Origin of the sequence: Rhizobium sp. IY2 (assembly GCF_047532935.1) — a bacterium.
Lineage (GTDB): Bacteria > Pseudomonadota > Alphaproteobacteria > Rhizobiales > Rhizobiaceae > Rhizobium > Rhizobium anhuiense.
This window is the reverse complement of the sequence record NZ_JBLKNU010000002.1, coordinates 572,942-629,989: the sequence shown is the minus strand read 5'-3', so window position 1 is coordinate 629,989 and position 57,048 is coordinate 572,942. Positions and strand designations below refer to the sequence as shown.

At 60.9% G+C, this 57,048-nt stretch carries 53 protein-coding genes (1 of these 53 running past the window's edge); 25 read left to right on the top strand and 28 right to left on the bottom strand.

Annotated features, from left to right (window positions below):
- The 3 genes in view from ACMUVN_RS11620 to ACMUVN_RS11610 are tightly spaced (at most 35 nt apart) and all read right to left on the bottom strand, a layout consistent with a single transcriptional unit that may run on beyond the window.
- A protein-coding gene (locus tag ACMUVN_RS11620) for an ABC transporter substrate-binding protein (protein WP_183844795.1) crosses the window boundary here: on the bottom strand, positions 1-1,139 show its 5' portion. It extends 121 nt beyond the left edge of the window; only the first 1,139 of its 1,260 coding nucleotides appear in the window; its start codon is at positions 1,137-1,139; its stop codon lies beyond the left edge, outside the window.
- Between the two features lie 35 nt (positions 1,140-1,174).
- A complete protein-coding gene (locus tag ACMUVN_RS11615) occupies positions 1,175-2,347 on the bottom strand; it encodes a PLP-dependent transferase (RefSeq protein ID WP_097622717.1) in 1,173 nt (390 codons plus the stop codon).
- On the bottom strand, positions 2,344-3,066 hold the full coding sequence (locus tag ACMUVN_RS11610; RefSeq protein WP_047612905.1) for a FadR/GntR family transcriptional regulator: 723 nt from the start codon (positions 3,064-3,066) through the stop codon (positions 2,344-2,346). The genes ACMUVN_RS11615 and ACMUVN_RS11610 overlap by 4 nt, the downstream gene beginning before the upstream one ends.
- Positions 3,067-3,321: 255 nt before the next feature.
- Here ACMUVN_RS11610 and ACMUVN_RS11605 point away from each other — a divergent pair, with 255 nt between their 5' ends.
- Both ACMUVN_RS11605 and ACMUVN_RS11600 read left to right on the top strand, forming a co-directional pair.
- Positions 3,322-4,947 carry a carboxylesterase/lipase family protein gene (locus tag ACMUVN_RS11605; RefSeq protein ID WP_047612899.1) on the top strand — a complete coding sequence of 542 codons (1,626 nt, stop codon included), beginning with the start codon at positions 3,322-3,324 and terminating at the stop codon, positions 4,945-4,947.
- A gap of 289 nt (positions 4,948-5,236) precedes the next feature.
- Positions 5,237-5,812 (top strand): hypothetical protein, encoded by a 576-nt coding sequence (locus ACMUVN_RS11600; RefSeq protein WP_097622838.1) that lies wholly within the window; start codon positions 5,237-5,239, stop codon positions 5,810-5,812.
- A gap of 54 nt (positions 5,813-5,866) precedes the next feature.
- Here ACMUVN_RS11600 and ACMUVN_RS11595 read toward each other — a convergent pair whose 3' ends face one another.
- Both ACMUVN_RS11595 and ACMUVN_RS11590 read right to left on the bottom strand, forming a co-directional pair.
- Positions 5,867-6,682, bottom strand: a complete 816-nt coding sequence (locus tag ACMUVN_RS11595; RefSeq protein ID WP_414815136.1) for an endonuclease/exonuclease/phosphatase family protein — start codon at positions 6,680-6,682, stop codon at positions 5,867-5,869.
- A gap of 186 nt (positions 6,683-6,868) precedes the next feature.
- Positions 6,869-8,332, bottom strand: a complete 1,464-nt coding sequence (locus ACMUVN_RS11590) for a phospholipase D-like domain-containing protein (RefSeq protein ID WP_063476255.1) — start codon at positions 8,330-8,332, stop codon at positions 6,869-6,871.
- A 211-nt stretch (positions 8,333-8,543) separates the two neighbouring features.
- On the opposite strand from ACMUVN_RS11590, the gene ACMUVN_RS11585 reads away from it, so the two are divergent.
- The 5 genes from ACMUVN_RS11585 to ACMUVN_RS11565 all read left to right on the top strand — a co-directional run bounded on the left by ACMUVN_RS11585 (position 8,544) and on the right by ACMUVN_RS11565 (position 13,019).
- Positions 8,544-9,185 (top strand): UdgX family uracil-DNA binding protein, encoded by a 642-nt coding sequence (locus tag ACMUVN_RS11585; RefSeq protein ID WP_063476256.1) that lies wholly within the window; start codon positions 8,544-8,546, stop codon positions 9,183-9,185.
- Between the two features lie 142 nt (positions 9,186-9,327).
- The gene (locus tag ACMUVN_RS11580) at positions 9,328-9,582 is read left to right on the top strand and encodes a DUF2934 domain-containing protein (protein WP_047612891.1); all 255 of its coding nucleotides are present in this window, start codon (positions 9,328-9,330) and stop codon (positions 9,580-9,582) included.
- Positions 9,583-9,719: 137 nt separating this feature from the next.
- Complete coding sequence (locus tag ACMUVN_RS11575) at positions 9,720-9,902, top strand: hypothetical protein (protein WP_047614894.1); 183 nt, start codon at positions 9,720-9,722, stop codon at positions 9,900-9,902.
- 9 nt (positions 9,903-9,911) lie between these two features.
- Positions 9,912-10,085, top strand: coding sequence for a hypothetical protein (locus ACMUVN_RS11570; protein WP_164735898.1), 174 nt, complete (start codon positions 9,912-9,914; stop codon positions 10,083-10,085).
- 216 nt (positions 10,086-10,301) lie between these two features.
- Complete coding sequence (locus ACMUVN_RS11565; protein ID WP_063476019.1) at positions 10,302-13,019, top strand: response regulator; 2,718 nt, start codon at positions 10,302-10,304, stop codon at positions 13,017-13,019.
- Positions 13,020-13,043: 24 nt separating this feature from the next.
- On the opposite strand, the gene ACMUVN_RS11560 is transcribed toward ACMUVN_RS11565, so the two are convergent.
- Positions 13,044-13,436, bottom strand: a complete 393-nt coding sequence (locus tag ACMUVN_RS11560) for a hypothetical protein (protein ID WP_063476018.1) — start codon at positions 13,434-13,436, stop codon at positions 13,044-13,046.
- A gap of 179 nt (positions 13,437-13,615) precedes the next feature.
- On the opposite strand from ACMUVN_RS11560, the gene ACMUVN_RS11555 reads away from it, so the two are divergent.
- The 3 genes from ACMUVN_RS11555 (at position 13,616) to ACMUVN_RS11545 (ending at position 15,030) form a co-directional block, all read left to right on the top strand.
- Positions 13,616-13,930, top strand: coding sequence for a hypothetical protein (locus ACMUVN_RS11555; RefSeq protein WP_047612885.1), 315 nt, complete (start codon positions 13,616-13,618; stop codon positions 13,928-13,930).
- A gap of 71 nt (positions 13,931-14,001) precedes the next feature.
- The gene (locus ACMUVN_RS11550) at positions 14,002-14,292 is read left to right on the top strand and encodes a DUF3175 domain-containing protein (protein WP_063476017.1); all 291 of its coding nucleotides are present in this window, start codon (positions 14,002-14,004) and stop codon (positions 14,290-14,292) included.
- Positions 14,293-14,298: 6 nt separating this feature from the next.
- The gene (locus ACMUVN_RS11545; protein WP_063476016.1) at positions 14,299-15,030 is read left to right on the top strand and encodes a glutathione S-transferase family protein; all 732 of its coding nucleotides are present in this window, start codon (positions 14,299-14,301) and stop codon (positions 15,028-15,030) included.
- A gap of 12 nt (positions 15,031-15,042) precedes the next feature.
- Here the strand turns inward: ACMUVN_RS11545 and ligD are convergent, their stop codons facing one another.
- The 12 genes from ligD to ACMUVN_RS11485 all read right to left on the bottom strand — a co-directional run bounded on the left by ligD (position 15,043) and on the right by ACMUVN_RS11485 (position 27,510).
- Positions 15,043-15,921, bottom strand: a complete 879-nt coding sequence (gene ligD, locus ACMUVN_RS11540) for a non-homologous end-joining DNA ligase (protein WP_047612878.1) — start codon at positions 15,919-15,921, stop codon at positions 15,043-15,045.
- A complete protein-coding gene (locus ACMUVN_RS11535; protein WP_063476015.1) occupies positions 15,918-16,925 on the bottom strand; it encodes a DNA topoisomerase IB in 1,008 nt (335 codons plus the stop codon). Before ACMUVN_RS11535 ends, ligD begins: the two co-directional genes overlap by 4 nt.
- 15 nt (positions 16,926-16,940) lie before the next feature.
- Complete coding sequence (gene glgX / locus ACMUVN_RS11530) at positions 16,941-19,097, bottom strand: glycogen debranching protein GlgX (RefSeq protein ID WP_063476014.1); 2,157 nt, start codon at positions 19,095-19,097, stop codon at positions 16,941-16,943.
- 95 nt (positions 19,098-19,192) lie between these two features.
- Positions 19,193-19,987 carry an SDR family NAD(P)-dependent oxidoreductase gene (locus ACMUVN_RS11525; protein ID WP_018448491.1) on the bottom strand — a complete coding sequence of 265 codons (795 nt, stop codon included), beginning with the start codon at positions 19,985-19,987 and terminating at the stop codon, positions 19,193-19,195.
- A gap of 158 nt (positions 19,988-20,145) precedes the next feature.
- Complete coding sequence (locus tag ACMUVN_RS11520) at positions 20,146-22,062, bottom strand: bifunctional sugar phosphate isomerase/epimerase/4-hydroxyphenylpyruvate dioxygenase family protein (RefSeq protein WP_063476013.1); 1,917 nt, start codon at positions 22,060-22,062, stop codon at positions 20,146-20,148.
- Positions 22,063-22,103: 41 nt separating this feature from the next.
- Entirely contained in the window at positions 22,104-22,553 is a 450-nt protein-coding gene (gene aroQ / locus ACMUVN_RS11515) for a type II 3-dehydroquinate dehydratase (RefSeq protein ID WP_028757578.1), read from the bottom strand.
- Between the two features lies 1 nt (position 22,554).
- Positions 22,555-23,664, bottom strand: a complete 1,110-nt coding sequence (locus tag ACMUVN_RS11510; RefSeq protein WP_063476254.1) for a Gfo/Idh/MocA family protein — start codon at positions 23,662-23,664, stop codon at positions 22,555-22,557.
- Between the two features lie 22 nt (positions 23,665-23,686).
- Positions 23,687-24,493 (bottom strand): sugar phosphate isomerase/epimerase family protein, encoded by an 807-nt coding sequence (locus ACMUVN_RS11505; RefSeq protein ID WP_047612865.1) that lies wholly within the window; start codon positions 24,491-24,493, stop codon positions 23,687-23,689.
- A 16-nt stretch (positions 24,494-24,509) separates the two neighbouring features.
- Positions 24,510-25,271: an amino acid ABC transporter ATP-binding protein gene (locus ACMUVN_RS11500; RefSeq protein ID WP_280178056.1), complete on the bottom strand. Its 762-nt coding sequence runs from the start codon at positions 25,269-25,271 to the stop codon at positions 24,510-24,512.
- A 31-nt stretch (positions 25,272-25,302) separates the two neighbouring features.
- On the bottom strand, positions 25,303-26,142 hold the full coding sequence (locus tag ACMUVN_RS11495) for a transporter substrate-binding domain-containing protein (protein WP_164735896.1): 840 nt from the start codon (positions 26,140-26,142) through the stop codon (positions 25,303-25,305).
- 43 nt (positions 26,143-26,185) lie between these two features.
- The gene (locus ACMUVN_RS11490; protein WP_063476012.1) at positions 26,186-26,836 is read right to left on the bottom strand and encodes an amino acid ABC transporter permease; all 651 of its coding nucleotides are present in this window, start codon (positions 26,834-26,836) and stop codon (positions 26,186-26,188) included.
- 5 nt (positions 26,837-26,841) lie between these two features.
- Positions 26,842-27,510, bottom strand: a complete 669-nt coding sequence (locus tag ACMUVN_RS11485) for an amino acid ABC transporter permease (protein ID WP_063476252.1) — start codon at positions 27,508-27,510, stop codon at positions 26,842-26,844.
- Between the two features lie 402 nt (positions 27,511-27,912).
- Here ACMUVN_RS11485 and ACMUVN_RS11480 point away from each other — a divergent pair, with 402 nt between their 5' ends.
- Complete coding sequence (locus tag ACMUVN_RS11480) at positions 27,913-28,620, top strand: TetR/AcrR family transcriptional regulator (RefSeq protein ID WP_052213310.1); 708 nt, start codon at positions 27,913-27,915, stop codon at positions 28,618-28,620.
- A gap of 48 nt (positions 28,621-28,668) precedes the next feature.
- Here the strand turns inward: ACMUVN_RS11480 and ACMUVN_RS11475 are convergent, their stop codons facing one another.
- The 5 genes from ACMUVN_RS11475 to ACMUVN_RS11455 form a co-directional block, all read right to left on the bottom strand.
- Complete coding sequence (locus ACMUVN_RS11475) at positions 28,669-29,883, bottom strand: MFS transporter (protein WP_063476011.1); 1,215 nt, start codon at positions 29,881-29,883, stop codon at positions 28,669-28,671.
- 131 nt (positions 29,884-30,014) lie between these two features.
- Complete coding sequence (locus ACMUVN_RS11470) at positions 30,015-30,497, bottom strand: GNAT family N-acetyltransferase (protein WP_063476010.1); 483 nt, start codon at positions 30,495-30,497, stop codon at positions 30,015-30,017.
- 86 nt (positions 30,498-30,583) lie between these two features.
- On the bottom strand, positions 30,584-31,789 hold the full coding sequence (gene pcaF, locus ACMUVN_RS11465) for a 3-oxoadipyl-CoA thiolase (RefSeq protein ID WP_063476009.1): 1,206 nt from the start codon (positions 31,787-31,789) through the stop codon (positions 30,584-30,586).
- A 9-nt stretch (positions 31,790-31,798) separates the two neighbouring features.
- Entirely contained in the window at positions 31,799-32,488 is a 690-nt protein-coding gene (locus ACMUVN_RS11460; RefSeq protein WP_047612856.1) for a 3-oxoacid CoA-transferase subunit B, read from the bottom strand.
- Positions 32,485-33,192, bottom strand: a complete 708-nt coding sequence (locus tag ACMUVN_RS11455; RefSeq protein ID WP_047612854.1) for a 3-oxoacid CoA-transferase subunit A — start codon at positions 33,190-33,192, stop codon at positions 32,485-32,487. Before ACMUVN_RS11455 ends, ACMUVN_RS11460 begins: the two co-directional genes overlap by 4 nt.
- Before the next feature lie 260 nt (positions 33,193-33,452).
- Between ACMUVN_RS11455 and ACMUVN_RS11450 the strand changes: the two genes are divergently transcribed.
- A complete protein-coding gene (locus tag ACMUVN_RS11450; RefSeq protein ID WP_183844794.1) occupies positions 33,453-34,211 on the top strand; it encodes an IclR family transcriptional regulator domain-containing protein in 759 nt (252 codons plus the stop codon).
- Between the two features lie 96 nt (positions 34,212-34,307).
- Here the strand turns inward: ACMUVN_RS11450 and ACMUVN_RS11445 are convergent, their stop codons facing one another.
- A complete protein-coding gene (locus ACMUVN_RS11445; protein ID WP_183844793.1) occupies positions 34,308-35,852 on the bottom strand; it encodes an acid phosphatase in 1,545 nt (514 codons plus the stop codon).
- Positions 35,853-36,049: 197 nt separating this feature from the next.
- On the opposite strand from ACMUVN_RS11445, the gene ACMUVN_RS11440 reads away from it, so the two are divergent.
- From ACMUVN_RS11440 to ACMUVN_RS11395, 10 genes are all read left to right on the top strand, one after another.
- Positions 36,050-37,339, top strand: coding sequence for a cytochrome-c peroxidase (locus ACMUVN_RS11440; protein ID WP_183844792.1), 1,290 nt, complete (start codon positions 36,050-36,052; stop codon positions 37,337-37,339).
- A 102-nt stretch (positions 37,340-37,441) separates the two neighbouring features.
- The gene (locus tag ACMUVN_RS11435) at positions 37,442-38,368 is read left to right on the top strand and encodes an ArsR/SmtB family transcription factor (RefSeq protein WP_174824429.1); all 927 of its coding nucleotides are present in this window, start codon (positions 37,442-37,444) and stop codon (positions 38,366-38,368) included.
- 210 nt (positions 38,369-38,578) lie between these two features.
- The gene (locus ACMUVN_RS11430) at positions 38,579-40,087 is read left to right on the top strand and encodes an alpha-N-arabinofuranosidase (protein WP_097622702.1); all 1,509 of its coding nucleotides are present in this window, start codon (positions 38,579-38,581) and stop codon (positions 40,085-40,087) included.
- 165 nt (positions 40,088-40,252) lie between these two features.
- Complete coding sequence (locus tag ACMUVN_RS11425; protein ID WP_047612840.1) at positions 40,253-42,157, top strand: ABC transporter substrate-binding protein; 1,905 nt, start codon at positions 40,253-40,255, stop codon at positions 42,155-42,157.
- Between the two features lie 113 nt (positions 42,158-42,270).
- Positions 42,271-43,275, top strand: a complete 1,005-nt coding sequence (locus tag ACMUVN_RS11420; RefSeq protein WP_047614880.1) for an ABC transporter permease — start codon at positions 42,271-42,273, stop codon at positions 43,273-43,275.
- A gap of 3 nt (positions 43,276-43,278) precedes the next feature.
- The gene (locus tag ACMUVN_RS11415) at positions 43,279-44,136 is read left to right on the top strand and encodes an ABC transporter permease (RefSeq protein WP_047612835.1); all 858 of its coding nucleotides are present in this window, start codon (positions 43,279-43,281) and stop codon (positions 44,134-44,136) included.
- 1 nt (position 44,137) lies between these two features.
- Positions 44,138-45,127, top strand: coding sequence for an ABC transporter ATP-binding protein (locus ACMUVN_RS11410; protein ID WP_063476003.1), 990 nt, complete (start codon positions 44,138-44,140; stop codon positions 45,125-45,127).
- Complete coding sequence (locus ACMUVN_RS11405) at positions 45,124-45,936, top strand: ABC transporter ATP-binding protein (protein ID WP_063476002.1); 813 nt, start codon at positions 45,124-45,126, stop codon at positions 45,934-45,936. The genes ACMUVN_RS11410 and ACMUVN_RS11405 overlap by 4 nt, the downstream gene beginning before the upstream one ends.
- Positions 45,937-46,031: 95 nt before the next feature.
- Positions 46,032-48,260, top strand: coding sequence for an EAL domain-containing protein (locus ACMUVN_RS11400; RefSeq protein WP_063476250.1), 2,229 nt, complete (start codon positions 46,032-46,034; stop codon positions 48,258-48,260).
- A 234-nt stretch (positions 48,261-48,494) separates the two neighbouring features.
- On the top strand, positions 48,495-48,773 hold the full coding sequence (locus ACMUVN_RS11395) for a hypothetical protein (protein ID WP_047612826.1): 279 nt from the start codon (positions 48,495-48,497) through the stop codon (positions 48,771-48,773).
- Positions 48,774-49,009: 236 nt separating this feature from the next.
- Here the strand turns inward: ACMUVN_RS11395 and ACMUVN_RS11390 are convergent, their stop codons facing one another.
- From ACMUVN_RS11390 to ACMUVN_RS11380, 3 genes are all read right to left on the bottom strand, one after another.
- Complete coding sequence (locus ACMUVN_RS11390; protein ID WP_063476001.1) at positions 49,010-51,103, bottom strand: carboxy terminal-processing peptidase; 2,094 nt, start codon at positions 51,101-51,103, stop codon at positions 49,010-49,012.
- 258 nt (positions 51,104-51,361) lie between these two features.
- A complete protein-coding gene (locus tag ACMUVN_RS11385; protein WP_063476000.1) occupies positions 51,362-51,826 on the bottom strand; it encodes an NUDIX domain-containing protein in 465 nt (154 codons plus the stop codon).
- 101 nt (positions 51,827-51,927) lie between these two features.
- Positions 51,928-53,145: a flavin monoamine oxidase family protein gene (locus ACMUVN_RS11380; RefSeq protein WP_063475999.1), complete on the bottom strand. Its 1,218-nt coding sequence runs from the start codon at positions 53,143-53,145 to the stop codon at positions 51,928-51,930.
- 100 nt (positions 53,146-53,245) lie between these two features.
- Between ACMUVN_RS11380 and ACMUVN_RS11375 the strand changes: the two genes are divergently transcribed.
- Both ACMUVN_RS11375 and ACMUVN_RS11370 read left to right on the top strand, forming a co-directional pair.
- Positions 53,246-54,787: a cation:proton antiporter gene (locus ACMUVN_RS11375; RefSeq protein WP_063475998.1), complete on the top strand. Its 1,542-nt coding sequence runs from the start codon at positions 53,246-53,248 to the stop codon at positions 54,785-54,787.
- A gap of 304 nt (positions 54,788-55,091) precedes the next feature.
- Positions 55,092-55,397: a hypothetical protein gene (locus ACMUVN_RS11370; protein WP_047612813.1), complete on the top strand. Its 306-nt coding sequence runs from the start codon at positions 55,092-55,094 to the stop codon at positions 55,395-55,397.
- A gap of 102 nt (positions 55,398-55,499) precedes the next feature.
- Here the strand turns inward: ACMUVN_RS11370 and ACMUVN_RS11365 are convergent, their stop codons facing one another.
- Positions 55,500-56,396, bottom strand: coding sequence for a GGDEF domain-containing protein (locus ACMUVN_RS11365; protein ID WP_047612810.1), 897 nt, complete (start codon positions 56,394-56,396; stop codon positions 55,500-55,502).
- A gap of 204 nt (positions 56,397-56,600) precedes the next feature.
- Between ACMUVN_RS11365 and ACMUVN_RS11360 the strand changes: the two genes are divergently transcribed.
- Positions 56,601-57,035: a hypothetical protein gene (locus ACMUVN_RS11360; protein WP_063475997.1), complete on the top strand. Its 435-nt coding sequence runs from the start codon at positions 56,601-56,603 to the stop codon at positions 57,033-57,035.
- Positions 57,036-57,048: the final 13 nt, after the last annotated feature.

Below are 57,048 nucleotides of genomic sequence, written 5' to 3'. Positions count from 1 at the left end.
TCCTTGAAGAAGGCGAACTCCTCGAGGTAGGTCGGCATGACTGTGGGCACCGTGTTCGGGTCCGCCAGTTCCTCGAACCAGCCCTTGAACTGGTCACCGGCATAGAAGGGATCCTTCTCGGCCGCCGTATAGGCCGGCAGGGCGCCGATGCGCTTGTTCCACTCGATATTGCCTTCCGGCCCTTCAAGGGTGGCGATCAGCTTCCAGGAGAGATCCTTGTTGCCGCTGGTTGAAAACATCGACCAGCCGCCATAGCCGATCGTCGGGAAGGACTTGCCGTCGGGACCCTTCGGCAGCGGCATGACGCCGAAATCTTCTTTTTTCATGCGTTCGGCAATGGCGATCAGCGCATCCGGATCCTGATCGAGGAACGCGCAGGTGCCGGAATAGAAACCGGCGACGACTTCGTTGAAGCCCCAGTTGACGCTATCCTTCGGCGCATAGCCCTTCTTGTAGAGATCGACCATCCATTCGATGCCCTTGGCCCAACCGGGGCTGTTCATCGTCGAGGTGCCGTCGTCGTTGAAGTACTTGTTCGAACCGGCCATCGTGGCGGCGAAGATCATCCAGCCGTTGAGACCGCCCGGTCCGCCGCGCATGCAGTAACCGTATTTGCCGGGGAGCTTGGAAACCTTTTCCGAAGCGGCGGTGAATTCTTCCAGCGTCTTCGGTGGCGCGGCCACACCGGCTTCCGAAAGCAGCTTCTTGTTGTAGAACATCGCCCTGAGATAGAAGCCGTAGGGCAGCATATAGGCGGTGTTCTTGACGTCGCGGCCGAGTTCGAGCGCGCGCGGCGTCAGCTCCTTGGTGTGCTCCCACTTTTCGAGGTAGGGCTCCAGGCTCTCGAGCATGCCGTTATTGGCATAGAGCGACAGCCAGGTATCGGGCATTTCCATCACATCGGGCACGTCGCCGGCCGATACCATGGTCGCGAACTTCTGGAACGCTTCGTTCCAGGGCAGCGAGATGATGTCGACCTTCGTGCCGGGATTGGCGGCTTCGAACTTGCCGACGATCGATTTCAGCGTTTCGGTGCGCTCCGGGCTGGTGATGACTTCGACAAGCTTCAGCGTCGTATCGGCAAAGGCCGTGCCCGCCATCATCGAAGCAAAGAGCGTTGAGATTATTAGTTTTTTCATGGCTCAGTTCCCCCTTGTTAGGTTTCTCTCAGGTTTCAGGATAATGAGGCGGCGGCGAGCGCCTCCTCGATGTCCCTCCACAGAGCCTCGGTTCCTTCGAGGCCGACATGGAGGCGTACGGATCGCGCATGGATGCCGAAGGCATGTGCGGAATTCGGCTGTGCCTTCTGCTGAAGCACCACCTCGCCCGGTACGATCAGGCTTTCATGTCCACCCCAGCTCACACCCAGTTTGAAGAGCTTGAGGTGATCGGCGAAGGCGCGGATATCGACGCCTTCGCGGAAGATGAACGAAAACAGGCCCGAGGTGCCGTTGAGGCCGGCGGGCAGACGGTTGGCGAGCCCGGGATGGCAGACCGTCTCCACCACATCGAGCTTCTGCAGGCGCCTGGCGATTTCAAGCGCCGATGCCTCGTGGGCCTTCATGCGCAGCGGCAGCGTGCGCAGGCCGCGGATCAATAGCCAGGCGTCGAACGGCGAAAGCTTGCCGCCGAGATAAGGATAGGCCTCGGCCTTGACGCGCGCAATCATCGCCTTCGAGCCGGCGATGACGCCCGCCACCACATCGCTGTGGCCGCCGAGATATTTGGAAGCCGAATGGATGACCAGATCGACGCCGAGCGTCAGCGGCCGCTGGAAGAACGGGCTCGCCCAGCTGTTATCGATCATCGAGACGACGCCGTGTTGCCTGGCGAGCGCGGCAAGCGCGCCGACATCATGCGCCTCCATCACCCAACTCGTCGGGCTTTCCAGATACAGGACCTTGGCGCCGGGCAGCGCCCTGGCGACGGCTTCCTCGTCGCGGCCGTCGACATAGGTCACCTCGATCTTCATCCGCTTCAGGATGGTGCCGAACAGACGGAAGGCATCGGGATAGACATGCTTGACGGCGACGATGCGGTCGCCCGGCTCGACGAAGCTCAGCACCGCCGACGAGATCGCCGCCATGCCGCTGGCAAAACCCAGCGCATCTTCCGCTCCTTCGAGCTTGGCCAGCATTTCCTCGAAAGCGCGCACCGTCGGATTCAGCCCGCGCGTATAGATCGGCCGCACCTTCTCGCCGCGATAGGAGGCGATCATCTCGTCATAATCGGCAAAGGTGAAAAGCGAGGTCTGGAAAATCGGCGGCACGACGGCTTCGGCGAAATTGCCTTCGTCGTGCGCCGTAATGAGGGAGGCAAGGTCGAACGGTTCTGCGCCGTTGCTCATTTGGACATTTCCTTGATGTCTTCTTCGACGATGTCGAGAATTTTCAATGTTTCCAGACGCGCCGCCTCGGGATCCCCGGCAGCGATCGCGTTGAAAAGCGTGCGGTGAAAGGGAAAGGACCGGCGGGCAAAATCCTGCCGGTCGAACGGATGTTCCCAGAAGCGCTCGAAGGTCTCGCGCATCTGCTCGAGCAGCTGGCGAAACAGCGGATTGTGGGTGGCGTCGTAAACGGCGAGGTGGAAGGCCAGATCCTCCGGCCCGGAGGTGCCTTTCTCCAAATGCACCCGCTCCATTTCATCGAGCTTTTCCTCGATAACGACGAGATCCCTTGCTGTGCGCCGCCGCGCCGCGACCATGCCCGCCTCGCATTCGATGCCGCGGCGGACCTCCAGCGTCTGCAGCAGCGCGTCGCGCAGATGCACCGCGTCGAACGACAGCGGCATATGGATCGTCGCCCGGGAAACCGGCTTCAACAGATAGGTGCCGCTGCCCTTGCGCGTCTCGATGACGCCGAGCGCCTGGAAATGGCGGATCGCCTCGCGAATGGTCGAACGGCCGACGGCAAGGGCTGCCATCAGCTCCCGCTCGGCCGGCAGACGGTCACCCGCCTGCAACCGTGCCTCCTCGACATAATCCGCCAGCGCATCAGTCACCTGACGCGCGCGGTCCATGACCGGAAGCGGCCGGATCACCGGCCTGTCGCTACGATTTGCCTTCATGGTTCCCCATTTTCTTATCAGGCAGTCAGCGCGTGAAATTGGTCTGACATCTTAGCATTTCTCAAAGAGCGAAAGACGTCAAGCAGTGATTTTCGGCAAAGAAGAACTGTCCAACTCTCCCGTGTGATCCCTCTTCAACAACCATCTGACATGGCCCTGACAATCGTCCGCTCTGACCTAGTTAGTCACCGACGGCCGGGGACGGCGGCCGTCGGGCTTTTGAAAAATCGAAATCAACGACAAGAGGAAAAGTTGATGAAAAGCATATTGTTACCTCGTTATGCTGTGCTGTTTGCGCTGTCGGCGATGACAGCTCCCATTGTCGGCGCGCCGGCTCTCGCCGAAGAGTTTGTTGCCTCGCAGAGCAAGACGGTCGTCGAAACCAACAAGGGCAATCTCGTCGGCGCACTCGATGATGGAATCTACAGTTATCTCGGCGTCCCCTATGCACGTGCCGACCGCTTCATGCCGGCCGAAGAGGTGGCGCCCTGGAAAGGCATCCGTCCGGCTGTCACCTACGGCGAGAACTGCTTCATCCCCCGAATGAAGGAAGTGGCGGGCGACGAACTCTTCAATCCGCACCGCTATCTGCCGATGAGCGAAGCCTGCCAGTTCCTGAACATCTGGACGCCAGCGATCAAGGACGGCAAAAAGCGGCCGGTCATGGTCTGGATTCATGGAGGCGGATTCACCAACGGCTCCGGTATCGAGCTGACCTCGTATGACGGCCACAATCTGAGCAAGGACGGCGATGTTGTCGTCGTCACCCTCAACCACCGGCTCAACGCGCTCGGCTTCCTCGATCTTTCCGCCTATGGCGAGAAGTACAAACGGTCGGGCAATGCCAGCATCACCGATCTCGTCGCTGCGCTGAAATGGGTCCACGACAACGCCGAAGCCTTTGGCGGCGATCCCGGCAATGTGACGATTTTCGGCCAGTCCGGCGGCGGCTACAAGGTGCGCGCCCTGATGGGGACGCCTTCGGCGAAGGGCCTCTTTCAGAAGGCGATCGTCCAGAGCGGCTCGCGGACCGATTCGGTCGTCGATCAGGCGTCCTCGCGGAAGGTGGCCGAACTGACGCTCGCCAACCTCGGTCTGAAGGCTGAGGAAATCGACAAGCTTGCCGACGTCGACTACTACGATCTCCTTGCCGCAGCCGACAAGGCCATCAAGGACGCGACCGCCCAGGGCGCGAAGGACGCCCGCTATGCGCCCGTTCAGGACGGCGACTACATTCCAGCGAATCCTGTCGGAACAGAGTGGGTCGATCAGGCCAAGGACATTCCGCTGATGGTCGGCAACACCCTCAATGAATTCGAGACGGTCATCACTCACAAGGCGGGCGAGCTGCTTGCCGACAATAAGAACGGCTGGGACGGTGCGAAGTCTGAGGCCAAGCTGAAGGAGCGCTTCGCCGATAAGGCCGAGGCGGTCGGCAAGGCATTCATGGCCGCCTACCCCGAAAAGAGGATCGCCGACGCCTATTTCCTGGATCTGCGCTTCCGGCCGGGCGCCATCCGTGATCTCGACCTGAAGGCGAAGCAGAACGGGGCTCCGGTCTACTCCTACATGTTCGCCTACGAGTCACCAGTCCTCGATGGGATTGCCATGGCCTGGCATTGTGCGGAACTGCCCTACGTGTTTGCCAACGCCGCCCTGGTCAAGACGTCGACCGGCGGTGGCAGCGACGCCCTCGCGCTGTCCAGGAAGGTGAGCCAGGCCTGGGTGAATTTCGCCCGCAACGGCAAGCCGAGCGCCGATGGTCTGCCCGACTGGCCGGCCTACACAACCGACAAGCCGGCGACCATGGTTCTCGACAACGAGTCCCGCGTGGCAGTCGATCTCGATCGCAAGCTGCTGCAGGCGGCGGGCGCTCTCTAGCGCCAATTGCACGACAGGACATACGGCGCCGGCTGACATCGACCGGCCGGCGCCAGCTCGCAACAAATGCGCCTTCGCCAACATCAGCCGTCTTCAGGCCGCCGATCCGGGACCTGACCCAGCGACCTCCCAGCCGCGGCCGATCGAAAATCGCAGACGCCATCCCTTTCGGTTCTGAATATTTTCAGATACGCGTGCTGACAGACGCTTGCGACGACACAAGCGTCCGTTGTGCCTTCGAGCATGCCGTGAGATGCTCCAGCGCGAGGCATACCCCTGGGACAAAGGCATGCGCGACTACCTGAAAAGCAGAGATTTTCACCGACATATGCGCTCGCTGCTGGCTCCGAGATTTCGGGAGTTCGGCTGGGAATCCCAGAACGCGGGCAGGTGCAGCTTTGCCCGGGACGGAAGGGTTTGCTGGCTGCAGGTATCCCAATATTCGAACAGCATTATGGGTGCCAAATTTACGATCAACATGACAGAGGGCTCCGGCCCAGCCGGTGACACAAGAATACTTGGTCGCCTCGACGAGGCGGATCGAAGAATTGGAAAAGCTCTGGAAGAAAGCATCATCGCGCGTCTTCCCAGGCCCGATCCCGACCCGGAGATCGAAGTCGTCGGAGGCAACGGCCAAATGATATTGGTCAAGCTCGGCGATCTGGCTCGAGCAAATCCACGACAATGGGAGGCCCCCTCCGACGTATGGCTGCCTTATTTCAGCAAAAGCGATCTTGACGATTGGGCTGCGTTTCTCTTGCCTCGCATTGAGCGATTGACCGCACCATCCTCATCGGAAAAGATCGATCCGCAATTGTGGGCTCAGCGGTTTCGCCGTCTCACGCGGCTGTTCCGCCCGAAGTGAGAGCACTCGGCGATCCATCGAGCCGCTCCGATGACGTCTCAGTCGATGGAGTTTTTAACCGCCCACCGGCTCCAGATCGATCAGCGCCTTGATCGGCAGGTGGTCGGAGGCGATGCGCGCCAGCGGCGTATCATGCGCTTCCACCTGTGAAATAATCCCCTTGCGGTTGGCGATGATGCGGTCGAGCGCCAGAAGCGGCAGACCGGCGGGAAAGCTCGGCACGGCCGGCGGCAGCTCTCCGAAGGCGGATTGAAAGGTGTTGAGCGAGGAGCGGTCGCCCAGTCGCCATTCGTTGAGGTCGCCGAGCAGGATGGTCGGCATTTCGTGCCTGTCATTGATAAGCTCGACCAGTGTGCGGGCCTGCTGGGCTCTGTTATGACGCAGCAGGCCGAAATGCGCGGCGATGATGCGCAGCACCCCGCCCTGCTCCAGCTCGATTTCGGCGACGAGGGCGCCGCGCGGCTCCAGCCCCGGCAGTTTGACCTGGTGCACGTCGTGCACCAACCCCTTCTTGAAGAGCACGACGTTGCCGTGCCAGCCATGCGCCTTGGCCATGCCGGCAACCGGCACCGGGATCAGTCCCGTCTCCCGCTCCAGCCGGCCGAGATCGAGAAGGCCGGTGCGCTCGCCGAAGCGCGTATCGGCCTCCTGCAGGGCGATCACGTCGGCGCCGATTTCATGGATCACCCGGCTGGTGCGCTCCGGATCGAAGCGCCGGTCGGTCCCGACGCATTTATGCACGTTGTAGGAGGCGATCAGCGTTCCCGCACTGCGCGGCCTTGCCTCCGTTTGGGCTGCGTCGAGCCGCTTTTTCCTGCTCCTGATCGAGGCGAGAATGCTGGCGGGAAGGCTATCTTTTCTGGCGTGCATCGGCAGGCGCACTTGTTCCGTTGATCAAAAGGCTACTCACTCCGCAGTATAGGCGGCCGAGCGGAACTTGCCATGTCCGATGACAAAAAAGCGCGTTGCGTCGACGATAATTCATGCGACGCGCCAGATTTTGATTTTATGCATGCCGTCCTCCCAAAACCGCCGCACAGTTTTGAGCGACATGCATTAGAGATAGGGCGAACCCAGCCATAGCACCTTTTCGAGCAGCCGCACCGCAAAGGGCCGCGCCTGCAGCCCCTCAAGCGTCACCAGCGTCGCCGATTTCAAGGTTTCCTCGATATGCTCGTCGATCTCGGCAGCGAAACCTTCGTTCAGCACTTCAAGATCGACCTCGAAATTCAGCCGCAGCGAGCGCGGGTCGAGATTGGAAGAGCCGACATAGGCCCAGGTGCCGTCGATCGTCAGCAGCTTCGAATGGCTGAAGCTGCCGGTCGAGCGCCAGATTCGGCAATAATTCTTGAGGATCTGATCGAATTGCGCCGTCATCGCCCGATCGACCAGCACGAGATTGTTGACCGCAGGCACGATGATATCGACTTCGACCCCGCGCCGCGCCGCCGTCACCAGCGCGCTGATGAGTTCGCGGTCCGGCAGGAAATAGGGCGACATGATGCGGATCGACTGGCGCGCCACGGAAAATGCGCCGGTCAGCATCTTGTGGTTGGTCTCGACGCTGCGGTCCGGGCCGGAGGCGACGACACGCATCAGGATGGGATCGCCGGGACTGCGCTCTGGCGGTTCGATGCGCCAGGGTTCGTCGTTCAACAGCTCCTGAGTCGAGAAGCGCCAGTCTTCGGCGGCGAGGTCGAAAAGGTCGGCGACAACAGGGCCGGTGACGCTGAAATGCGTATCGTGGGCGAAGCTCTCTCCCGTCGCCTCCTCGCTGAAACCCGCCCGGATGTTCATCCCGCCTGTCAGCGCAATTTTCCCGTCGACGATGAGGATCTTACGGTGGGTGCGCAGATTGGCATAGGGCAGCCGCAAACCCATGATGACGTTGCCGTTGAAGACGGCGACGGTGACGCCGCCCTCGCGGAGATGGCCGAGAATGCTCGGCACCGAATACCGCGCACCGACCGCGTCGATCAGCACCCGGACCTCCACGCCGCGACTGACCGCTGCAATCAGCGCGTCGGCGATCCGAAGGCCGATCACGTCGCGGTCGAAGATATAGGTTTCGAGCAGGATGCTGCGCGTCGCCTCGTCGATGCTGGTCTTCATCGCCGCATAGGCCTCGTCACCGGTCTCCAGCATGTCGATCGTATTGCCGGAGGTCAGCGGATTGCGCGTCACCCGGTCGCCGAGCCTCTGAAGCGCCGCGAAGCGGCGCCCGAACTGGCTGATCACCGTCTCGGCCTCGGCATCGAATGTCTCCAGCTCATCGAATTCGGCCGCAAGAAGCAGCGCGTCGCGGCGGATGCTCAGCGATTTGCGGCGGATGCGGTTGATGCCGGCAATCGCGTAGAGCAGCGCACCGATGATCGGAGACAGGATGATGACGCCGACCCAACCGATCGCGGCGCGCACTTCCTCCTTGGTCATGGCGGCATGGATCGCCGCCGCGGCCCCCATGGCGATCGAAACGACAAAGAGGATATGCGGCCAGTAGGTCGACAAGAGATAGAACATCGCTGGCAAATATAGCCGCGAAACGGCGACGTTCAATCGCAGGGCGGCTCTCCCATGACGCGAAATTTTTCGCCGTGATCGTTTGCCGGCCGGGAACCGATCGCGAAAGTCCCGGAATGGGTCAGCAGATTTGGAAAGCCCGCTCCCAATTCCCGAACGGGAACAATCCCGGCACAGATCGATTGATCTCGTCGAGATGAGGATCGCCATCATGAACATAGTTGCAAACGTCGGTCCCGCCCTGACACTCGAAGTCGCGGAGGCGACAGGCATTGCCGAACTCCGGCATCAGGCCGAAGGCTGCACCCGTTGTGATCTCTACAGGAATGCCACGCAAATCGTCTTCGGCGAAGGCCCCGGCAAAGCCGAGATCGCCCTGGTCGGCGAGCAGCCGGGCGATCAGGAGGATCTGACCGGCAGGCCCTTTGTCGGTCCCGCCGGCCGGCTGCTCGATCGCTGTCTTGATGAGGCCGGTCTCGACCGCCGGCGCTGCTATGTCACCAATGCCGTCAAGCACTTCAAGTTCACGCCGCGCGGCAAGCGGCGGCTGCATGCAAAACCGAATGCCGGCGAGATCAGGCGTTGCGCATGGTGGCTCGGCGCAGAGATCAACATCCTGCAGCCGAAGCTCGTCGTGACGCTCGGCGCAAGCGCGCTTTATGCGCTGCTCGGGCCGAAGGTGAAGCTGACACCGCAGCGCGGCCATATTCTGCAGCCGACAAATGGTCCGCCCGTTCTGGTCACCATCCACCCTTCCTATCTGTTGCGCATCCGCGACGAGGCGGACCAGCGCCGGCAGCACCTGGATTTCGTGTCAGATCTGCACAAGGCGGTGGAGTTTCAGTCCTCGTGAAGGCCGATTCTCAACCCTAATATGCTGCAACGCGAAATATTCCAGCGTGCAGAGCGATTTCGCTTGAAAGAGTTCCTCTCCTCTGGAACCATCTCAGCAGTATCGCGTTCGAACGACGGCATCATGTGACTGGAGATCAGCGATGGCAGAAACTCGAGACGAGTGGATCAAAAAACGTGCATACGCCCTCTGGGAAGAAGAGGGTTATCCGACAGGGCGAGATTCCATCCATTGGGAACAGGCACGCTACGAGCGCGAAGCGCTCGAGGGTTCTGCGGCGTCTTCCGACGGCAAGGAAGTCAAGCCCAAGGCGAAGCGCACGGTGGCGGGCAGCAAGACGAACGGCGTCGTGACACCGGCACCAAAACGGACTGCGAGCCGCAAGACGGCGTCCTGACCACTGGAATACCGAACATGTCGATTAGAAGAGGGCGTCGTCACGACGCCCTTGGACCCCTTTTGTCATATGCCTGAATTAGTTGTGCTTTATCGAATTTTAGAGGTGGCTTCCACGCGGGGGTGAACAGAGGCCGGATGACGCTGCAAGCTTTGAGGCTTTCAAGAAAATTGAGCGCTGGCCCCGATAATCGGGAACAACAACATAGAATGGCTGTTTATGGCGAAACCGGGGAAGTCGCCATGAATAACGGCCATATCGAAATCCTTTCCGTTCGGCTTTTGGCGGCCACCAGCCGCGCGTTCACCGCGATTGTGTGAGGGATGGAGATGTCGCTCCTCGTCATCGCCGCGCTGCTCTATCTCGGTGTCGCGCTGGGTTTCATCCTCGTCGTCGACAATCTCGTCGGACTGGTTTTCCGTGATCCGCGCGCGCCGGTGCAACTGGTCTCCGTCTATATCGGCCGCGCCTTCGCTGCATCGCAAAAACTCTACCGAAAATAACCGCTTGCAGGCCATGTCCGCAGACCGCTTACACTGTTGAACGCCCTGGCGCATCGCCCTTTGCGCGTCCGAAAGGACGCACGAAGCTCTGGGTTAAGGATATTTCGACCGCGCCCTTTCCCTCCTATCGCAAGCCTCTATGTTGAGGGTTTGGCAGGCTGAACCCCGAGGTGGCCAATCACTCCGGCGCAGCGGATGACAAGGAAACGATTTTGAATGGGAAGCGTCGGGAACGGCTGGCCGAGAGGCGGCGGCGAAATCGGCGAATTGTTGCGGCATCCAACCTTCCACGCCGTCGGTCTCGGTTCGGTCGAAAGCTGGCCTGCTTCTCTCAAACATATCGCCGAAATGGTGCTGAATTCCCGCCAGCCCAAATTCGTCGCCTGGGGTCCGGACCTCGCCTTTCTCTACAATGACGCCTATGTGCCGGTTTTCCCGGAACGGCATCCCGATGCACTCGGGAGACCCTTCCGCGAAGTCTGGGCGGATATCTGGGAACAGTTCGCCCCGATCGTCGCCAGCACGCTGGAAGGCGGTTCACAGCTCTTCAAGGAGCTGCTCATCCCGATGCGCCGGGACGGACGCACCGAGGAAACCTGGTTCACCTTCTCCTACACGCCGCTGCGCGACGATGACGGCACGGTCGCCGGCATCCTCTGTGCGGCGCTTGATGTCACCGACCAGGTGGCGGCCAAGCGCGGCGAAGAGATGGCGCTGGAAGAGCTGCGCGCCAAATCGGAGGCGCTTGCGGTCGTCAACCAGGCGGGTGCAGCGATTACCGCCGAGCCCAGTGTCGAACGCCTCACCCAGATCGTCGTCGATGCCGGCGTGACGCTGACCGGCGCGGAATTCGGCGCCTTCTTCTACAATGTCGACGATGGCGAGGGCGGCAGCTACATGCTCTATGCCCTCTCCGGTGTCGACCGGAAGAACTTCGAGAAATTCCCGATGCCGCGCAATACCAAGGTCTTCGCGCCGACCTTCGAAGGCGAAGGCATCGTGCGCTCCGACGACATCCTGCTCGACCCGCGCTACGGGCAGAATGCGCCGCATGCGGGCATGCCGAAGGGACATCTGCCGGTCAGGAGCTATCTCGCCGTGCCGGTGAAATCACGTGACGGCAGCGTCATCGGCGGCTTGTTCTTCGGCCACGGGCAGCCCGGCCGTTTTTCCCAGGCGGCCGAGGCAAGCCTCGTCAGCCTGGCCGGCCAATCAGCCGTCGCGATCGACAATATCCGGCTCTTCCGCGCCGCCAAAGTCGAAATCGACCAGCGCCGCGACATGGAAGATCAGCTGCGCAAACTCAATGAAATGCTCGAGGTCCGCGTCGCCGCCGAGATCGCCGAGCGCCAGCAGGCCGAAGCCGCACTCCAGCAGTCGCAGAAGATGGAATCGATCGGCAAGCTCACCGGCGGCGTTGCCCATGACTTCAACAATCTGCTGCAGGTGATCTCCGGCAATCTGCAGCTTCTCGGCAAGGACGTGGCCGAGAACGGCCGGGCCAAGGAACGCATTTCCAACGCGCTCGCCGCCGTCGAACGCGGCTCGCGGCTGGCAAGCCAGCTGCTCGCCTTCGGCCGCCGCCAACCGCTGGAACCGAAGGTCGTCAATATCGGCCGGCTCGTCACCGGCATGGACGACATGTTGCGCCGCGCGCTCGGCGAAGAGATCGAAGTCGAGACCATGGTCTCCGGCGGCCTCTGGAACACCTTCGCCGATCCGATCCAGATCGAGAACGCATTGCTCAACCTTGCGATCAACTCCCGGGACGCGATGGACGGCGCCGGTAAGCTGACGATCGAGGTCGGCAACGCCTTCCTCGACGATTCCTACAGCCGCATCCATCCCGAAGTCACCGCCGGCCAATATGTCGTGCTCGCCGTCACCGATACCGGCTCCGGCATGACGCAAGAGATCATGCAGCAGGCCTTCGAGCCCTTCTTCTCGACGAAACCGGAAGGCAAAGGCACCGGTCTCGGCCTGTCGATGGTCTATGGCTTCGCCAAGCAATCCGGCGGCCACGTGAAGATCTACAGCGAGATCGGCGAAGGCACGACCCTCAAGCTCTACCTGCCCCGCTCGCTCCAGAGCGAAGATCGCGTCACCACCACCGACGCCGTGCCGGCAACCGGAGGCACGGAAACCATCCTCGTCGCCGAGGATGACGAGGGCGTTCGCGCCACCGTCATCGAAATGCTGTCGGATCTCGGCTATCACGTGCTGAAGGCCAAGGATGCACAAAGCGCGCTCACCGTTATCGAAAGCGGCGCCCATATCGACCTGCTCTTTACCGATGTCGTCATGCCCGGCCCATTGAGGAGCCCGGAGCTGGCGCGTATGGCGCGCGAGCGTCTGCCTGATATCGCCGTGCTCTATACATCGGGCTACACCGAAAATTCGATCGTCCATGGCGGCAGGCTCGATCCCGGTCTCGAACTGCTCTCCAAGCCCTATACGCGCGAGGAACTCGCCCGCAAGATCCGCCACGTGCTTGCCAACCGGCCGCAACACCGCCAGGGGGCGGCAGATGCCGCGGTGCCTGTTGCCAAACATCCCGAGATCGCAGCTGAAAAGCTGAAGTTGTTGCTCGTGGAAGACGACGCCTTCATCCGCATGGACACGGCCGAGATCCTGCAGGATCTCGGCTATGAGGTCATCGAGGCCGATAGTGGCGAACGGGGCGTGGACATCCTCGGACACACCATTGTCGACATCATCGTCGCCGATATCGGCCTGCCCGGCATGTCGGGCCTGGTCTTCGCCGCCAGGGCGCGCGAGGCCTTTCCGTCGGTCGGCCTAGTCTTTGCCACCGGCAACAGCAGCTTGCCGATTGCAAACCGCTTCTCCGGCTCGGTGCTGCTGGCGAAACCTTTCAGCAGCACCGCGCTCGAGCGGGCGGTCAAGACCGCCGTCCAGCAGCGGCCCGTCGGCTAGCCCACGACGCCCTTTGCTGATTATTTACCCGGTGCCGTTGAACTCGGGATATTTGCGCATCCGATCCACCTCGCTGGTGCAGCTGTCGTCGCGCGCCGTCAGTTCGATCGAGATCGTGTCGGCAAGGTCGAGACGGCCGTTGCCGTGATGATTGCCATTGTCATGACGATTACCATCGTCATGACGGCTGGCGCCATCGTGATAAATGGGAATGCGCGCGCCGCTCTGGCTGACCAGCACGGCATCCCGCTCGAAACCTCGCTGCACCAGCCAGTCACGCGGCGCCATCAAGCGGATGTCGACCTCGTACGAATGCCCCTTCCCTTGCTTGAGACTGACGGTATAGGTGACCGGCGATACCTGGCCGTTCACGTCGATCGCGCCGTTTCCATCGGCTTTGACGATGTGTTTTTCCATGTTCTCGGCTCCTTCTTTGTGCGGGCCTGTGTCCAGGCTTTTCCCATCGGAAACCTGATAAAATCGGCTTTTGTTCCCGAAACCGGCCGTTGCAGACCATGGCGGGCGCCGGAACTTTTGGGCTCCGTACCGGTTCAATTCCTTTGAAAACCAGCAGGGCAAAACCAGAGGAGGTTGAGATGCCGAGAGGTGATAAATCCGACTATACCGACAAGCAGAAGCGCAAGGCCGAGCATATTGAGGAGAGCTACGAGGAGCGCGGCGTCTCCGATAAGGAGGCCGAACGGCGTGCCTGGGCAACCGTCAACAAGGAAAGCGGCGGCGGCAACAAATCCGGTTCCGGCCGCGGCAAGAAGGATACGCATGAATCCTCCGAAAAGGGCGGCCGCATCGGCGGCGCGGCATCCGCCGCACGCTCGAAGGAGGAGCGGTCCGCTTCTGCGAAGAAGGCCGCTGCGACACGCAAGCGCAATGAACATCACAGCCCCCACTAATGAGGGACAGGATGAGCGGTGGCTTGCCGCTGCCTGCATCCTGCACCCGCACCTGGTAAAGGATTTTCGCTATGGCCAAAGCGCAGAAGAAATGGTCGCAGGACGTCACCGAACACAGCGATGCGATGGACCTGAAGGAAGGCGTGTTCAAATCGGACGATCCGAAGAAGATTGCCCGCTCCGTCAAGCGCTCCGCCGAGAAGAGCGATCGCCGCAAGGCTAGCCCCTTCCGCGCGGCCATGTCGATGCTGACCTTCTACATCAACCGTGCCGGCGACCACCTGACGAAAAAGCGGCGCGGCACCCTTGAAAAAGCCAAGGACGAATTGCGAAAAGACTTCGGTCGCCAACCGAAGGATTGAGCAGTCATGGCATACGAGCTTTATTACTGGCACGGCATTCAAGGCCGCGGGGAATTCGTGCGGTTGGCGTTGGAGGAAGCCGGCGCCGACTATATCGACATCACCCGCCAATCCGGCCGCGGGCGCGGGACCGGCGCCATGTTCGAGATCATGGAGAGCCAAAGCGAAGCGCATATTCCCTTCGCGCCGCCCTTCCTGAAGGATGGCGACCTCATCATCCCGCATGTCGCCAACATCCTGTTTTACCTCGGCCCGAAGCTCGGCCTCGCGCCCGAGGACGAAGGCCTTCGCCATGTCGTCAACGGCCTGCAGCTGACCGTCACCGATTTCGTCGCCGAAGTGCACGATACGCATCACCCGATCGACACGTCGCTCTACTACGAGGACCAGAAGCCGGAAGCCAAAGCCCGCTCAGCCGCCTTCATCCGCGAGCGCATTCCGAAATTCCTCGGCTATTTCGAGCGTGTGCTGCGGCAGAACCCAAAAGGCTCGGGCCATATGGTCGGCGATACGCTGACCTATGTCGACCTCTCGCTCTTCCAGGTGATCGAGGGCCTCTCCTATGCCTTCCCGAAAGCCATGGCGAGCCGCAAGACTGATTACCCCGGCCTGCTGGCGCTGCACGACGCGGTGGCGAAGCGTCCGAATATCGCCCGCTATCTCGCCTCTCCCCGTCGCCTCGCCTTCAACGAGGAAGGGATTTTTCGGCACTATCCCGAGCTCGACAGCGCGGGATGAGGCAAGAGCCGTTTAGGCGAGCGGCACGGCCGCAGCGAAGAAATTTTCCCAAGGATCCTTCGGCCGGGTCTCCAGTTGCTGCGGTACGTTGCCGAGCGTGAAAGCGGCCGGACCTCTCACCACGTTCAAATCCGGCCAATCGATCGGCATCGAAACCGGCGCGCCTACTCGTGCTCGCGTCGAATAGGCCGCGACCGCCGTATTGCCGCGGCCGTTGCGGAGATAATCGATGTAGATATGCCCCCCGCGTTTCGCCTTCGTCGCGGTTGCCAGATACTTCTCCGGCGCGTCGGCCGACATGCTTTCGGCAAGCGAATGGGCGAAATCCTTCACCTCGGCCCAGCCGGCCTTCGGCGCAAGCGGCGTCACCACATGCAGCCCCTTGCCACCCGATGTCTTGACGAAGGCGGCTAGGCCACGCGCCTCCAGCCGCGTCTTCAATTCTAGCGCTGCTGTGATGACCGCGCACCAGGCCACGTCCTCGCCGGGGTCGAGGTCCATGGTGATCATGTCGGGTTTTTCCCAATTGTCGGTGGTGACGCCCCAGGGATGAATTTCGAGCACGGCCGATTGCACCAGCGCCACGAGACCGTTGAAATCGCCGATGCGCAGCAGCTTTTCGCCGTCCGGATCCTCCGGGTCGGCGATCTCCTCGATATGCGGATTCATGCCTTTCCAGGCATGTTTCTGGAAAAATCGTTGGTGGCTTTTTATCCCATCCGGCAAACGCAGCAGCGCCAGTGGCCGGTTGACGACATAGGGCGCCATGAACGGCCAGACCGCCGCGTAATAATCCGCGAGCGCCTGCTTCGTCACGCCCTCATCCGGCCAGTAGAGCCGGTCGGGATGGGTCAGCGAGACGTCAGATGCTGGCGGATGTCTGGGGTTCATTCTTCGATCTCGCGTGTGAGGAAATCAAGTAGCCTGTTTTCCTCGGCCCGCAAGCCCCGCAGCGGCTCGTTACCGCTCTCGACCAGAGGATGGTCGTTGCCGGCGAGTGCGATGATCGCCGGATGGATATAACTCGAACGCGAGATCGCCGGCGTGTTGTGCAGTGCCTCGGCCGCGGCTTCCGACATCTGCTTGACCGTCGGCCGGCCGCCTCCGGTAATCGCCTCGCGCGCCGCGCCGAAAGCCGCCAGCGAGCCGGCCCAGGTGCGAAAGGTTTTCGCCGAGATGGGAATGCCCGATATCTCGGCGAGATAGGCGTTCAACCGGCCGGAATCGATCGGCTTCAGCGCCCCGCTTTCATCCTTCCAGACGAAGAGCTGGCGCCCGGGTAGGTCGGCTATTTCCTCCAGGATCTTCTGCAGCCTGGGATGTTTGAGACTGCGCTGGACGCGTTTGCCGCCCTTGGCGCGGAATTTCAATTCGATCCGCCCGTCGACGATCTTCAGGTGGCGCTTCAGCAGCGTCGTTGCGCCATAGGTGCCGTTCTCCCTGACATAGGCCTGGTTGCCGACGCGCAAATGCGCCTCGTCGAGCAGGGTCGTCAAAGCCGCAAGCACACCGTTGACGTCCTCCGCGCCGGTGTCGAGATGGCGCAGCACGGTGCGGCGTATCTTCGGCAGCGCCCGGCCGAATTCGATCAGCTGATGGAATTTTCCCGCACTGCGGAAGGATTGCCATTCCTTGTGGTAACGGTATTGCTTGCGCCCGCGCGCATCGATGCCAGTCGCCTGCAGATGGCCGTTATCATAGAGGCAGATCCACACATTCTCATAGGCCGGCGGCAGACCGAGCGCACCGATGCGTGCCCGCTGTAATTCGTCAGCGAGCGTCGTGCCGTCGGGCATCACATAGCTGAAGCCCTTGCCTTTCCTGCGTCTTCGGATGCCTGGTTCGGTATCGCTGACATAGACGAGACCAAGTTCGGTGATGGCTTCGGCATTCATCTTCGCTGCGACCTGTTACCTGCTCCTGCGGCCGAACTGGAACCACCGCCGACGCTCGGCTTTTGTCGCATCCTTCGGCGGCTCGGTCTGGCCCTTCGGCGCGAAGACCGCCACGCTCTGGGCATAGACGATGACCGGATTCTGCGGCTCGTGCACCTTGAAGGCGTCCGTCTCCGCGCCCGTGTCGAGAACCCTCGACCACTGTTTCAGCCCATTCACGACAGGCAGGTGAACCTCGCAATCGCCACCGGCATTGAAGATGAGGAAGAGGTCGTCCATCGTCTCGGTGTCTGGCGCATTCACGCTCCTCGAGACATAGACCCCGAACACCTGCAATCCGTCGTCGTTCCAAGCCCCATCGTCCATGAAGTTGCCGTCCGGCTTGTACCAGGCGATCTCGATGCGGCCATCCTCGGCGGTCTCGCCGGTCAGGAACCGCTCCTGCCGCAAGACGGGATGGGCCTTGCGGAAGGCGACGGCCTGCCGGCAGAAATCGAGGAAAGGGTCGTCGAGCCCCGCCCAATCCGTCCAGCCGATCTCGTTGTCCTGGCAATAGGCGTTGTTATTGCCGCCCTGGCTGTTGCCCACCTCATCGCCGGCAAGGATCATCGGAACGCCCTGGGAGAGCATCAGCGTCGCCATCATGTTGCGGCGCCGCCGCGTCCGAAGGCTGTTGATGTCGTCGTTATCCGTCACTCCTTCGGCACCCATATTGTCCGAATGATTGTCCGAATGTCCGTCCCTGTTATCCTCGCCGTTCGCGTCATTGTGCTTGTCGTTGAAGGAAACAGTATCCATCAGCGTGAAGCCGTCATGGGCTGACAGCAGATTGATCGATGATGTCGCACCGCGATCCGAGTGGTTGAACTGTACCGCCGAGCCGGTGATGCGCTGCGAGATCTCCGACACCATGCCGCCGTCGCCCTTCCAAAAGCGGCGCACGTCGTCACGAAACTTGTCGTTCCACTCACGGAAGGGGTGCGGGAAGCCGCCGACCTGATAGCCGCCGTCGCCCACGTCCCAGGGCTCGGCGATCAGCTTGACACCGGCGAGGATCGGATCCTGGCGGATGGCTCCGAAAAACAGGCCCTGCCTGTCGAATTCCATATCCTGGCGGCCGAGCGTGCTGGCAAGGTCGAAGCGGAACCCGTCGATATGCATGACGCCGACCCAATAGCGCAGACTGTCGAGCACCATGCGCATCACCATAGGATTGGCGGCATTCAGGGTGTTGCCGGTCCCTGTTGTATCGAAGGTGTGGCGAGGATCGTCGGGTGAGAGGGTATAATAGCTGGCATTATCGAGCCCGCGGAAGGAGAGCGTCGGGCCTTTCTCGCTGCCTTCAGCAGTGTGATTGTAGACGACGTCCATGATGACTTCGATGCCGACGGCATGGAACTTCTTCACCATGGTCTTGATCTCGGTGATCTTGTCGCCGGACATGTAGCGCGATTGCGGCGCGAAGAAGCCGAGCGTCTGGTAGCCCCAATAATTGCGCAGGTTGTTTTCCAGGAGATAACGATCGTCGAGGAAATACTGGATCGGCAAGAGCTCGATCGCCGAGATGCCGAGCTTGACGAGATGGTCGATGATCGGATCGCTGCACATGCCGAGAAAGGTGCCGCGCAGCCTGTCGGGCACCTTCGGATGGGTCATCGTCAGGCCGCGCACATGCGCCTCGTAAATGATCGTATCAGGCCAGGGACGGCGGATCGCCTCTTCACCCGCCCAGTCGAAATCCGGATCCTGCACCACGCCCTTGACCATGAAGGGGGCGCTATCACGTTCGTCGAAGGAAAGATCGTCCTTGCCGATCTGGTAGCCAAACAGCGCGTCGTCCCATTTCAACTCGCCCGTCACCTGCTTCGCATAGGGGTCGAGCAGGAGCTTGTTAGGATTGAAGCGATGACCAGCTTTCGGATCGTATGGACCATGGGCGCGATAACCGTAGACGGTTCCCGGTCCGACGCCGGCGATATAGCCCGACCAGATATCGCCTTCACGCTTGGGCAGCGGCAATCGCGCGACCTCCTTCTTGCCGTCCGGCGAAAAGAGGCAGAGCTCAACCTGTTCTGCATGCGCTGAGAATACCGCGAAATGGGTGCCCGAACCCGTATATTCCGCCCCGAGCTCCGGCTTGAGGAAGTCGAGTTCTGAAAATGAATAGCTCATAATGCCCCGCTCGATAAAAAGACCATGCGGGAAACGTAACGGCGGCTCGAAAGTTCCCTTGGCTTGCAAGGGAAGATCTCTCGAGGAGGCGGAGACTAAGGCATCAACTGTCCGCCGTTGACCTCGATAATCTGTCCGGTGATGTAGCCAGACAGCGTCGGCGATGCGAGGAAGAGATAGGCTCCAACGCAATCCTCGGAGGTGCCGACGAAGCCCATCGGGATCGACTTGCGCTGCAGCTCCATCTGCTCGTCATTGGTATAACGTTCGTGGAAGGGCGTGGCGATGACACCCGGCGCCACCGCATTGACGCGGATCCTGTCGGCGACGAATTCCTTGGCATGGCCGCGGGTGATCGTCGAGACGAAACCTTTGGACGCCGCATAGAGGATCGCACCATTGCCGCCGCCGTTGCGCGCGGCGATCGAGGTGGTGTTGATGATGAAGCCTCCCTGCTTCTTCAGCCAGGGATGCGCTGCACGCGTTGCCGCCAGCACCGAGCGGGCGTTGAGGTCCATGACCGCGGCATAATGCGCGTCGGTATATTCCGAGGTCGGCTTGCGCCCCAGCATGCCGCCGGCATTATTGATGAGCCCATCGAGATGACCGAAGGTCTTCGCCGTCTCCTCGACGACACGCTCGGTCTCGCCCTCCCTCGACACGTCGCCCTGGATCAGATGCACGGTGCCGCCGGCAGCACGGATCTCCTCGGCAAGTTTTTCCGCCGGTTCGCGGCTGGCATTGTAATGCACGCCGACCTTGGCTCCTTGAGCCGCGAAGGCACGGGCGAGTGCCGCGCCGATGCCGGTCGAGGCGCCGGTGATCAGCACGGCTTTGCCGGACAGGTCCGGCAGCTTGATGGATGCGAGCGATTGCGCAAGTTCGACCATGGCGACGAATGCCTCCCGAAAAACCAAGGACATAGGTGATGAAACGAATAGGAGAAGTCTTATCTAGGGGAAATCGACGAAGGGCAATGCACGAAAGGGCGAGATTTGCGTGAGAGGCCGAGGCTGACGAGCGGCGATGTGCTCGGTCGCCGGGAAAATCAGTCGGTCTGATGTCCGCGATTTTTCGTGACCGTCGGCATGCCTGCCGGCCTCAGATGTTTCCTCAGCGCCGCGATCCTGAAGATGGCGTTGGCAGCACCATAACCACGATAACCGCGCCGCTCGACGATCTCGAAGAACAGGCCTTCGCCATAGGTCGGGCTATAGAGCTGGAAATATTCGCCGTGCTCATCGCGATCATAGAGGATGTTGCCCGCCTTGAGGCGCTCGGCAAATTCGGCGTCGAGGCCGAAGCGGGCTTCGAGATCGTCATAATAGTTCGGCGAAATCGCCAGTGAGACGAAACCGTTTGCGGCAAGGGCTGCTGCAGTGGCAAAGATGTCGTGCGTCCTGAAGGCCAGATGCTGGATGCCGGAGCCGAAGGTTTCGGCGATGAAACGGCCGGCCAGCGTGTTGCGGTTCTCGGCGCCGTTCATGGTGATGCGCAGCGAGCCTTCCGCATTCTCGACCACCTGGCTCCTGACGATGCCCGAGGGATCGACGATATCGACCATCGGCGTCTTCTGCACGTCGATCAGCGACGTATAAAACAACAGCCAGGTCAAAAGCTCCTCATATTTCATCGTCTGCGCCATATGGTCGATCGACTGCAGCCCGGCCGGCTGAAGAGGGATATGGTCCTCGATCGCGTCGAATTCGATCTCCCAGATGCGACCGAGTTCGGTCTTGCGGTCGAGGAAATAGAGGATGCCGCCGCCGACGCCACGCACCGCCGGCACCTCGATTTCGCCGGCATCGAGCGATTGCTCGAATCGTTGGGCGCCGAGCGCAACGGCGCGTCGCAACGCTGCCGTTGCATCATCGACCATCAGGCCGGCGGCATAGGCCGAGGTGCCGTGGACGGAATAGGAGGCGCTGGCAAAGCCCTTCTGCTCGGTATTGACGACGAGGTTGATGGCGCCCTGGCGAAAGACGGTCACGCGCTTGCTCTTGTGTCTGGCCGCTCTTCTAAAGCCGAGGCTTGCAAACAGCGCTTCGAGCTCTGGCGCCTCGTCTTCAGCGGCGGTGAACTCGACGAAGGAGATGCCCTCGACGGCTGCGCGGGGCGGCATTGGAGGCACCGGCAGCGCACTCTGCGGCTGCTGCCGCTTGACCTGGTCGCCGAGATAGATCAACGAGCGGCGGCCGTCGACGGCGATTGCGCTCGCAGACCCGCCGCGGAATTGATCGTTGAAGATCTCCAGCGACAGATATCCGTCATACCCCGTTGCGGCGACAGCCTTCATGAAGTCGAGCACCGGCAGATCGCCTTCGCCGGGCATGTTGCGGAAGTGCCGGCTCCAATAGAGCAGATCCATGTCGATCAGCGGCGCGTCGGCAAGCTGGATGATGAAGATCTTCTCCTTCGGGATCGAGCGGATCGAGTTGACGTCGATCTTGCGCGACAGCGTATGAAAGCTGTCGAGGACCAGGCCGATATTTGGATGATCGGCCCGCCGGACGATCTCCCAAGCGTCGCGGTGATCATGGATGTGGCGGCCCCAGGCGAGCGCCTCGTAGCCGACGCGCAGACCGCGCCCGGCGGCCCGCTCGCCGAGTTCATGAAAATCTGCCGCCGCCCGGTCGAGACCGCCGAGCGACGCTGGCGAAACGTTCGAGCAGACGAGCACGAGATCGGTGCCCATTTCCTGCATGACGTCGAACTTGCGCTCTGCCCGGTCGAAGGTGCGGCTGCGCAGCGGTTCCGGCATGCCTTCGAAATCGCGAAACGGCTGAAACAGCGTGATCTCCATGCCGAGATCGCGCACCATCCGGCCGACCTCCTTGGGGCTGGCGTCGTAGATCAAAAAGTCGTTCTCGAAAATCTCCACCCCGTCGAAGCCGGCCCTGGCGATCGCCTCCAGCTTGTCGCGCAGGTCGCCGCCTAATGAAACGGTCGCTATCGATGTCTTCATCGCAGGAGTCCTTTCGCGACAGTGATCGGGATGGGAGCGCCCTATGCCGCCTTTGTCTTGGCGACGAGCCGTGACGCCGCCTCGAGTGCGAACTCATAGCCATCCGGCCCGAGGCCGCAGATCACGCCGGTCGCAGCAAGCGAGATGTAGGAGTGGTGGCGAACGGTTTCGCGGCGATGCACATTGGTGATGTGCAGTTCGATGATCGGGCCTTCGAAGGTCCTCAGCGCATCATGGATGGCGAGCGAGGTATGGGTATAGGCACCGGCATTGATGACGATCGCGTCGGCCGCATGGCGGGCTTCGTGGATCCAGTCGATCAGTTCGCCCTCGTGGTTGGATTGCCGGAAGTCGACACCATGCTTTCGGCCCGCCGGGCTCGCATGGCACATGGTTTCGATGTCAGCGAGTGTCGTGCTGCCGTAGATATGCGGCTCGCGTTGGCCAAGCAGATTGAGGTTGGAACCGTTGAGAACGAAGATCGGCTTCATGTCAGAATGCTTTCCTTGGATTTGTAGCTTGCAATGTCGGTGAGAATTTTCCGGCTGCGAGCGCCTCGTAACGATCGTGGAGATCGATCCGGCTTCCCGATGCGGCAGCCTCCGCCACGGCAAGCGTCGCGATCAGCGTACGGGCGCCATCCTCAACGGTGAGCAGCGACTCCGCCTCGCCGCGGACGACATCGCGGAAATGGTCGAGCTGGGCGTGGTAGGGATCGATGAAGCTTGCAAGCAGCCGCTGGGACCGGATCGGCTCGTTCCAGTTCTGGCTACCCTCTGCCTGCGCCCAATGGACCAGGGTCGGAAATTCCAGAGAACCGCGGCTGCCGACGAAGCGATAGTTGCTCTCTCCGCTGAACGGAAACTCGACTGCTTCGCCGGCCCCCTGCTCCGTCGTCCAGGGGGAAACCGCGCTGTCGCTCGCAAAGAAGGTGCCGATGCAGCCGCTATCGAATTGAAGCAAGGCGCCGGTGGTATCTTCAACCGGGAACTGCCGCTGCCGGTTTGAGGAGATGGCGCTGACACCAAGGATCTCGCCTGCCGTGTAACGCAGGAAATCGATCTCGTGAATGAGGTTGATCAGGATCGGTCCGCCACCCGGCTGCGTGCGCCAGGGGGCGATGCGGAAATACTCATCCGGCTTGTAGGCCGCCCAGATGGCGGAGACGCCGACAAGATTGCCAATCAACCCTTCACGCAGCAAGCGTCTCAGCGTCTTGACCTGGTCATGATGGCGGCGATGATGACCGACGAGCGTCCGGACATTGTTTGCGCGCACTTCCAGGAGCAGATCGGCGGCGCTTTCGAGCGTATCGGTCACCGGCTTTTCGATCAGCATATCGATCCCGAGGCGCGCGCATTCGATACCGATTTCGGCATGGCTCTGGTTGGGCGAGGCAATGATGACGGCCTGCGGCCGTGCTTCATCGAGCAGCGACTTGTAATCCTTGAAGACCGCAATACCCGGATATTGCGCCGAGATGCTGTCGCGGTTGACGTCAGCGATACCGGCAAGGTCGAAATCGGGATGATCGATGATCTTCTTGATGTGTTTGCGGCCGATCAGGCCTGCGCCGATGACGCCGATGGAGATATTTGCCATGCTTTCAACCATTCCGTTCCAGTCACAAGAGGGTTTGCAGGCGGGTGCGAGAAGCAACCGCATCCGCCAATGGATTTTCCGAGATGATTTCGATGACCACGTCGCCGTCGAAGCGAAGATCTTCGATGGTCTTCAGGATCGGCCGGAAGTCGATCTGTCCCGAGCCGATCGGCGCGTGCTGCCATTTGCCGTCGTCGGCATCCGAGAGGTGGATGACGCGAACCCTGTCCTTCAACATTTCCAGGCCGGCGGACGGATCCTCGCCGATCGCCCGGGCATTGGCGACGTCATAGACGACGTCGATATTGTCCCGGCGGCAGCGGTCGAGCATCGATCGGATCGAGGCCGCATCCGGGAAGACACCGATCGGGTGGTTTTCGAAGAGAAGTCGGATTCCGCAGGCGGCGGCGTGGTCCGCCAGCCGGACGAGGCAGTCAGCGACGATATCTTCCAGCACGCCCGGTGTCGCGGCGATGAGCGCGTGTTTACGCCCTGAACTCACCGTGACATAGCGGCTGCCGAGAAAGGCGGCCGCTTCGATTGCTCTGCCATAGGCGCCGACAGCAAACTCCGTCACATCGGGCATAGGGCTGGCGAGATTATAGTCGCCAACCGGCAGGTCGAGCGCGACCAGCTTTCCGCCAGCAGCGGCGATGCCGTTCCTGAGCGCGATCCAGTCCGTCGAACCGTGATCACGGATATTGAAATGCGGATCACTGGCAAGCAGCTGGAATTTCCTAAAACCCTGATCCGCCAGCCTGGCGATGGCCTCGGCCGCCGTCGCGTTCCAGACGAAGCCGAACGTATGAACACCGTAATCGAGTGGCATTATTCTCTTCCCGCTCTCAGTGCCCGAGAATCTGTCCGAGAAAAGCGCGCGTGCGCTCGTTCCGGGGCGCGGTGAAGAATTCCTCGGGCGACGCCTCCTCGATGATCTCGCCATTCGCCATGAAGATCACACGATCGGCCACGGCGCGGGCAAAACCCATCTCATGGGTCACGCAGATCATCGTTCGCCCTTCGCCGGCGAGCGAGACCATTGTGTCGAGCACTTCCTTGACCATCTCGGGATCGAGCGCCGAGGTCGGCTCATCGAAGAGCATCACCTTTGGATCCATGCAGAGCGCGCGGGCAATCGCCACACGCTGCTGCTGACCGCCGGAAAGCTGCGCCGGATATTTGTGCATCTGATCGGAGATGCGCACGCGCTCCAGATAGGCTCGCGCAACCTCTTCCGCCTGTGCTGCCTTCATTCCGCGCACCTTCATCGGTGCAAGCATGCAGTTTCTCAGAACCGTCATATGCGGGAAGAGATTGAACTGCTGGAAGACCATGCCAACCTCACGACGGATGGCGTCGATCGAGGCGCCTGTCTTCAACTCGATACCGTCGACCACGACCCGGCCGCTGGCGAAATTCTCGAGATAGTTGATGCAGCGGATGAGGGTCGATTTCCCCGAGCCGGAAGGCCCGCAGAGAACGACCTTCTCCCCCTGCTTCACCGTCAGGTTGATGCTCTTGAGAGCGTGGAAGGCGCCGTAATATTTGTCCACGGCTTCCATGACGATCATCGGATCGACAGCGGCATTGTCCGCAATTGTCACCATCGCATTCACGGCGTCTTCCTCATCTGCTTTGTTATTGAACGGTGAAGGGGATATTAGGCAGCGAGTCCGGGAAGTCGGGCGCGTCCTGGCCAAGCCATTTCTGGTAGATCTTCTCGAGGCGGCCGTCGGCGCGCGCCTTGTCGATGAAGGCGTTCAGCTCCTCGACAAACTGCTTTTGACCGGGACGCACGGAGATGCCGTTATATTGGCGGTTGAACTGCAGTTTCTTTTCGAATTTGAAGTCCGGCGCGATCTTGGCGATGCTGAGGAAATAGGTGTTGTTGGCGCCGAGCGCGTCGACCTGACCGGAAAGGAAGGCCTGGATGGCGGTAGCATCGTCATCGAAACGCTGGATCGTCGCGCCTTCCGGAGCGTTCTGCGTCACCTGCGTATCCTGTGCCGAGGAGCGCGCAACGGCAATTCGCAGGCCCTTGAGATCGGCCGGCGCCTTGATATTTGTCTCCGGCTTGGCGAGCAGCATGATGTCGATCGCCGAATAGGGCTTGGTAAACTGCACCACCTTGGCGCGGTCGGGATACATGCCCATCACTGCAATCAGTGCATCGACTTTGTTGGTCATCAAGGTCGGGATACGATTGGCGACGGCAACACGGTTGAACTCGACCGGCACGCCGATTTCCTCACCGAGAAGCTTGGCGAAATCGGCATCGAAGCCGGCGCTCTGATTGTTTTCGTCGACGAACCCCCATGGTGGATTCTCGCCCTGGATACCGATCACGATCTTGCCGCTGGCCTTCAGCTCCGCAAAGCTCTGCGCATCAGCCTTGCCGGCGCCGAATGCGACGACAAGGCCAAAACCGATCGCGCCGACTGCCCCCCAGGCCTTCCTCAACATATTGGTATTCTTCATCATTAGGCTTCCTCCTTGCCCTTAGCGTTATTCCCTGCGCGCGCTAGCGGGCGCTCGCAAAGCGTTTTTCCAGTTGGAAACTGAAGTGCGACAGCGGCCAGCAGAGCGCGAAGTAGAGCGCGCCGACGAGGCCGAAGACGATGAGCGGTTGATAGGTCGCGTTGGAGACGATCTGCCCGGCCCGCGTCAGCTCGGTGAAGCCGATAATGGCGGCAAGCGACGTACCCTTGACCAGTTGCACCAGGAAACCGACGGTGCTTGGCAGCGAAATCCGCAGCGCCTGCGGCAGGATGACGTCGACGATACGGGTCCGGTATCCGAGGCCGAGCGCCTTGGCCGCTTCTTCCTGCCCCTTCGGCAGCGCCATGATGGTGCTGCGCCAGATCTCCCCGAGATAGGCGCTCGCATGCAGCGTGAGGCCGGCGGCAACGGCGACCCAGGCGTTGACCGTGATGCCGATCAGCGGCAGGCCGTAATAGATGACGAAGAGCTGCATCAACAGCGGCGTGCCCTGAAAGACGATGATGAATGCGGTCGCCATGGCTCGCAGCGCCTGGAACGGTGCCGTGCGGATCAGGGCGATGCAGAGCCCTCCACCGGCACCGCAGACGAAGGCAATCGCCGCGAGCAGGATCGTCCAGCGGAACGCTTCGAGCAGGATGACGATCTGATTGAGGCCGAGTGTCTGAACCATCGCCGTCACCGCGTCGGATAGGAGAGAAGGCCGCGCTCGATCAGGGAGAAAAGCCCCGTGAGCATGGCGGACATTCCGAGGTAGAGACCGGTCAGGGTCAGGTAGACCTCGAAACTGCGAAAGGTCGTCGATTCCAGCTGCTGGCCAATGCTGGCTAGCTCCATCGCCGATATCGAGGCGACAACGCTGGAGGTCAGCATCAACAGAATGAACTGGCTTGCGAGTGCAGGAAAGCTGACGCGCAGCGCCGGCCGCAGGATGATATAGCGGAACACCTGGAAGCCGCTGAGGCCGAGCGCGCGGCCTGCCTCGACCTGGCCCTTCTGGATCGATTCCACCCCGCCACGGATGATCTCGGCGGCATAGGCGCCGCCGTTGAGACCAAGCGCGACGATGGCGGCGGTATCTGGCGCGAGCCTGATCCCGATCGACGGCAAGCCGAGATAGATGAAGAAGGCCTGAACCGGAAAGGGAGTGTTGCGGATGATCTCGATGAAACACTTCACCAGCCAGACGAACGGCCCGATCCCGGTCCGGCGCAAGCCCACGCAGAGAAGGCCGATGGCAAAGCCCATCGCCATCGCCTTGGTCGAAATCGCAAGCGTCAGCCAGCACCCATAGAGAAGCCGGGGCCAGGCGGCAAAAATAACGCTGAAATCAAATTGATAGCTCACGGTGAGCTCCTCCCGTCGCTGCAAGCGCCTTCTCCGTCCCCGGCCCTCACACGCAAAATGTTCGCTTGCGTACATAAGTAGCCAGATGATGAAATATCTGTCAACTCCCTGGGAGGATTAATGCCAATCTGAAATATTTCTTTTTCTTTCAATTATTTAGTATAACAACCTGATCTACTTTGAAGATTCAATCTGACATTTTTTCTTGAATATTCACCGATGCCAGCCTCAAAAAATTGTTCGAAATGGTTCAAAATTCATTCCTTGCTATGCAAGTAAAAGCCATCTCACGTGGGGATCGGCTCAACTGGCGGTTTTTGGAATGTTCGAGGGCGGCCATGCTTGCAAAGCGAGGCAAAGGCCGCGATAAGGGCGATTGCATTGGCTGGTCAGCGAGGAACCATGGCTGAGAGTGCGGTTAAACCCGGCAAGTCGCAGGCGACGCAAAAATATCAGCGTCAGCAGCGGACGAATGATCCCGATCAGACCCGCGCAGACATCCTCGAAGCGGCCGAGGGTGAGTTCGCCCGGCATGGCTACGCCGGCACGACAATCGACAGCATTGCCCAGAAGACCCGCCGCAGCAAGCGGATGATCTATTACTACTTCAACTCGAAGGCGAAGCTCTACGTCGCCGTGCTCGAAAACGCCTATGCGCGCATCCGCGTCGCGGAAGCGAAGGTCGACCTCGGTGAGGAAGATCCACGCCAGTCGCTGAAGAACCTCGTGGACTTCTGCTTCGACTTTCACTTCGATCATCCGACGTTCGTCAAATTGATCATGAGCGAGAATCTCAACGACGCAAAATACCTGCCGGCCTCATCCCTGATCGGCGAATTGCACCGGCCGATCCTGCAACGCATCGATCAATGCCTGCGTCTCGGATACCAAAAGGAACTATTCCATCAGGCCGTTACGCCAATAGAGATCCATATGACGCTGAGCGGTCTCTGCTTCTTCAATGTTTCAAACCGTGCCACCTTCTCGGCGATCTTCGATGTCGATATGACATCGGCGGCAGCGCGGCGAGCCCGCAAGCAGCAGATCCTGCTGACGATCCTTGGGCGGCTGAACACGACGATGGAAGGCTTCGTTTCGGATTTCTCGTAAAGATCGGTCCTTCGCAACCGCCGCACCACAGAACAGCCCGGCGTCGTCTCATGGAGCCACGCCAAAGGCCGGCTGCGGTTTTTGGCGGGCGAGTGGCGGGAATGCGAGGGCGATCGCGGCCGCCCCCAGACCGACCGTTGCGGAGCCGATGAACAGCCAGGAATAATTGGCGAAGGTGTCGAAGATCCAGCCGCCGACGAGAGGGCCGAAGGCCATGCCGAGGCTGGAGAGCATCGTCGCCGCACCAAAGACCGTGCCGATAATGCGCGGCCCGAAATATTCCCGCGCCAGCACCGCATAAAGCGGCATCACACCGCCATAGGCGCTGCCGAAAATGATGGCGAGCGCATAGAATTCGCCGAGCCGGCTGACCAAGAGATAGGTCGCGAGTGCGGCCGCCTGCACCAGCAGGCCGGCGACCAGCACCGGCTTTACCCCTATCCTATCGGCAAGGCTGCCATAGAGCAGCCGACCACCCAGTCCGGCCAGACCTTCGACGCTGTAGATGCTGACGGCTGCCATCGGTGCGACGCCGCAGATCGTCGCATAACTCACCATATGGAAGATCGGCCCGGAATGTGCCGCGCAGCAGGCAAAGAAGGTCAGGCCGAGCACGATGAATTGCGGGGATCGGAAGACTTTCGACAGCTGGGGCCTGGCGCCGTCGGCTGCGAACTCGGTTCCGGTTTCAGCGGTTTCGGCCGGTGGACGCCTGACCAGCAGAGCGGCCGGCACCAACAGCAGCCAGGCGCCGATACCGATCATCAGCATGGCGGGCCGCCATTCATAGGCCGAGATCAGCCAACGCGCGAAGGGCGAGATCGTCATCGGCGCAACGCCCATGCCGGCGGAGACGAGCGACACTGCAAGGCCGCGGTTTTCGTCGAACCACGCCGTGGTCGCCGCGATCATCGGCGCGAAGAAGGTGCTGGCGGCGAGCCCGACGAGGATGCCGTAGGTCAGCTGGAACTGCAGCAGCGTCTCGGCCCGGCTCGCCAGCACAAGCGCCAGGCCGAGCAGCACCGACCCGATCATCACGACGACGCGCGGGCCGAAGCGGTCGCTTGCCGCGCCCCAGAAGAAGCCGCCGAAGCCCATGACGATGAAATTCAGCGTCATCGCGCTGGCGATGCCGACATGCGACCAGCCGGTCGCCGTTGCGATCGGCCCCTGGAAAATCGCCAGCGAAAACATCGCGCCAAGCGCAACGCAGGTCATCAATGCGCCCGCAGCGACGATGACCCAACGATAGGAAACACTCATGGCTTCATAACCTCCATGCCGACAGAGTGATCGCGACGCATGCGGCAAGCCTACCGCACTCCGCGCCTGCAATCCAAAGACGTTTGAACCGCTGCGATTTCGACAGCGCGCTCACATCTTTTTCGTCGCACTTAGAGAGTACGAAACATCACCAATGCATCGACATAGCCCTGCGTCGGATGAAGAAACACACCGGGAAGACGACCGACGATTTCGAAACCGAGCGATTGCCACAGCGCGACGGCGCGTTCATTGCTGCAGACGACGAAATTGAACTGCATCGCCCGAAAACCCCTGGCGCGGGCATGCTGCAGGGAATGGTCATGCATCCGGCGAGCGACGCCGCGACCGCTCGCGGCGGCGTCGGTCATGTAACCGCAGTTACAGACATGCCGGCCGCCGCCGGCCTGATTGGCCTTGATGTAATAGGTGCCGAGGATGACGCCATCCTCTTCCGCGACGAAAGTCTCGCGGTCCGGTCCCATCCAATAGGCGAGTGCATCGGCTTCGGAGAGATCACGATCGAGCGCATAGGTTTCGCCGGCGCGGATCGTCGGACCGATGATCCTCCAGATCGCGTCTTGATCGTTCTTATCTGCGGGGCGGATCAGCATGCCCGATGTCTACAGAAGCCTGATATGGCTTGCAACGGGTGGGCGGCCTCCGGCAAATGCCGGAAGCGCCTCCCTTTCGAGCGACATCAAACCCTTTCAAGCGCGATCGCGATGCCCTGCCCGACGCCGATGCACATGGTCGACAGCGAATATTTTCCGCCGGTCTCACGAAGCTCCAGCGCCGCCGTGCCGGTGATGCGTGCACCCGACATGCCAAGCGGATGGCCGAGCGCAATCGCGCCGCCATTGCGGTTCACCCGCGCATCATCATCGGCAATGCCGAGCGCGCGCAACACTGCCAGCCCCTGGCTGGCGAAGGCCTCGTTGAGTTCGATCACGTCGAACTGTTCGGCGGTCATGCCGAGCCGCGCCATCAGCTTGCGTGAGGCCGGGATCGGCCCGACACCCATCACCCTTGGCGGAACGGCGGCGGCAGCACCACCGAGAATGCGGGCGATCGGCGTCAGGCCATATTTCCGGGCCGCCGCTTCCGAAGCGACGATCAACGCCGCCGCCCCGTCATTGACGCCGGAGGCATTGCCGGCCGTCACCGTGCCGCCCTCCTTCTTGAAAGGCGTGGCGAGTTTCGCCAGCGTCTCGATCGTCGTCGCCCGCGGATGTTCGTCTTTTTCGACGATGACGGGATCACCCTTACGCTGCGGAATGATCACCGGGGTGATTTCCTTCGCCAGCCGTCCGTTCGCCTGGGCGGCCGCCGCCTTCGCCTGGCTTCGCACCGCGAAGGCATCCTGGTCCTCACGGCTGACATGATAGTCCTCGGCAACGTTCTCACCGGTCTCCGGCATGGAATCGACGCCATATTGCTTCTTCATCAGCGGATTGACGAAGCGCCAGCCGATCGTCGTGTCGTGGATTTCGGCGGCGCGTGAAAAGGCCGTCTCGGCCTTCGGCATGACGAAGGGCGCGCGCGACATGCTTTCGACGCCGCCGGCGACCATCAGCTCGGCCTCGCCGGAGCGGATGGCCCGCGCCGCCGTGATCACCGCGTCCATGCCGGAGCCGCAAAGCCGGTTGATCGTCGTGCCCGGAACTGAGATCGGCAGGCCGGCCAGCAGCGCCGACATGCGCGCGACATTGCGATTATCCTCGCCCGCCTGGTTGGCGCAGCCGAAGATCACATCATCGACGGCTTCCCAATTGACGGCGGCATTTCGTTGCATCAGCGCTTTCAGCGGAATGGCGCCGAGATCGTCGGCGCGCACTTGGGACAGCGAACCGGCGAAGCGGCCGATCGGCGTTCTGACATAGTCGCAGATAAAGGCTTCGGTCATGGCTTTTCCTCAGAGTTGCGGGACGACGAGGTCGCCAACCGGCCCTTCGACGTGCAGCGGCGCGCCGGTCATCGCCTGCAATTCCTCTTGCGACATCGCGGCGAGCTTTTCGCGCAGGACGAAGCGTCCCTTGACGATGTCGATGACGGCGTGGCTCGTATAGACGCGGGTGATGCAGGCAACGCCGGTCAGCGGGAAGGTGCACTTCTCCACCAGCTTCGGCTCGCCCGTCTTGGTGACGTGTTCGGTGATGACACAGACTTGCTTGGCGCCGTGCACCAGGTCCATGGCGCCGCCGACGGCCGGCACGCCTTTGCTGCCCACCCGCCAGTTGGCGAGGTCACCGCTCTGAGCCACCTGATAGGCGCCGAGGATCGCGACGTCGAGGTGGCCGCCGCGCACCATGGCGAAGCTGTCGGCATGATGGAAGAAGGCGGCACCCGGCTTCAGCGTCACCGCCTTCTTGCCGGCATTGATCAGGTCCCAGTCCTCTTCGCCCGCCGCCGGCGGCTCGCCGAAATTCAGGATGCCGTTTTCCGTGTGGAAGATCGCCTGACGGCCGGGCGGCTGATATCGGGCGACCATTTCGGGAAAGCCGATGCCGAGGTTGACATAGGCGCCGTCGGCAATGTCCTGCGCGGCGCGCCAGGCGATCTGCGCGTTGGAAAGCTTGATGTCTTCACGAGTGTCGATGGTCATACGTAGGCCACTCCGGCTCGAATGAGCTCTTCTTCCTGTTGGGGATTGGGAACGGCGACAACGCGGTCGACGAAGATGCCGGGTGTCACCACGTGTTCGGGATCGATGCCGCCGGCCGGCACGATCGACGAGACCTGGACGATCGTCTTTTCCGCCGCCATGCACATCAGCGGATTGAAGTTGCGGCCGGCCTTGTTGTAGGTGAGGTTGCCCTGGATATCGCCGATTTCAGCCTTCACGATCGCAAAGTCGGCCTTCAGCCAGCGCTCCTGCACATAGTGGCGGCCATCGAACTCGGCGATGACCTTGCCGTTGGCCAGTTCGGTGCCGTAAGCCGTCGGCGTATAGAAAGCAGGGATGCCCGCCCCGCCGGCGCGGATGCGCTCGGCAAGCGTTCCCTGCGGCACCAGCTCGAGCTCGATCTCGCCGGCTAGATATTTATCCGTGAAGGCGCGCGGATCCGACGACCGCGGAAAGGAACAGATCATTTTCCGGACCAAGCCGGCATCGATCATCGCGGCGATGCCGATGCGCCCGTTGCCGGCATTGTTGTTGATCACGGTCAGGTTCTTCGAGCCCTTGTCGATCAGGGCATGAATGAGCTCGATCGGCGCGCCCGAGCCACCGAAACCACCGATCATGACGGTCGCGCCGTCACCGATCTCAGAGACGGCTTCCGCCGTGCTCCCGACTGTCTTGTCCATGCGGGATCTCTCCTTGGCTATGCGATCGGGAACTGGTTCCCGTCCTTCGAGCGTCAGGGATAAAGCGCAGCGGGCCGGACGGCAAGAAGTTTGTGCGATATTTGACATTTGTTCGTATATCGCACAATAAGGAGTGGTCGGGCGCAGCCCGAGCAATCGATCCAGCGAATCGATTGCAGCGACGAATGCCCGAAGCGCAAGCGAAGGGCGAAGCACGATAGAACGCGGTCCGACAGGCAACCCCAAGACAGGAGCCCACCATGCGCGAAACGGATTTCGTCAGCGGTTTTGCCCGCGGCCTGAAAGTCATTGAAGCCTTCGGTGAGACGCGGCAGCGGCTTTCCATTGCCGAGGCGTCGAAACTGACGGCGCTCGATCGCGCCGCCGTGCGCCGCTCGCTGCTGACGCTCGCCGAACTCGGTTATGCCGATTACGACGGCAAGTTCTTCACCCTGACACCGAAGATCCTGCGGCTTGGCCATGCCTATCTCGCGGCGACGCCGCTGCCGGCGCTGCTGCAACCGCATCTCGATCTTCTCTCCGAAAAGGCCGGCCAGAGTGCCTCGGCCTCGGTGCTCGACGGCACCGAAATCGTCTATGTCGCCCGCGCCTCGCAGCGCCGCGTCATGTCGATCAATTTGACCCCCGGAAGCCGCCTGCCCGCCTACTGCGCCTCGATGGGCCGGGTGCTGCTTGCGGCCCTTTCCGAGAGCGAGGCGCGCGCCATCCTGGCCCGCAGCGAGCTGAAGAAGAACACTGTGAATACCAGAACCGATCCGGAGGAGCTCATCACAGAATTCCGCCGTGTGCGCGCCGAGGGCTACGCCATCATCGATCAGGAGCTGGAGATCGGTCTCTGCTCCATTGCCGTGCCCATCGACAACGACCGCGGCGAAACCGTCGCGGCGATCAATATCGGGGCGCCGGCCGCTCTCGTGCCGGCCGCGGAGATGAAGGAGCGGTATCTGCCGCTGCTGAAGGAAACGCAGACCGCATTGCGACCATTACTGCGGCGGTGACGGCAAGCAGTTCCAGCAAAAGTCCGCAGCGGTTTTGCGTCCGGAATACGTAAAGAAACAGATGGAGCGGCCCCGAACAGGGGCCGCTCGCAATCGTCAATGCGTCAGGTCGAGCGCGGCTGTGAGGTCGCCCATCGGCGGCCGATCATTGTTGCGCAGCGCCTTGTCGCGGGCGAGGATGCCGGGCAGCACCGGCAAATCATAGCGCGCGGTGATGAAGCGGATGATCGAGGTCGTGTCGTACTGGGTGTGATCGACCATGCCGCTCTTGGCGAAGGGCGAGATGATGAAGGCCGGAATGCGGTTGCCCGGGCCCCAGCGATCGGCCTTCGGCGGCGCGACGTGATCCCAGAAGCCGCCATTCTCGTCATAGGTGACGATGACGAGCATATGGCTCCATTGCGGGCTCTTCTCGAGGTGGGAGACGATATCGGCAAGATGCTGGTCGCCGCTCGACACGTCGGCATAACCGCCATGTTCGTTGAGGTTGCCCTGCGGTTTGTAGAAGGAGACCGCGGGCAGCTTGCCATCGTCGATATCCCTGAGGAAGGCTTCGCCGCCAAGACCGCCATCCCTCAGATGTTCGGCGCGCGCCGGCGTGCCTGGCGCGAAATTGGCGAAATAGTTGAACGGCTGGTGGTGGAACTGGAAGTTCGGCACCGGCGTGGCGTTCTTGCCGTCGAGGGCTGCCTGCCAGGCGCCGCTATACCATGCCCAGCTGACGCCCTTCAGCGACAGCAGGTCGCCGATGGTGATTTCATGCTGCGGAGGCAGCGTCGTTGCGGCGGTGGGATCGGCATAGGCCGGATCGCCGTCCTTGGCCGGCGGATTGGCGCTCGGCTGGTAGGGCGGCTGCATGGTGTTGACGGCGTAGAAGTCGGGGGTCAGCGTGCCGTCGGAGACGAATTTCGGGGCGCCCTCCAGCGCCGACTTCGGGCCGTTTTCCGCCACAACAAGCGACGTGCCGTCCGCATCGACCTTGGCAATGGTCGGCTTTGCCGGGTTCTTGTCGGCGTCGGGATAATAGGGCGTGCAGGCGCAGACCAGCGCGAAATGATTGAGGAAGGAACCGCCGAAGGCGCCCTGGAAGAAGTTGTCGGCAATGACGTATTTCTTGGCGACCTGCCACATCGGCAGGACGGAGCCGTCGTAGTGCCCCATGACGAGGCTGCCGGAATCGGCCCAGGCGACGAATTTGTCGTTCTTGCCGCCGTCGATCTGCATCTGCTCCTGGTAGAAGCGGTGCCAGAGATCGCGGGTGATGACCGAAGGCGACTGCGCAAAACCGTTGGGATCGTCGATCTCAAAGGTGGCGTTGGCAAGATGGGCCGACTGCGCCTCGGTGACGGCAGGCGTCACGCCTTTGGCGGTGAGGCCGCCCCAGGCGGGCGGCAGTTCGGATAGCGGCTGGCCGTCGCGGTCGAGCTGGCGGGCGTGATCGACGGTCGCGTTCGAGAGCCCGTCGACGCCGGGAAAGCTGCCGTAGAGATTATCGAAGCTGCGGTTTTCGGCATAGATGACGACGACATTGTCGATCTTGTCGTAACCGGCGGGCGTCGCATGGGCTGCCGTTGTGATCGCAAACGGCACGATGGCCGATCCGGCGAGACAGATGGAATGGAGGGTCTTCAGTCTTTTCACGTCAGTTCCTCATGGCTAGGGGGCGTTGGCTAGAGGGAGCGGAGAACGCTCGGGGGCGTCCAAACGCTATTCCGGCCGTCTATCAACTTTGTGACATCGGGGGTTGGCGTGATGCCGCAGGCGATAGCCGTCATCAATTTGTTGCAACCAGGTTCGATCATGGAGCAAACCAGTCTTAAGCTATTGGAATCCTTATCATGGCAATCAAGACCATCTGGCTTGTGCGGTCCGGCCTGGCGGTGAGCATGGGTGCTGTGGCGCTCTGTCTTGCCAGTCTTCCGCTGCGGCAAAGCAGCGCGGCGACCACGGCCGGCCTGCATCCCGGCCCGATGTCGCGCGCCGAGGCCTTTGCCCGAGCCGAAACGCTCACCGCGCTCGGCCGCAAGATATTCTCGGATGCCTCGCTGTCGGCCTCGGGGCTCCAGGCCTGCGCGTCCTGCCATGATCCGGCTCACGCCTTCGGTCCGGCATCGGCCACACCGGTCGAAATCGGCGGCCAGCATATGGACCGGCCGGGGCTGCGCGCCGTGCCGACGCTGCGCTACCTCCAGGCGGTACCCACCTTCACCGAGCATTATTACGATTCCGAGGACGAGGGCGACGAAAGCGTCGACAATGGCCCGACCGGCGGCCTGACCTGGGACGGCCGTGTCGACCACGGCGCCGATCAGGCGAAGATCCCGTTGCTTTCGCCCTTCGAGATGGGAAACAAGGATGCGGCCGAAGTGGTGGCAAAGCTGCAGAAGGCAGCCTATGCCGATGACATCGAGGCGGCATTCGGCGAGACGGTGTTCGACAATCCCGACGATGCCTTCGACGCCGCCGCCGAGGCGCTCGCCACCTTCGAACAGAGCGGCCCGGATTTTTATCCCTATTCCAGCCGCTACGACGCCTTTCTCGCCGGCAAGGCGACGCTGACAGCGCAGGAGCTACGGGGGCGGCAGCTGTTCGAGGATCCGGCCAAGGGCAACTGTTCGAGCTGTCATCTGAGCGAGCCTGCCAATGACGGCGAACCGCCGCAATTTTCCGATTTCGGCTTCCTCGGGCTCGCCGCTCCCCGCAATATGGCAATCCCGGCCAATAGCGATCCGAACTATCACGATCTCGGCCTCTGCGGCCCTCAGCGCACCGACTTTGCTGGACGCAGCGACTATTGCGGCCTGTTCCGCACCCCGACGCTGCGCAATGTCGCTCTGAAGAAGAGCTTCTTCCACAACGGCTATTTCCACTCGCTGCGCGACGTCGTCTCCTTCTATGCGACCCGCGACAGCGATCCCGGCCGGTGGTATCCGAAAAATTCAGATGGCACGGTCCGTAGATATGACGACCTGCCGCAAGCCTATTGGGACAATCTCAACCAGGACCCACCCTTCGGCCGGAAGTCCGGCGATGCGCCTGCCCTCACCGACCCCGAGATCGACGACATCGTCGCTTTCTTGGGAAGCCTGACGGATGCCGATCTGCTGCCCAAGTCGGCCGGGCATTAGGAATGACGTCTTTCTCAACAATAACAATCAAACCGTCGAAGCATCCCCACTTGATGTATCATGATTTCCGATATACATCATTTTATCGGAAATCATGGGGGAATGATGGAACGCTCGTTTTTGACGATTGCCGCCGGCGAAAATAACGATGCGATCCGCGCCCTTTCGGCGCCGGCGCGGATTGAGATTCTCAAGCTGCTCTGTGCCAAAGGGCCGATGAATATCAACGACATCGCACGCGCGCTTTCCCTCCCCCAATCCACCGTCGCAACCGGCATCCAGATTTTGGAGGACGCCCGGCTTGTCGATTCCCAGCTGGCGAAAGCCCGCAAGGGAAATCAGAAGATCTGCTCGGCGATCTACAGCGAAATTCTGATCAGCTTCGAGGAAAGTGCTGCCCAAAGGGCCAACAATATCATCGAAGTCGAGATGCCTGTGGGGTTGTACACCAGTTGCGACGTCCATGCGCCTTGCGGTCTTTGCTCGACCGAGAGCGTCATCGGTCCCCTCGATGTGCCCGACTATTTCCTCGATCCGCAGCGCATGCAGGCCGGGCTCGTCTGGTTCGGCCGGGGCTATGTGGAATATAAATTCCCCAACAACGCCAAGGTGTTGAACAAGGATATCCGCGCCATCGAGTTTTCGCTGGAGCTGTCGTCCGAGGTGCCCGGCACCAATCCGGACTGGCCCTCCGATATCACGCTCTGGGTCAACGGCATGGCGATCGGCACCTGGACATCGCCCGGCGATTACGGCGACAAGCGCGGCGCCTTCACGCCGGCATGGTGGAAGCTCGAGGGCTCGCAATATGGGATGATGAAGACCTGGCGCATCTCGACGCGCGGAACCTTCATCGACGGCATCGCCGCATCGAATGTCACGCTCAGCGATCTGGCGCTTGCCCAGCACTCCTCGATCCGGCTTAGGGTCGGCATCGCCGAGAATGCCGGCCATACCGGCGGCGTGAATATTTTCGGCCGCGGCTTCGGAAATCATGGACGCGATATCATCATGCGGCTGCATGTCTAAATTATAAATATCGGAAATCTTGATTTAAATATCACGCTTCTTTCCAGATTTGACAACCAAAAATGCACGACAACATACTGTAATAAAACAATTATTTCCGAAAATTGAATTAGTATGATTAAAACCGCAACTCGGTTGACAGAACGACATTCCTGATATCAAGTTAGAGGCAAGAAAACAAAAATTCTGATATATAAACGGGAGGATCCGTTGAAGACGAATGTCGTTGCCCACCGCGATTTCCGCGTCGCGACCATTGACGCCAGGCTCTACAGTTCATTTCTCGAACATCTCGGCAGAGCGATTTACGGCGGCATCTATGAGCCCGGACATCCCACAGCCGACGAGGACGGATTTCGCCGCGACGTGCTCGATCTTGTGCGTGAGCTCGACACGCCATATTGCCGTTATCCCGGCGGCAATTTCGTCTCGGCCTATAATTGGGAAGACGGCGTCGGCCCGCGTTCGGAGCGCCCGGTTCGCCTCGATCTTGCCTGGCGCACCCGCGAAGCCAACCAGATCGGCGTCAATGAATTCGTCGACTGGTGCAAGAAGGCCAACACCAAGCCGATGCTCGCCGTCAATCTCGGATCACGCGGCCTCGATGCCGCCCGCAATTTCCTGGAATATTGCAATCATCCCGGCGGCACCTACTGGTCGGATCTGCGCCGCAAGCACGGCTGGTCCAATCCGCACGATGTCAAATTGTGGTGCCTCGGCAACGAGATGGATGGGCCCTGGCAGGTCGGTCACAAATCGGCCTATGAATATGGCCGGCTGGCGGATGAGACGGCCAAAGCCATGCGCGGCTTCGACAAATCGCTCGAACTCGTGGTCTGCGGCTCGTCCAATTCCGATATGAAGACCTATCCCGAGTGGGAAGCTCAGGTTCTCGACCAGTGCTATGACAGCGCCGACCATATTTCGCTGCACATGTATTTTGCCAATCGCGAGAAAAATACGCTCAATTATCTCGCCCGCGCGACGAAACTCGACCGCTACATCACCACGATCGGCGGCGTGATCGACTACATCAAGGCGAAAAAACGCTCGAAGAAGACGATCGGCATTTCCTTCGACGAATGGAATGTCTGGTATCATTCCAACCAGCAGGACAAGGAGATCCTGGCGCGCGACGAATGGCCGGATGCGCCGCATCTCCTGGAAGATATCTATAATTTCGAAGACGTGCTGCAGGTCGGCGGCATTTTGAACACCTTCATCCGTCGCTCCGACCGGGTGCGCATCGCCTGCATCGCCCAACTCGTCAACGTCATCGCCCCTATTATGACCGAGGACGGCGGTGCGGCCTGGCGCCAGACGATCTATTATCCCTTCTACTACGCTTCCCGATATGGCCGCGGCTCGGCCCTGCAGCTGGTCGTCGACGGCCCGACCTATGACAGCGACGAAGAGAACGACGTCCCCTATCTCGACGTATCGGCCGTGCATTCCGAAGACGGTAGGCAGCTCACCTTCTTTGCCGTCAACCGTCATCCGAACGCGGCGCTCGATCTCGACGTGCGGCTGGAAGGTTTCGGAGCCGCCCGGGTGGTCGAGCAGGTGGAGATGACCCATGGCGACCTGGAAGCCGTCAATACGGCTGCGCGACCGAAGACGGTCGCTCCGGTCAATGTCGAGACTGCGAAGGTCGAGGATGGACGGGTGCGGGCAGCGCTGAAACCGCTGTCCTACAATGTCATCCGGCTGTCGGTGTGACAGCCGCCGCCGGGTAAGCCCGGCTGGAGATATTCGGCTCACTGCGAGGAGGCAGGCGGGTCGGAGGGATGGTTCACTGAGGCTCTGCCTCTGCGAACCGACAACCGCGACGTACCCATGCGTGCCTTTGCGGCCGCCGTGTCGTCGCTTTCTAGGGAGGAGTTCATGCAACAGTGGAAGAGGCTCGCATTTGGCGTCGCGCTGGCCGCACTCGGCCTGACAGCGGCGGCCAAGGCCGATGACTACACCTCCTTGCCGCGCAAGGAGACGCTCATCGTCGAAAATCCGGAAGGGACGATCAAAAATCCCGGCTGGTTCAACATCTGGGTCAATGGCGGCGGCGGCGTATCGACCGGCCTGCAGCAGCTGACCATGGATACGCTCTGGTATATCGACCCCGAACAAGGGCTTGGCGGCGCGACCTGGGACAATTCGCTGGCTGCCGACAAGCCGCAATATAATGCCGACTTCACCGAGATGACTGTGAAACTGCGCAAGGGGCTCTTCTGGAGCGACGGCGTGGAATTCACGGCAGACGACGTGGTCTATACCGTCAAGACGCAGATGGATCACCCCGGCATGGTCTGGAGTGCTGCCTTCTCGGTGCAGGTGGCAAGCGTCGAGGCGACCGACTCCTCGACTGTGGTGTTCAAGCTGAAGAAGCCCAATTCGCGCTTCCACGCCATCTTCACCGTTCGCTGGAACGGCGCCTGGATCATGCCCAAGCATGTCTTCGAGAAAGTCGAAGATCCGCTTCGCTATGATTTCGCCAATCCCGTCTCGCTCGGCGCCTACAAGCTCAAGTCCTACGATCCCCAGGGCAAGTGGTATACCTGGGAGAAGCGTGACGACTGGCAGCGGACATCGCTTGCCCGCTTCGGCGAGCCGGCCCCGAAATACGTGACCTATACCGATCCCGGCCCGCCGGATAAACGCACCATCGCGCAGCTCGAGCACAATCTCGATATCATTCACGACAACACGCCCGAGGGCATGTTCACGCTGAAGGAAAAATCGAAGTCGATCGAGACCTGGTTCCCGGGCTTCCCCTTCGCCCATCCGGATCCGACACTTCCGGCTGTCATTTTCAACACCCAGAATCCACCCTTCGACAACGCCGATGTACGCTGGGCGCTTGCCCTGCTGATCGACATCAAGGCCGTTGACATGGCGAGCTACCGCGGCGCTGCGACGCTGTCGGCGCTCGGCGTGCCGCCGACGGCGGCCACGATGAAGGACTATCAGGCGCCGATGCAGGATTGGCTGAAGGATTTCGAGATCGATACCGGCAAGAGCAAGATAAAGCCTTATGACCCGACGGTCGGGCAACAGATCGCCGACATCCTGCGCAAGCAGCCGAAGTTCAAGGACCAGATCCCGACCGACCCGCAGGCAATCAGCGGTGCCTTCGGCTATGGCTGGTGGAAACCGGATCCGAAGGCTGCCGGCGAACTGCTGGAGAAGGCAGGTTTCAAGAAATCCGGCGGCAAATGGCTGACCCCGGATGGACAGCCCTTCAAGATCCGGATGACGGTCGAGGGCGACACCCGCTCGGTCTTCACCCGCGCCGGGACGCTGATTGCGCAGCAATGGGCCGCCTTCGGCATCGACGCCAAAGCCGTGCCGGCCGCGAAACTTTGGCAGACGGCGCTACAGCCCGGCGATTTCCAGGTGGCGATCGCCTGGAGCGTCGAAACCTGGGGCGGCGATCCCGATCTGTCGTTCTTCCTCGACAGCTGGCATTCGCAGTTCGTGGCCAAGAAGGGTGACAATCAGCCGCCGCGCAACTGGCAGCGCTGGAGCAATCCGGATCTCGATAAGATCATCGAAAGCATTCGCGGCATCAGCGCCGATGATCCGAAGGGCGTTGAGCTCGGGAAGGATTATCTGAAGCTGGTGGCCAAGGAAATGCCGACGATCCCGCTGATGTCGTATAACGTCTTCACCTCGATGGATACGACCTATTGGACCGGTTATCCAACGATATCAGACCCCTATACCGATCCGGTGCCGAATTGGGCCAACTCCAGGCTGATGATGGTCAAGCTGAAGCCGGCACAACCGAAATAATCCTCCCAACGCCGGCGCGAGTGTTGCGCGCCGGCCCCCTAATCGACGGGCATGTGGCATGTCCGTCGATCCTTTCCACTTGATGAAGGGAACCAGAGAGGAACCACCGCCCTATGACGTCCTATCTGATCTTTGTGCTGAAGCGGTTCGGTCAGTTTCTGCTTGTTGTATTTCTTGGCGTGACGATAACATTCTTCGTCACCCACCTGACCCCGATCGATCCGGTCGAAGAAAGCATAGGCGCCATCACCCAGATGGGGCAGTCCGATCCGAATGCGATCGAACTGATGCGCCAGTCGCTTCGCGAGCTTTACGGCATGGAGGGCTCGATCTGGCAGCAATACCTGCATTTCTGGCTGCGGCTTGCGACCGGTGATCTCGGTCCCTCGCTATCGGCTTTTCCCACCCCCGTTTCCACCATCATAATGCGGTCCCTGCCCTGGACCATCGGGCTGATGACGGTGTCGACCCTGATCACTTTCGTCCTCGGCAATGCGATCGGCGCGCTCGCCGGTTATTATCGGAAGGACATAGTGCTGAAAGCCGTCAGCCTCGTCTTCATCGCCCTGCTTCCCATTCCCTATTACATCCTGGCCTTCGTGCTTCTAATTGTCTTCGGCTATCTCTGGCCGGTGCTGCCGATCAATGGCGGCTACGAGATGAATGCCAATCTCGACCTCTCCTTTGCCCTCGTCCTCGATATCCTGAAACACTCAATCCTGCCGGCCTTGTCACTGATCATGGTCGGCGCCGGCAGCTGGCTGATCGGCATGCGCGCGCTCGTTTCCAACATCATCACCGAGGATTACGTCGTCTTCGCCGAGCTGGGCGGCGTTCCGAAGCGCAAGATTCTGCGCTCCTATATCGCCCGCAATGCCATGGTGCCGCAGTTCACCGGACTTGCCATGTCGCTCGGCGCGATCTTCAACGGCACGGTCATTACCGAAATCGTCTTCGGCTATCCGGGCATCGGAAACCTGCTGATCGAAGCGGTGCATGCCGGCGACTACAGTCTGGTGCTCGGCCTCAGCGCATTGTCGATCGTCGGCGTTGCCGCCGCCGTGTTCATCATCGACATTCTGAGCCCGCTGATCGATCCGCGCATCAAGGTGGAATAGAGCATGTTTACGATCGTCCGCGACCTCGCGCGCCAGAATATGGAATTCCTCAGCGGCCTGCTGCTCTTCGCCGTCATCGTCGGGCTGGTCATCATGTCCTACTTCTCGCCGTACGGCGCGACCGACATCTATCTTCTGCCGCCCGATATGCCGCCCGATGGCGAATATTGGCTCGGCACGACATCGCGTGGCCAGGATGTTTTCTGGCAACTGACGACCGCGCTCCGCAACACCCTGTTTTTCGGCATCGGCGTCGCCTTCATTTCACGCATCATTTCGCTGGTCGTCGGCCTCGTCGCCGGCTATGCCGGCGGCGCGGTCGACCGGGTGCTGATGGCCATCAACGACAGCGTCATGGTCATCCCGCAATTTCCGCTGCTGATCCTGTTCTATTTCGTGCTGAAGGACAGCATGACCTGGACGGTGCTGATCGTCATCATGGCCTCGCTCGGCTGGTCTTACGATGCACGCCTCATCCGTTCGGTGGCGATCAGCCTGAAGACGAGATCCTTCACCACCCAGAGTGTCTATTCCGGCATGAGCATGCGCAAGATCCTCGTCGAGGAGCACCTGCCCTATGTTCTGCCGATCGTCTTCGCCACCACGATGAACAACATGATCTGGTCGATCGGCATGGAGATCACCCTGTCGGTGCTGGGCTTCACCGATATCGAGACGCCGACCATGGGCATGATGATCTATTGGGCCAATGCGCATTCGGCGCTGATATCAGGCATATGGTGGTGGGTGGCCGCCCCCGTCGCCGTCATCGTCGTCCTCTTCCTGGCGCTCTTCCTGCTGTCCATGTCGATGAACGAATACAATGATCCGCGCAGCCGGCTCAACCGGATGGGAAGCTAGTATGGATCCTTTGGTCGAAATTGAGAATCTGAAAGCCTATTACCGTGCCTTCCTCTACGGCGTCGATCGCGAGGTGCGCGCCGTCGACGATATCAGCCTGACGATCGCCCGCGGCGAGGTCTATGGCGTTGCCGGCGAATCGAGCAGCGGCAAGACGACCTTGATCAAGACCATCGCCGGCGCGATCCGGCCGCCGCTGAGGGTCGTCTCGGGAAAGGTGACATTCCATTTCGACGGCGGCACCCAGGATATCTACGCGATGAGGCCGGAGGAGCGCCTGGCGCTGCGCTGGCGGCATCTGTCCTATATCATGCAGGGCTCGATGAATGTGCTCAATCCGGTGCGCCGGATCCGTCATTCCTTCACCGATTTCGCCTTTCGCCACATGAAGGTCGGCAGGAATGAGTTTTTCGAAAGGGTCGCCACCCATCTGCAACGGCTGAAGCTGGATCCGCATCTGCTCGACGCCTATCCCCACGAGCTCTCCGGCGGCATGCGCCAGCGCATGACCATTGCGCTTGCCACGATCCTGACACCGGAATTCATCATCGCCGACGAACCGACGACCGCGCTCGACGTGATCGTTCAGCGCGACGTCCTATCGATGATCCGCGAAATCCAACGCGAGATGGGTTCGTCCTTCCTGTTCGTCACCCATGATATGGGGGTTCATGCGACGGTCTCCGACCGCATCGGCATTGTCTATGCCGGGCGTCTTGTCGAGGAGGCGCCGACCGCCAAACTCTTCAACATGCCGCTCCACCCCTATACGCAGCACCTCGTCGGCAGCCTGCCGCGCATCGGTGATGCGACGGCCCGCCCTTCGCTGGAGGGTCGTCCGCCGAACCTCGCCATGCCGCCGGAAGGCTGCCGGTTTCACCCGCGCTGTCCCAAGCGCATGGAGATCTGCTCGCAGAAGGTTCCGCCGCTGGTCACCGTCGAGCCGCAGCGGCGCGTGGCGTGTTTTGCCGTTACGGGAGATCAGGTTTGAGCGCTCTTCTTCGTCTCTCGCATGTCACGAAAGTCTACCGGCAGGGCGGCATGCTCGGCCGGCGCCTGATCACGGCGGTCAAGGACGTCAGCTTCGAACTTGGAGCGGAGCCGGAGATCCTGTCGATCGTCGGCGAATCCGGCTCGGGAAAATCGACGATCGCGGCAATGATCCTCGGCCAGACCGAACCGACGGAAGGCGAGCTTCAATTCAGCGGCAGGACCGTTGCCATCCATAGCAGGTCCGAACGCAAGGCTTTCATGAAAGAGGTCCAGCCGGTGCTGCAAAACCCCTTCGAAGCCTTCAATCCGCTGAAACGTGTCGACCGTTATCTCTTCGAGACGGCCCTCAATTTTTCATTCTCGGGAAAACGGCCGGACCGGCAGCAGGCGGAGCGGATGGCGGATGCCGCGCTCGTCCATGTCGGCCTGACCCTTGAAGAAGTGAAAGGCCGGTTTCCCCACGAATTGTCGGGCGGCCAGCTTCAGCGCGTCGCCATCGCCCGGGCGCTGATCCCGCAACCCCGCCTGCTGGTGGCCGATGAACCGGTCTCCATGGTCGACGCATCACTGCGCATGGCCATCGTCAACCTCTTTGGCCGCCTGAAAAACGAGCTCGGTCTTTCCATCGTCTACATCACCCACGACCTCGCCACCGCCTATTACATCAGCGACAACATCATCATCATGCGCAAAGGCGAAATCGTCGAACGCGGACAGGCCCGCCCCGTCCTGGACAACCCGCAGCATCCCTACTCGCGCGCGCTCAAGGACGCGGTGCTGGCCGCCGATTTCAGTCCGGCGACCTAAGCAGGCGGCTTTCCTTCATAGGGCGCCGGCGAGTTTAGCGTTGCCTTAAAGAAACCGTGCAAGGATGAGTGTCTGTCATCCACGCCGGCAACCTGATGAAGTTTCGAAGAAATCTCGCTCGCTCCGCAATAAGCCATACCAGCGCATTCGCTCCCGCAATATTTGCGGCGATTATTGCAGCAATCGTCGTCTGGGTGGCAACGAACTGGCGGCTGGAGCGATCGCTGGCCGAGGAACGTTCGATCGTCGCCGGCGATCTTGCCACCATATCCTCCCGACTTCAGACGAACCTCAACAGCAATGTGAAGCTGTTGCAGGGGTTGGCGGCCGGCATCGCAGTCAATCCGGAGATGGGCCAGAACGGATTTTCCAAACTCGCCGCGCAGATCCTGCAGCCCGATTCACAATTGCGAAGCTTCGCCGCCGCGCCCGACATGGTGGTCAGGTGGGTCTATCCGGAGAAGGGAAACGAAAAGGCCATCGGGCTCGACTACCGCACCAATGAGAAGCAACGGGCTGCCGCGATGCTGGCGCGCAACACCCACAATATCGTTCTCACAGGCCCGGTGGAGCTTGTCCAAGGTGGAACCGCTTTCGTGGTCCGGTACCCAATTTACATCACTGAGGGAAAAAGCCAGATTTTTTGGGGACTGCTTTCCGGCATCATCGACATACCAAGGCTCTACCAGGAAAGCGGTCTTGGTTCGACCGAGCTTGAACTCGCCATCAGCACCGTGCCGGAGCCGAACAAGCCCAAACAGGTCTTTTTCGGCAGCATGGCAACCTTTTCCAGGAAGCCGGTCCTGGCATCCGTCGATATGACCTATGGCCGTTGGACCCTCGCCGCACTGCCGAAGCGCGGATGGGGCCAAAAGAGCGGGATCGGCATTTTTGAGTTCTACGCGAGCCTGCTGGCACTATGTGTCGTTGCGCCGATCGTCTGGATCGGCTTTCTGACCAAATCGCGCCAAAGAACGATCGAAAAGCTTCGCCTTCACAAGAAAAAGCTCGTTCGGGCCCGGCAGAGGCTGGAGTTCCTGTCCTTGCATGACGCATTGACGGGGCTTCCCAATCGACGATTTGTCGACCGGATGATCGCGAAACCGCCGAGACCCCGTGCACAGGATTGTCTGATCCTCATTCATATCGACCTCGACCGGTTCAAGGAGATCAACGACACGAAAGGCCATGCCGGCGGTGACGCGGTCTTGCAGGGGACGGCTTCGCGCCTTGCCGATTTGGCTGGTCCAGACGACGTTGCGGCTCGGATCGGTGGAGATGAGTTCATCTTCGCCAGCTGGAGCGCCGATCCGGAGCCGAAGGCAAACGCATTGGCCCGGCAGATTGTCGAGACCCTCGAGCAACCTCTCTTCATTGACGGTATGGCGTGCGTTGTCGGGGCAAGCGTCGGCGTCGCCTGGGAGACCGATCTCGGGCGGGACCTCGGCCAATTGCTCCTCGATGCCGATCTGGCCCTGTACGAGGCGAAGAAGGCGGGCCGCGGCCGCGCGGCGGTGTTTACCGAAGAGCTTCGTAGCGCCGCGATCCATTCGAAAGAACTGGCGGACGAATTCAATCACGCGCTCGATCGCGATGAACTCGTTGCATTCTTCCAGCCGCAGTTCGATGCCAGCACATTGGCCATTGCCGGCGTCGAGACGCTTGCCCGTTGGGACCACCCGCAAAAGGGCCTGCTCGCCCCGATCAGATTTCTCGACGTCGCGGAAAAGCTGGGGCGTAGCGGCGACATGGACAGGCTGATCCTGCAAAAGGCCCTGTTCGAGCTGACGAGATGGGACAGCCTGGGAATGCAAATCCCCCGTGTCTCAGTCAATATTTCAGCGCGCCGACTGGCGCAGGCAAATCTGCTTGCCGAGCTGTCCGAGCTTCCCATCGCCAAGGGTCGCCTGTGTTTCGAGCTGCTCGAGACGATCTCCTTCAACGATCTTCAACCTGTTCTCAACGAGATCATTCCGGCGGTTAAAAAGCTCGGCATCGAAATCGAGATCGACGACTTCGGCACCGAACATGCCAGCATCGTCAGTCTGCTTCGATTTGAGCCGCGACGGCTGAAGATCGATCGCGAGATCATCAAGCCGATCATCGCGTCTCCATCGCAGCGCCGTCTGGTCGCCTCGATTATCGAAATCGGCCGATCGCAGAACATCGACATCGTTGCAGAGGGCGTGGAGACGATGGAGCATGCGAAGATCCTGAAAGAGCTCGGTTGCCATATATTGCAAGGTTATGCGCTGGCACGGCCCATGACCTCGGAGCAATTGATTGAATTTTGCCGCGGCTCGCACGCGTTGCAGTCCGGTTGATCAGTTACGGTCGGCCTGCGCGACTATTGCTCTGACGCAGATCCATCAGGTTCCGGAAAGCGTCATCGCGCGGAGATACCGTGGTCGTCGTCGTCCATGAAGGACCATGAGCGTGCCCAACAGAGACATCGTCACCGTCACCGTCGCGCAGCCCGAGACGACGGATGGCGACGCTGACGCAGTGGAACCGGCTGTCTCTTGAGGTGTTTCTCCCGATCAACAGGGAGCTTCCAAATGACCTACGTCGCATCGCCAAGCTACGATCGTAACGACGCCAGCCGCGCGTCCAACCTCCGTCAGTGTCTCGAGACTGCCAGACGCCACCTGAATGAGACTTCACACAATTCGGAAACCGAGAAAATCGAGAGGCTCGTGGCTTCGGCCATCGAGGCGGGTTGGGAAGAGGATGAAGTGCGCCAGGCACTGAGCGGCGGCGAGGAGCAAGGAAACAAGACGCCGAAGCAGGAACGACCTGTCCCGACTATGGGCGTGGTTCCATCGTCATCCTTCTAGCGCATCGGCCCGAAAATCCGATTTTCGGAAAGCACGATGCGAGGATTGAAAGTGTTGGAGCGCCGTGCCTCCTTTTGGACGCACGGCGCTCTAACGAGGGGCATCAGCCACAGTTCCAGGCTTGTTCCTGGATTGGGACTGACGCCGTCATCAACAGCAATTGGCTGATGCGGACGTGCTAACCCGGTCCAGGAGGAGGAAGTTCGCAGTGCCTTATGTCTTCCGTCCGCATTCCCTTATTGTTTGGTGGCTGCCTTGAGCACGCCTTGCTGCAAATCCGCCTCGTCGGCAAGAATGGCGGCTGCCTCGTTGAGCAGGACGTCCTTGGCGTTCTTGCGGGCATTCTCGATGGCAATATCGGCGCTCAGGCTGCGCTCGCCTGCCTCCAGGCCATCATCGCCAAGGTCCTCGCCATCCCCTGCTTCGGCTCGATCCTTGAGCCGTTTCTCGCGAGCCGCCGCTTCTTTGCGACGTTCGGCTTCGTTGAGGGAAATGACCCCTTTTTCGCGCTGCGCCTTGAGGTCGGCAATGTCTTTCACCAGGCGCTGGAAGTCCGGATCGGTCTTGACCCGCGCATCATGGCGGCTTTGCAATGCCGGAAGCAATGTCGCGACTGTCTCGGCACGCGGGTATTTCGCGGGCTTGATCTCAGCCCACGGCAGCGCATTGTCATAACTGGTCTCGCCGAAAGCAGTCGGATCGGACAATCCCGGCAGGCTGAGATCAGGCGTCACGCCGTGCAGCTGCGTCGTGCCACCATTGACCCGGAAGAACTGGGCAATCGTCACTTTCAGCTCGCCGAATTCGGGTTTGCTATTGTGCACGATCTGGTCGAGATCGACGACCGTCTGAACGGTGCCCTTGCCGAAACTGGGTTCGCCGACGATCACGCCGCGACCATAGTCCTGGATCGCCGCGGCAAAAATCTCCGAAGCCGAGGCCGAGCCGCGATTGATCAGGACACCCATCGGGCCTGTCCAGACAGGCGCTGCAAGATCGGCGCTTTTGACCTCGACCTTGCCGTCGCTGCCGCGTTGCTGAACGACCGGCCCCTTGCCGATGAACAGACCGGTCAAATCGATCGCCTCGTCCAATGAACCGCCGCCATTATTGCGCAGATCAATGAGAACGCTGTCGACCTTTTCGTCCTTCAACTCGCCGAGAAGCTTGGCGACATCGCGGCTTGCGCTTTTGTAATCCTTGTCGCCCTTCCGCTTGGCGTCGAAATCCTCATAGAAGACCGGCAGCGTGATAATCCCGATTTTGCGCGTGGCATCGCCCGCCTTGACGGAGAGTACGGTCTTCCTGGCTGCCTGCTTGTCGAGGGTGATCTTATCGCGCACCAGGCTGATGACGCGATGCGTGCCATCGGCTCCGGCATCGGCCGGCAGGATATCCAGCCGCACGACGGAGCCTTTTTTGCCGCGGATCATCTGCACGACTTCATCAAGGCGGGTGCCCACCACTTCCTTGATCGCCCCATCCTTGCCTTGGCCAACGCCGGTAATGCGGTCTCCGACCGCAAGCTTGCCGGAGAGCTGCGCCGGTCCGCCGGGCACGAGCTCACGGATCGTCGTGTAGTCGTCGCGCTCCTGCAGCACAGCGCCGATGCCAAACAGCGAAAGCTTCATCGAGACGTTGAAATCGGCCGAAGCGGCCGCGCCGAAATAGTCGGTGTGCGGATCGATCGACGTCGAATAGGCGTCCATGAACGACTGGAACACGTCGTCGCTTTTAAACTTGTAAGCGCGCTCGAGCGTGTTTTCATATCGTTTGTCGAGTGTTTCGCGAATGGCCGCATCGGTTTTGCCGCCGAGCTTCAGCCGCAGCCAATCGCTTTTGACGCGCTTGCGCCAAAGCTCGTTGCTCTCGGCATCCGATTGCGGCCACGGCGCCTTATCGCGCAACACCGAAAAATCTTCCTGCGCACTGAAATCGAAGCCCTGCTTCAGCAGGCCGCGCGCATAGGTCATGCGGTCGACGACGCGCTGTTCATAGGCGTTGAAAATCGCAAACGGGATTTTCAGGTCCTGCTTTTCGATCGCATCGTCGATCTCGTTGCGATCGGCCATGAACCTGTCGACATCGGCCTGCAGGAAGAGCATGCGGTCCGGATCGAGCGACTTGATGAACCCATCCATGACCTTGGCCGACAAGGCATCGTCGAGCGGAACGGGTTTATAGCTATACCGCGACAGGAATTGCGCACTCAACTCAGCGGCCTGCGCCTGCCGCTTCAGCGGCTCCAAGACCGGCGGCGACGCGACTTCAGCATAGGCGGCCTGTGCGAGTGCAAGAAATGCACTGAGAAAAACGTAGTGTATGCGCATCCAGCGTCGATCCAATTCTTCATGCCTGTGGTCGATGTGTGATCTATGTGAGGCAATCATGGTTTTTTGGCAACCGGGTGGCAAATGGGATGGCTGAAAAGCCGCGGATTGCGGATCGCAGCTCCAATTTTCTCGATCTGATTCAGATGGCGGCGATTGTCGCATGCCGGCGGCCTCCAGAAGCAATTCATGGCTGCCGCGTGATTCACCCATAAGTGCGGCGAGGCGGGCCTCTGAAGCTGGAATTTGGGGGGCCGGTCACTCAAGATGCGTCAGGAGGTCGACGACCATCGGTCGCTGTCCTTTCAACAGTTTAAGCGTTGCGTCGGCTAAGGAAAACCAACCCGCGCGATCAACCTCCGGAAAGCTTCTTACCTGGCCCGACCTTGGCGGCCATTCCATTTGAAATTCGGAACTCCGAATCGCGTTCACATCCAGGACTGGATCAGCTTCGATCGACCACACGACGACAATCTTGCCGCCAGATTGCCGGTATTCGCCAAGCGGTCTGAATATGCCATCGATTGTTACACCAAGCTCTTCGGCAGCTTCCCTTTTCGCAGCCGCGAGTGCGTCCTCTCCAGGCTCGACCAATCCTTTAGGGATCGACCAGGCAGCCTCGTCTTTCTTCGCCCAGTAAGGTCCGCCCGGATGGACGAGAAGGACTTCGTAATTCTCGGAAGCGCGCCGGTATATGAGAAGTCCGGCGCTACGGATTGCCATTGCGTTATGCTCTCGCGTTGGTGGCGCGGCCATTTCGGGTGTAGGGCCGGCTCTCCCATCAACAAAGCGAACGAAGTTCGCCCTTCTATGTCACGAGGGCATTAAACTGCTGCGGCCTGGTCGGCAGCCCGCAATCCGCTTTGCCACGCACCATGGGCTGTCGAGAAGTCGGACTGATGCGTCGCCTCGCCGGCGAAAAACAGCCGGTCGCCGACGGGACGCGCCAAGACTGCGCGTGCGCCCGCATGGCCGGGCAGCGCATGGCTGTAGGAGCCGCCTATCCAATCGGTATGACACCAGGAAGAGGCTGCCAGGGGCCGCAGGTGGTGACGAATATTGCTCCCCAGCAGCGACGACAGCTGGTCCAGGGCGAAGGCGAATGCTTCCAGTAAACCCGCGCGTTCGATGACGACGGCGCCATTTCCGCCAAAGAAGCCTTCGACGACCGGCCGGCCGAGCGGGCGGATATAATAGCTGCCGGTCTCAGCATTTCGCGGGTCGCCGAGCAGATGGGTTTCCGGCTCCAGACCATGATTGCCATGGAGTTCCAAAAACAGCTTGTCTGCGAGGCCAAGCGGCAGCTGACTTGCGGCGTGGAGGTGATCGTCGGCCTCCGGGTCGAAGATAATGGCTCCGCGGGCTAGAACGTTGGTCGATGACGTGATGATTGCCGCACCGGATGTGACAGGACCGCGGTCGGTCTCCAGCTGGACGCCGTTCGCGGTCAAGGTCACGGCTCGAACGGGCGTCGAAAGGCGCAAGGCCACGTTGGGAACGGCGGCGCTGATCAGACTTCCGTAGCCTTCCCGCACGCGCCAATTGGCATCGGTTGCCGCATTGTCATAGGCAAGAAAGTCAGAGACCGAGAGCCGATCGAGCGGTGCGCCGTTCAGATATCCGCTGAGCGACTGGCAGTAGGCGTTCCATTCGCCGCCCGACTCCAGCGCGTCCGAAGCCCTGTCGCTGGCGGGAGGATTGACGCGCATCCGCTCCTCAAGCGCGTTCCATGCAGTCGCCGCAGCCGCCCGCTCATCCGGCGTGAAGCCGAGATTGCGCCACTGGCTTTGCCACGCCGTGCGCCCGCGCTCGATAGTGAACCCGGCTGCACGGCCAATGGCGACGAGAGGATTGCGCTCGGCAGAATGCAGCCAGCCGCAACCCATATCCAGCGGCATCCCGGCCATTTCGATTGTCCAGGCGCGTCCACCCACGCGGTTGCTGGCTTCCAGGATGACGACCGAGCGGCCGGCATCGACCAGCTTTTTTGCTGCTGCAATGCCGGCCGCGCCAGCGCCGACAACAGCAACCTCGTAATCCATCGTCGCCCTCCGCCGCTGCGTCGCCAGCTTGATACGACACAAGCTTTACATCTAGGCTGCACCCGCTTCAACGGGCCCGAAAGCCTGCTAGTATGCTGACATGACATTCTTCGAAACACTTGTTGCATTGCTGGCGGTTGCCATCCTGCTGCTGCAGGTGACGCGCCGCATGCGGCTGCCCTACCCGGGCATTCTGGCTGCCGCCGGCGTCGCCGTGGCAATGCTGCCTGGCGCGCCGACGATCCCGATTGATCCGCCGACGGCGCTCGCCTTGTTCATCGCCCCCGTCCTTGTCGACTCGGCCTATGACTTCCCGGTGGGTGCGGCGCGGCGCATGCTGCTGCCGCTGTTCTTCTATGCCGTCGTCGCCGTTCTCGTCACGACAGGTGTCGTCGTGTCGATCAGCATGCTGACTGTCGGGCTTCCGATTGCGGTTGCGGTCACGCTGGGCGCAATCGTCGCGCCACCTGATGCGGCAGCCGCCACGGCGGTCCTTTCCAATTTGCCCGTCGCCCGCCGTGTGGATGCCCTGCTCAAGGGAGAAAGCCTGTTCAACGACGCGACCGCGCTGCTGCTTTTCGGGGCCGCGCTCACTGTCCAAGCGCGGGGCGGGCTGGATGCCGGGACGGCGCTTCAGGTGGCTATCGCCGCACCGGGAGGGATCCTATTCGGCATCGCTTTCGGCTTTGTCGTCTCGCGGCTTCGACCGATAACCGAAAACACCGTCGGCGGGACCCTGTTTCAATTCGTCTACGCATTTTCGACCTGGCTGATCGCCGAGCATCTGCACCTGTCGGCCGTCCTTGCCACCGTGGCGAGCGCAATGACCATCGCCACCCTTTCTTCGGTCGAGGATTCGCCACGCATGCGGGTGCATTCCTTCGCGGTCTGGACGACGGTCGTGTTCCTCTTGAACGTGGTGGCTTTCCTGCTGATGGGGCTGCAGGCGCGCCGCATCCTTGAGGCGATGTCGGCTGAAGAGCTTCAGCGGGCGGTGGGATTTGCCGCGATCGTGGTGGTCGGCGTCATCCTGGCGCGCATGGCGATGGCGTTCCTGTTTCACGCCGTCGTTGCGACCCGTCACCGGCGCGGCCGTGAATTGGCGCCTTTCACATCCGGGGAAACCTTGCTGGTGGGTTGGGCCGGTATGCGCGGCCTTGTTACGCTGGCGACGGCATTCGCACTCCCTGCCGACTTTCCCGAGCGAGACCTGGTCGTGCTCACGGCTTTCGCGGTGGTGCTTGCAACCCTGGTCATTCAAGGGGCGACCCTGGCACCGATGATCCATCTCCTGAAACTCGGTCGGCAGGCAGAAGTGCGCGATGAACTCAAGGCGGCCCGCGTGTCGCTCGCCGAGGCCGCCTTTCAGCGGCTTGAGAAGGAAAGCGGTACTGAAGCCGAAGCGATCCGGACGATCTGCAAGGATCATTGGACAGCATCCACCGATGCGGCCAGAACCTCGCCGCTCAATCGGCGCCGTGACCTGACCATCGCAGCCGTTCTCGCCCAGCGCCAGCGCCTCGAGGAATTGCGCGATACAGACCAGATCGGTGCGATGCAATATCTCGAGTTGCAGGAGGACCTTGACTGGAAGCAGCTCTCCATCGGCTCAGATGAGGATCGCCGCATCACAGAAAGCTAGATCTGACCAGGCAGTGGTCGACGCCAGGACAATCAACGGTTCCCTGATAGCGAACGGGGGTCGGATGGTCCCTTGCCGTCCCCTCTATTGGAAAGCGGCGCCATTCTCAAACACAAGCCTCGCAGTCGTTGCTACCGCTGGGCTTCTTGACGGCCTCACCCGGGAGAAGCGCTTGGCTCTTCGTCATCAGCGCCTGCACTGTCAGTTCCTGCAGGCGTCGATGGGGATGGTTCTGCAAAGTTTGAGTTGACCGTTTTCGATCGTGAGGCGACAGTTGCACTTGAGGAAAGCAGGAGGAAAGACGATGGACGAGCCGGATCGCTGGCGCAATATGGCAAACGCTCCGAAAGACGGCAGCCGGATCCTCGTCACGATTCGCTCGTCCGAACAGGGGCCGGCGGAAGTTGACCTTGCCTATTGGACGAATGGCGATCAGTTCGGTGGAGAAGGCTGGCGCGCCTCCGATTCCTCGCCCGGGCACATCATCGAATATGCCGAGCCGGAATTGAAGTGTTGGATGCCGATGCCCTCGGCAAACCTCGCCAGCAGCTCGATGCCCTCCCCCTGGGAAGGCGACGATGACCAGGAGCTTTACGGGTCGGGGATCTGAGACATCGCGCCCGATTATATTGGTTCCGGCCGCAGCGAACAGGCCCGGATCGCCGTCCGCCACGACTGCGGCAACCAGATTGGGGTTCAACCGCATAAGCGCCTAGGCTGCGCGCACCCTGTCCCGGCCGCTTAGCTTTGCCGCATAGAGGGCTTGATCGGCGCGTCGATAAAGATCCGACGTGCTATCGGACGGGGCGCAAGCGGCGATACCGGCAGAGCAGGTGTAGCTGAAGTCGGGTGACGCAGGCAGGGGCCGGGAAAACCGGATCACCGTCAGCATGCGCTCGACAATGGCAATGGCGTCTTCCGTCTCGGTTGCCGGCATCACCAGAAGGAATTCTTCTCCGCCGACCCGCCCAAAACAATCGTTGCGGCGAACATTCTGATGAATGCGATGCGCAAAATCACGCAGGACCTCATCCCCGGCGTGGTGGCCAAGGCGATCGTTGATGTATTTGAAATTGTCGATGTCGAATACGGCAAGGCATCCGTTGCTGCCATGCTGGGCGGCCGCCAGCATGTCGTCGACGCGCGCCATCACGAAGCGGCGGTTGGCGACACCCGTGAGTTCGTCGGTGTAAGACGCCTTGATCGCCTGATCGCGATCTTGCCGGACAGTCCTGCCATGCGCGCGCAAACCGGTGATGTCGCTCGCAATGCACAGCATCCAACCGTTCTTCTGCACCGCCTCCGTCATCCAGAACCATCGGCCGTCCCACTGGTCCGTCTCGAAAGCGCGATAGCCGATCTTGCCGCGGCGCGACTGAGTCGAGCGCAGCCACTCTTCGAAATTGCTCGTTCGAATGACCGTGCCCCGCTGCTGTTGGAAATTACGCCGCATGAGATCCGGCCAGAGGGGCGTTTCATCCGGTTCGATGAAATAGGCCGAACGAAAGGCGCTGTTGGCGTATTGCAGCCGGTCATGACCATCATAGACCGCAATCAGCGTTTGCGTGCATGCAGAAAGGTGCAGAAGCTGTTCGAATATCTCGTCCATCCCGAACCCTGTCTGGTTGCCTCGGTATGACATGGCGCAGAGATCCTATGAGAAAAGAGCCCGTCAGCAAGCAAAAGGCGCCTCCAGTGATTACGGAAGCGTCAACGAGCTGTCGGTCCCAATCGTGATTGGACATCGGCTGCCACCTGAGCGACGCTATCTTTGGGAGCGGACCATCTATTTTTCCGGAGATAGGAGGCCGAGATGGAACAGTACGCACTCGATCAGTTGAAAACCATTGCCAAGGTCAGGACGACCTGCACGCGCCTTGACATGACGCGGCGCGAACGGCTTGAGCGGTGGGCCGAAAGTCTCGACCGCAGCCCCAGAGCGTTTCTGAACACGCTTCACGAAACAGAATATAAGTCGATGGCAGAACGGCTTGCGCTGCGGGATGACGACACCCCGATCTCCGTTGCATTCGCTGACCCCATTCTGCGGGCGGCAGGAATGGAAAATGACAGCTATGGAGAGGCCAGGCGGTTCTTCGAGCTAAGCGACGAGCAATTGCACGGCCTTGTCTGCTTCTGCCATTTCGGTGAACACGTCAGCGCGGCAGTCATCGCTCGCCGCCTGCGAAAGATGGCGAGTTACAAACCAGGCGGGTTCTTCGCTCAGCTTCGTGCGTTCTTTGCCTGATTGAGGCTGAAGG

Coding starts and splice junctions, on each gene's coding strand:
- ACMUVN_RS11455 (WP_047612854.1), bottom strand. CDS start 33,192: ATGGACAAGACAGTCGGGAGCACGGCGGAAGCCGTCTCTGAGATCGGT.
- ACMUVN_RS11475 (WP_063476011.1), bottom strand. CDS start 29,883: ATGAGTGTTTCCTATCGTTGGGTCATCGTCGCTGCGGGCGCATTGATG.
- ACMUVN_RS11365 (WP_047612810.1), bottom strand. CDS start 56,396: ATGGACGAGATATTCGAACAGCTTCTGCACCTTTCTGCATGCACGCAA.
- ACMUVN_RS11415 (WP_047612835.1), top strand. CDS start 43,279: ATGTTTACGATCGTCCGCGACCTCGCGCGCCAGAATATGGAATTCCTC.
- ACMUVN_RS11500 (WP_280178056.1), bottom strand. CDS start 25,271: ATGGTGACAATTGCGGACAATGCCGCTGTCGATCCGATGATCGTCATG.
- ACMUVN_RS11490 (WP_063476012.1), bottom strand. CDS start 26,836: ATGGTTCAGACACTCGGCCTCAATCAGATCGTCATCCTGCTCGAAGCG.
- ACMUVN_RS11615 (WP_097622717.1), bottom strand. CDS start 2,347: ATGAGCAACGGCGCAGAACCGTTCGACCTTGCCTCCCTCATTACGGCG.
- ACMUVN_RS11550 (WP_063476017.1), top strand. CDS start 14,002: ATGGCCAAAGCGCAGAAGAAATGGTCGCAGGACGTCACCGAACACAGC.
- ACMUVN_RS11585 (WP_063476256.1), top strand. CDS start 8,544: ATGAACATAGTTGCAAACGTCGGTCCCGCCCTGACACTCGAAGTCGCG.
- ligD (WP_047612878.1), bottom strand. CDS start 15,921: ATGAACCCCAGACATCCGCCAGCATCTGACGTCTCGCTGACCCATCCC.
- ACMUVN_RS11590 (WP_063476255.1), bottom strand. CDS start 8,332: ATGTTCTATCTCTTGTCGACCTACTGGCCGCATATCCTCTTTGTCGTT.
- ACMUVN_RS11360 (WP_063475997.1), top strand. CDS start 56,601: ATGGAACAGTACGCACTCGATCAGTTGAAAACCATTGCCAAGGTCAGG.
- ACMUVN_RS11470 (WP_063476010.1), bottom strand. CDS start 30,497: ATGCTGATCCGCCCCGCAGATAAGAACGATCAAGACGCGATCTGGAGG.
- ACMUVN_RS11400 (WP_063476250.1), top strand. CDS start 46,032: ATGAAGTTTCGAAGAAATCTCGCTCGCTCCGCAATAAGCCATACCAGC.
- aroQ (WP_028757578.1), bottom strand. CDS start 22,553: ATGAAGCCGATCTTCGTTCTCAACGGTTCCAACCTCAATCTGCTTGGC.
- ACMUVN_RS11600 (WP_097622838.1), top strand. CDS start 5,237: ATGCGCGACTACCTGAAAAGCAGAGATTTTCACCGACATATGCGCTCG.
- ACMUVN_RS11385 (WP_063476000.1), bottom strand. CDS start 51,826: ATGGCAATCCGTAGCGCCGGACTTCTCATATACCGGCGCGCTTCCGAG.
- ACMUVN_RS11595 (WP_414815136.1), bottom strand. CDS start 6,682: ATGCACGCCAGAAAAGATAGCCTTCCCGCCAGCATTCTCGCCTCGATC.
- ACMUVN_RS11610 (WP_047612905.1), bottom strand. CDS start 3,066: ATGAAGGCAAATCGTAGCGACAGGCCGGTGATCCGGCCGCTTCCGGTC.
- ACMUVN_RS11425 (WP_047612840.1), top strand. CDS start 40,253: ATGCAACAGTGGAAGAGGCTCGCATTTGGCGTCGCGCTGGCCGCACTC.
- pcaF (WP_063476009.1), bottom strand. CDS start 31,789: ATGACCGAAGCCTTTATCTGCGACTATGTCAGAACGCCGATCGGCCGC.
- ACMUVN_RS11440 (WP_183844792.1), top strand. CDS start 36,050: ATGGCAATCAAGACCATCTGGCTTGTGCGGTCCGGCCTGGCGGTGAGC.
- ACMUVN_RS11410 (WP_063476003.1), top strand. CDS start 44,138: ATGGATCCTTTGGTCGAAATTGAGAATCTGAAAGCCTATTACCGTGCC.
- ACMUVN_RS11395 (WP_047612826.1), top strand. CDS start 48,495: ATGACCTACGTCGCATCGCCAAGCTACGATCGTAACGACGCCAGCCGC.
- ACMUVN_RS11520 (WP_063476013.1), bottom strand. CDS start 22,062: ATGAAGACATCGATAGCGACCGTTTCATTAGGCGGCGACCTGCGCGAC.
- ACMUVN_RS11460 (WP_047612856.1), bottom strand. CDS start 32,488: ATGACCATCGACACTCGTGAAGACATCAAGCTTTCCAACGCGCAGATC.
- ACMUVN_RS11505 (WP_047612865.1), bottom strand. CDS start 24,493: ATGCCACTCGATTACGGTGTTCATACGTTCGGCTTCGTCTGGAACGCG.
- ACMUVN_RS11495 (WP_164735896.1), bottom strand. CDS start 26,142: ATGAAGAATACCAATATGTTGAGGAAGGCCTGGGGGGCAGTCGGCGCG.
- ACMUVN_RS11570 (WP_164735898.1), top strand. CDS start 9,912: ATGTCGCTCCTCGTCATCGCCGCGCTGCTCTATCTCGGTGTCGCGCTG.
- ACMUVN_RS11545 (WP_063476016.1), top strand. CDS start 14,299: ATGGCATACGAGCTTTATTACTGGCACGGCATTCAAGGCCGCGGGGAA.
- ACMUVN_RS11375 (WP_063475998.1), top strand. CDS start 53,246: ATGACATTCTTCGAAACACTTGTTGCATTGCTGGCGGTTGCCATCCTG.
- ACMUVN_RS11525 (WP_018448491.1), bottom strand. CDS start 19,987: ATGGTCGAACTTGCGCAATCGCTCGCATCCATCAAGCTGCCGGACCTG.
- ACMUVN_RS11435 (WP_174824429.1), top strand. CDS start 37,442: ATGATGGAACGCTCGTTTTTGACGATTGCCGCCGGCGAAAATAACGAT.
- ACMUVN_RS11370 (WP_047612813.1), top strand. CDS start 55,092: ATGGACGAGCCGGATCGCTGGCGCAATATGGCAAACGCTCCGAAAGAC.
- glgX (WP_063476014.1), bottom strand. CDS start 19,097: ATGAGCTATTCATTTTCAGAACTCGACTTCCTCAAGCCGGAGCTCGGG.
- ACMUVN_RS11390 (WP_063476001.1), bottom strand. CDS start 51,103: ATGCGCATACACTACGTTTTTCTCAGTGCATTTCTTGCACTCGCACAG.
- ACMUVN_RS11555 (WP_047612885.1), top strand. CDS start 13,616: ATGCCGAGAGGTGATAAATCCGACTATACCGACAAGCAGAAGCGCAAG.
- ACMUVN_RS11420 (WP_047614880.1), top strand. CDS start 42,271: ATGACGTCCTATCTGATCTTTGTGCTGAAGCGGTTCGGTCAGTTTCTG.
- ACMUVN_RS11580 (WP_047612891.1), top strand. CDS start 9,328: ATGGCAGAAACTCGAGACGAGTGGATCAAAAAACGTGCATACGCCCTC.
- ACMUVN_RS11565 (WP_063476019.1), top strand. CDS start 10,302: ATGGGAAGCGTCGGGAACGGCTGGCCGAGAGGCGGCGGCGAAATCGGC.
- ACMUVN_RS11510 (WP_063476254.1), bottom strand. CDS start 23,664: ATGGCAAATATCTCCATCGGCGTCATCGGCGCAGGCCTGATCGGCCGC.
- ACMUVN_RS11380 (WP_063475999.1), bottom strand. CDS start 53,145: ATGGATTACGAGGTTGCTGTTGTCGGCGCTGGCGCGGCCGGCATTGCA.
- ACMUVN_RS11450 (WP_183844794.1), top strand. CDS start 33,453: ATGCGCGAAACGGATTTCGTCAGCGGTTTTGCCCGCGGCCTGAAAGTC.
- ACMUVN_RS11560 (WP_063476018.1), bottom strand. CDS start 13,436: ATGGAAAAACACATCGTCAAAGCCGATGGAAACGGCGCGATCGACGTG.
- ACMUVN_RS11575 (WP_047614894.1), top strand. CDS start 9,720: ATGACGCTGCAAGCTTTGAGGCTTTCAAGAAAATTGAGCGCTGGCCCC.
- ACMUVN_RS11535 (WP_063476015.1), bottom strand. CDS start 16,925: ATGAATGCCGAAGCCATCACCGAACTTGGTCTCGTCTATGTCAGCGAT.
- ACMUVN_RS11480 (WP_052213310.1), top strand. CDS start 27,913: ATGGCTGAGAGTGCGGTTAAACCCGGCAAGTCGCAGGCGACGCAAAAA.
- ACMUVN_RS11605 (WP_047612899.1), top strand. CDS start 3,322: ATGAAAAGCATATTGTTACCTCGTTATGCTGTGCTGTTTGCGCTGTCG.